The sequence below is a fragment of the Paractinoplanes tereljensis genome (assembly GCF_016862435.1).
In the GTDB taxonomy this organism is placed as follows: domain Bacteria; phylum Actinomycetota; class Actinomycetes; order Mycobacteriales; family Micromonosporaceae; genus Actinoplanes; species Actinoplanes tereljensis.
This window is the reverse complement of sequence record NZ_BOMY01000009.1, coordinates 112,693-169,302: the sequence shown is the minus strand read 5'-3', so window position 1 is coordinate 169,302 and position 56,610 is coordinate 112,693. Positions and strand designations below refer to the sequence as shown.

Here is a 56,610-nt window from a genome sequence, read left to right as displayed (position 1 = left end):
CCAGCCCCCGTGGCAGGAAGACGGCCCGCTGCCGGTAGACGCTGTGCCCGTCGCCGTCCGCGCTCGCGGTCATCTCCAGCCAGGCGCGTCCCGGCACCCGCATCTCGGCCCGCAGCCGCAGCAGCGAGCCCGGCACGATCTCCTCGACCCGCCACCAGTCCAGCGCCTCGCCGACCCGCAGCCGATGCCGGTCGCGCCGGCCGCGGCGCAGTCCGACCCCGCCGACCAGCTTGTCCAGCCAGCCCCGCACCGACCAGGCGAGCGGGAACGAGTACCAGCCGTTCTCCCCGCCGACCCCCTCGATGACCCGCCACAGCGACTCGACCGGGGCGTGCACCTCCTGGCAGCGTTCGTCGACGTAGACGCTGCCGCCGGACCAGTCCGGGTCGCTGGGCAGCGGCTCGGCCGCCGCGTCCCGGCCGGCCGCACTCGACCAGCGGGTCTCCACGTCCGCGTTGCGGACCTTGAGAAGCGCGAACCGGACCGCCTCGTCGAACCCGAGCGGTTCCTCCTCCGGCGCGTACTCGGCGATGTCGTTCTCGGCCGCCACCGCCTCGTGCACCAGGCTGGCGACAAGTGGGCGGGCGATCGCGTTCGGCACCGGCGTGACCAGGCCGACCCAGAACGCCGACAGCCACGGGCTGAGCACCCGGGTCGGCACGATGATCCGGGGGCGCAGGCCGGCCACCTTCGCGTACCGCATCATCATGTCGGCGTAGGTGAGCACGTCCGCGCCGCCGATGTCGAAGGCCCGGTTCAGCCCGGCCGGCATGGTCGCGGCCGCGACCAGGTAGCGCAGCACGTCGCGCACCGCGATCGGCTGGATCCGGTTGCTGACCCAGCGCGGGGTGACCATGGCCGGCAGCCGCTCGGTGAGGTAGCGCAGCATCTCGAACGACGCCGAGCCGGACCCGATGATCACCGGGGCACGCAGCACGATCGCCGGCACTCCGCTGTCCAGCAGGATGCGGGCCACCTCGGTGCGCGACCGCAGGTGCGCCGACGCCCGCTCGCCCGGCGGCGGTTCCGGGCCGCCCAGGTAGATGATCCGGCGCACGCCGGCCTCCCGGCAGGCGGCCGCGAAGTTCTCGGCGCCGCGCCGGTCGAGCTCCTCGAAGTCGCGCCGGCCCAGCGAGTGGACCAGGAAGTAGGCGACCTCGATTCCGTCCAGGGCGGCGGTCAACGAGGAGGGGTCGGCCAGATCGCCCTCGGCGATCTCCACCCGGCCGGCCCAGGGTGCGTCGCGAAGCCGGGCCGCGGAGCGCGACAGACACCGCACCTCGTGTCCCGCCGCGAGCAGCCGGGGCGTCAACCGGCCGCCGATATAGCCGGTCGCACCGGTTACCAAGCAGCGCATAACCGAAGTGTGCCCGCTAGCAGGGTGCTTTACGCCATATGCTCGATTCTGGCATCGCGGCCTATGGGGGAGGGCACGTGGACACGTTCTGGGGCCCGGACTTCGTGTCGCTTGAGCGCGACGATCCGGAGATCGCCCATGTCCTCCTCGACGAGTTGGACCGCCAGCGCGGCGGTCTCCAGCTGATCGCGAGCGAGAACTTCACCTCGCCGGCCGTGCTGGCCGCGCTCGGCTCGACCCTCAACGACAAGTACGCCGAGGGCTACCCCGGCCATCGCTACTACGGCGGGTGCGCTCAGGCCGACCGGGCCGAGGAACTCGCGGTCGACCGGGCCAAGCGGCTGTTCGGGGCCGAGCACGCCAACGTGCAGCCGCACTCGGGGACGGCGGCCAACCTGGCGGCGTTCGCGGCACTGGCCGAGCCGGGCGACACCGTGCTGTCCATGGAGCTGTCGCACGGCGGGCACCTCACCCACGGCAGCCGGGTCAACTTCTCCGGGAAGTGGTTCCATCCGATCGGCTACCGGGTCGACGCGGACACCGAGGAGATCGACTACGACGAGGTGCGGGACCTGGCGCTCGCGCACCGGCCCAAGCTGATCATCTGCGGTGCCACCGCCTATCCCCGGATGATCGACTTCGCCCTGTTCCGGGAGATCGCCGACGAGGTCGGTGCCTATCTGCTGGTCGACGCCGCGCACTTCATCGGCCTGGTGGCCGGGCACGCGGTGCCGTCCCCGGTGCCGTACGCCGACGTGGTCACCTGCACCACCCACAAGGTGCTGCGCGGACCGCGCGGCGGCATGATCCTCTGCCGGGCCGAGCTGGCTCAGCGGGTCGACAAGGCGGTCTTCCCGTTCAGCCAGGGCGGTCCGATGATGCATGCCATCGCGGCCAAGGCGGTCGCCTTACGCGAGGCGTCCGGTCCGGCCTTCCAGGCGTACGCCCGGCAGGTTGTCAGCAACGCGCGGGCGCTCGCCGCGGCGCTGTCCGACGACGGCATCCGGCCGGTCGCCGGAGGCACCGACACCCACCTGGTGCTGGCCGACCTGCGCGAGCTCGGTGTCACCGGGAAGGCCGCCGAGGAACGCTGCGAGCTGGGCCGGATCACCCTGAACAAGAACGCGATCCCGTTCGATCCGCAGCGGCCGGCGGTGGCGTCCGGCATCCGGGTCGGGACCCCGTGCGCGACCACGCAGGGCATGCGGGAGGCTGAGATGCGGCGGGTGGCCGGGCTGATCGGCATCGCGGTGCGCAGTGATCCGGGCACCGCGGCCGGTGCGAGCCGGCTCGCCGACGTGGCTGACGAGGTGCTGGAGCTGGTCCGGCGGTTCCCGGCCTACGCCCGACAGGAAGTGATGGCTTGACGAACTCCCAGCCCAACGGTGCCGAACCGGCGGTGACTCTCCCCGGCGTACCGAAGCAGGGTTTTGATTATTCGGACGACGACCGGCCGTTGCCGGACCTCCCGCCGCTGCCCGCGGATCCTCGTTGGCGGGTGGCGCACCTGCCGTTCCTGAGTGCGGTGTCGGCGGCGCTGGTGCTGTGTGCCGCGTCGGCCGGATTTTTCGCCGGCGGAGCCGCGTCCGCGCTCGGAGCCGCGCTCGGCGTCCTGATCGTGGTGGTCAGTTACACGATGTCGACGCTGGTGATCGCGTGGGCGGACACCGTGCGGCCGGCGCTGCTGATGCCGCTGGCGCTGTTGACCTACGTCGTTAAGTACACCGTGCTGGGTGTTGTCCTGGTCTACGGTATTTCTACCGATTGGACCGGAAAAGCGGCGCTCGGTTGGGGCGTCGTGGCCGGCGTGGTGGTGTGGACTGCGGTGCAAGCGTGGTGGTTCACCGCGATCCGTCGCCCGAAGTGATCTATCGCACCGCGTTTTACCTCGGCAAACGCCCCATTCGTGGTTTGTTGACCACGAAACGGTGATGTGAACGGTCGGGTCATGTCCGGTTATGGCAGAGGGGGAGTACCGTGTCGTTCCAGTTGCGTGACCCCTGACGCCTGGACAACCTCGGTTGTGCGGGGGGTCTCGCTTAGCCTCGTGTTACCTCCTGATATCGTTCGGGCCGTCATGGCCGGTCAGGAACCTTCCAAAAATCCCCGTGGTGACGACGCCGATAACCCCCCCGACACGGGAATGGGCATGACGGCCGTCGCGTACCTCATCTCGGGCATGTTGGTGTGGGGCGGGATCGGTTGGCTGGTCGACCGTTGGGTCGGAACCAGCGGCATCTTCGCCGGAATCGGTGCGGTTCTAGGGATCGGCGGCGGTGTCTACCTCATAGTGCGCCGCCTTGGCGTCTGACAGGAAAGGGCTACGGTGACCGGTCAGTCGATCGTCCTCGCAGCGGATGTTCCGTTCCCGCCGAGTGTCGAGGACTTCTACCTGCCCAGCATCCTGCCGTGGGCCGAGCACGACAACTACTGGTTTACCAAGATCACCGCGCTGGTCTGGCTGAGCGCTGCGCTGATCATCATTTTCTTCCTGGTGTCATACCGGAAGCCCCAGCTCGTGCCGACCAAGAAGCAGTGGTTCGCGGAGAGCATTTACGGCTTCGTGCGGAACAACATCGCGATCGAGATGATCGGCCCGCGCGGGGTTAACTTCGCGCCGTACCTCACCACGTTGTTCTGCTTTATTTTGCTGAACAACTTCTGGGGCATCGTGCCGTTCGTGCAGATCTCGCCGAACTCGCATATCGCCTTCCCGGCATTCCTCGCGGTAATCAGCTACGTGATGTTCATCGCGGTCGGCGTCCGTCAGCACGGTGTCGTGAAGTACCTCAAGACCGCGCTCATCCCGCCGGCGCCGTGGTTCATTCTGCCGCTGCTGATTCCGATCGAGTTCTTCTCGAACTTCCTGGTCCGGCCGTTCTCGCTCGCCGTCCGTCTCTTCGCCAACATGTTCGCCGGCCACATGCTGTTGCTGGTGTTCACGCTCGGCGGTTTCGCGATGCTGAACGCGAATGCGTGGTTCGCGCCGTTCTCGGTCGTCTCCTGGGTGATGACGATCGCGCTGACCTTCCTCGAGTTCCTGGTGATCTGCCTCCAGGCCTACGTCTTCACCGTGCTCACCGCGAGCTACGTCCAGGGCGCGCTCGCCGACGAGCACTGAGCTTGGGTTTTTCCGCAACACCCCGTTTGTCGTCCCGCGTGAAAATCACGCGAGATACCAGGAGGAACTAAGAAATGGCACTCGCCGAAGTTGTTGGTAGCACCGCTGCTATCGGTTACGGTCTCGCCGCTATCGGCCCGGGTATCGGTGTCGGTCTGGTCTTCTCGGCCTACATCCAGTCGACCGCCCGCCAGCCGGAGTCTTCCCGTCTGACCCTGCCGTACGTCTGGATCGGCTTCGCCGTCGTCGAGGCGCTCGCGCTGCTCGGCATCGCGTTCGGCTTCATCTGGGCCGGCTAGACCCACCCTTTAAGCCTCTCTGGGAGGTCTAAATGATCAACACAATTCTGGCTGAGGCCGCCGCCGAGACCGAGCACAACCCGATCATCCCGATCTGGCAGGAGATCGTCCTCGGGTCGATCGCCTTCATCGTTCTCGTCGTCGTGCTCACGAAGTTCGTCTTCCCGCAGATGGAGAAGACCTTCGCGGCGCGGGTCGACGCGATCGAGGGTGGCATCAAGCGCGCCGAGGCCGCTCAGGCCGAGGCGAACGAGCTGCTCGAGCAGTACCGTGCGCAGCTCGCCGAGGCCCGCACCGAGGCCGCTCGCATCCGCGACGAGGCTCGGGCCGACGCCGAGGGCATCCGGCAGGACGTCCTCAACAAGGCTCGCGAGGAGTCCGACCGGATCATCTCGGCCGGGCGCGAACAGCTCGCCGCGCAGCGCGAGAGCATCGTGCGTGAGCTGCGGTCCGAGGTGGGCACGCTCGCTGTCGACCTGGCCAGCAAGATCGTCGGAGAGTCTCTCGCCGACGAGGCTCGCAGCCGCGGCACCGTCGAGCGGTTCATCGCCGACCTCGACTCGGCCGGCACGACCGGCGGGCGGCGCTGATGGCGTCGAGCGTCAGTCAGCAGGCCTACAACGAGGCCGTGACGAAGCTCGAGTCCGAGACCGGCACGGCCACGGCCGCGCAGCTGGCCACGGTTGCCGACGAAATTCTGTCGGTGGCCGGCCTGCTGCGGGCCCAGCCCCGGCTGCGCCGGGCGCTGACCGACCCGTCGCGGCCGAGCGCCGACCGGGGCGAGCTGCTTCGCTCGCTGCTGACCAGCAAGCTGGCCGCGGCGACCGTGGCCACCCTGGTCTCGCTCGCGTCCGGTCGCTTCTCGCGGCCGGCCGACCTGCTGGACGCTACCGAGCGTCTCGGCGTGGAGGTCGTTCTCCGTTCCGCGGAGAAGGCCGGCAAGCTGGCCGACGTCGAGGACGAGCTGTTCCGTTTCGGGCAGATCGTCGGAGGCAGTGCCGAGCTGGCCGTCACGCTGAGTGACCCGGGTGCGCCGGCCGGGCGTCGGGCTAAGCTCGTGGAGGACTTGCTGAAGGGCAAGTCCCAGCCGGCGACGGTTCGGCTCGTCGAGGTTGCCCTCGAGGGGTTCGGCGGGCGGGGCTTCGAGGCCTCGCTGACCAGGCTGGTCGAGCTGACCGCCGCGAAGCGCGACCGCGAGGTTGCCTACGTGACGGTGGCCAAGCCGCTGGGCGATGCCGATGAGCAGGCTCTGTCCGGGAAGCTGGCCGAGATCTACGGGCGGCCGGTCTCGCTGCAGGTCGTGGTTGATCCCGCGATCATCGGCGGGGTTCGCGTCCGGGTCGGCTCCGACCTCTACGACGGCACGATCCTGCGCCGGCTCAACGCAGCCAAGCAGGCGTTCGCTAAATAGTTCTTTCCCCTCGGTCCGCGGCGACGTGTGAATCGAGAAGGCCCCTCGGCGGCGGCGACGTCCCGAGCTAGACAGAGAAGGCAGAGGATGGCCGAGCTGACCATCTCCTCGGACGAGATCCGGGGGGCGCTAGAGCGCTACGTCTCGTCCTACACGCCCGAGGTCTCCCGCGAGGAGGTCGGCATCGTCTCCGATGCGGGCGACGGTATCGCGCACGTCGAGGGCCTGCCCTCGACGATGGCGAACGAACTACTGGAGTTCGAGGACGGCACGCTGGGTGTTGCCCTGAACCTCGACGTCCGCGAGATCGGCGCCGTGGTTCTCGGTGACTTCGCCGGCATCCAGGAGGGTGGCCAGGTCAAGCGCACCGGCCGCGTCCTCTCGGTGCCGGTCGGCGACGCCTTCCTCGGTCGGGTGGTCGACCCGCTGGGCCGGCCCATCGATGACCGTGGCGACATCGCCAACGAGGGCTTCCGCGAGCTGGAGCTGCAGGCGCCGAACGTCATGGCGCGGCAGCCGGTGAAGCAGCCGCTGCAGACCGGCATCAAGGCGATCGACGCCATGACGCCGATCGGCCGTGGCCAGCGCCAGCTGATCATCGGCGACCGCAAGACCGGTAAGACCACGGTCGCGATCGACACGATCATCAACCAGAAGGCCAACTGGGCCTCCGGCGACCCGGAGAAGCAGGTCCGCTGCATCTACGTCGCGATCGGCCAGAAGGCGACCACCATCGCCTCGATCAAGGGCACCCTGGAGGAGCAGGGGGCGATGGAGTACACCACCATCGTCGCCGCCCCCGCCTCGGACCCGGCCGGCTACAAGTACATCGCGCCGTACACCGGCTCGGCCATCGGCCAGCACTGGATGTACGCGGGCAAGCACGTCCTGATCGTCTTCGACGACCTGACCAAGCAGGCCGAGGCCTACCGCGCGGTGTCGCTGCTGCTGCGCCGCCCGCCGGGCCGCGAGGCGTACCCGGGTGACGTGTTCTACCTGCACTCCCGGCTGCTCGAGCGTTGCGCCAAGCTCTCCAACGAGCTGGGTGGCGGCTCGATGACCGGTCTGCCGATCATCGAGACCAAGGCCAACGACATCTCGGCCTACATCCCGACCAACGTCATCTCGATCACCGACGGCCAGATCTTCCTGGAGACCGACCTGTTCGCCTCGGGTGTCCGCCCGGCGATCAACGTCGGCACCTCGGTGTCCCGGGTTGGCGGCTCGGCGCAGGTCAAGGCCATGCGCTCGGTCTCCGGCCGGCTCCGCCTCGACCTCGCTCAGTTCCGTGAGCTGGAGGCGTTCTCGGCGTTCGCGTCTGACCTGGACCGGGCTTCCCGGGCCCAGCTGGACAAGGGCGTTCGCCTGGTCGAGCTGCTCAAGCAGCCGCAGTACTCTCCTTACTCGGTGGTCGACGAGGTCATCGTGATCTGGGCGGGCACCACCGGCCAGCTCGACGACATCCCGGTCGGCGACGTGCGTCGCTTCGAGGCCGAGTTCCTGCCGTGGATCAAGCGGCACCGCTCGGACACCTACACGGCGATCGACTCGACCGGTCAGCTCAACGACGACAACCTGGAAAGCCTGAAGTCCGGCGTGGACGAGTTCAAGGAGCTCTTCAAGCAGGGCGACACCGGCATCCGGATCAACGAGCCCGAGGCGGCGGCCCTGGCCGACGGCCGTGAGACCCGCGAGACGGTGACCCGCGAGGTCAGCCGTAGCGGCGACGACGGCGACCAGTAGCCATGGCCGGTCAGGTACAGGCCCTCCGGCGGCGCATCCGCACCGTCCGGTCGACTAAGAAGATCGCCAAGGCGCAGGAGCTGGTTGCGACCAGTCGCATCGCCAAGGCCCAGGAGCGGGTGGCCGCCTCCAAGCCGTACGCGGAGGCGATCACCGAGGTCCTGACCGCGCTGGCGTCCAACGCGAGCATCGACAACCCGCTGCTGGTCCCGCGTGAGCGGGTCCGGCGGGCGGGCGTCCTGCTGATCACCAGCGACCGCGGTCTGGCCGGCGCCTACAACGCCAACGCCATCCGCACCGCCGAGCAGCTGATCCAGCGGCTCAAGGCGGACGGTAAGGACGCGGTGCTGTACGTCGTCGGGCGCAAGGGTGTCGGCTACTACCGGTTCCGCAACCGGCCGATCGAGACCAGCTGGACCGGTTTCTCCGAGCGTCCGTCCTTCGCGGACGCGAAGAAGATCGGTGACGCGCTGCTGGAAGCGTTCATCGCCGGTGCGGACGACACCGACACGCACTACGGTCCGGACGGCATTCTGGGCGTCGACGAGTTGCACATCGTCAGCACCCAGTTCAAGTCGCTCATGACCCAGAGCGCCGAGGCGCACTTCCTGGCCCCGATGCAGGTCGAGGAGCGCGAGGTCGAGGCCGGTCTGCGCCCGGCGTACGAGTTCGAGCCGGACGCCGACGAGCTGCTCGACGCGCTGCTGCCGAAGTACCTCAACACGCGGATCTACGCGGCGTTGCTGTCCTCGGCGGCCAGCGAGTCGGCATCCCGGCGGCGGGCGATGAAGAGCGCGTCGGACAACGCGGACGACCTGCTCAAGCGGTACACGCGCGAGATGAACTCCGCGCGGCAGGCTGCGATCACCCAGGAAATCAGTGAGATCGTCGGCGGCGCCAACGCGCTGGCCGCGGCGGGAAGTGATGTGTGATGACTGCTGTTGCTGAGCCCACCAAGACGGAGACCGGCGTCGGCCGCGTCGTCCGGGTCATCGGCCCGGTCGTCGACGCCGAGTTCCCCCGCGACGCCATGCCCGAGATCTACAACGCGCTGCACGTGGAGGTGACCCTTTCCGAGGGCACCAAGCGGCTGACCCTGGAGGTTGCCCAGCACCTGGGTGACAACCTGGTCCGCGCCATCTCGATGCAGCCGACCGACGGCCTGATCCGGGGCGCCGAGGTCACCGACACCGGCGGCCCGATCTCGGTGCCCGTCGGCGACGTGACCAAGGGCCACGTGTTCAACGCCCTCGGCGAGGTGCTCAACGTCGACCCGTCGACGCTGAACATCACCGAGCGCTGGGGCATTCACCGCAAGCCCCCGGCCTTCGCCGACCTCGAGCCGAAGACCGAGATGCTGGAGACCGGCATCAAGGTGCTCGACCTCCTGGCGCCGTACGTTCGCGGTGGCAAGATCGGCCTGTTCGGCGGTGCCGGCGTGGGCAAGACGGTGCTCATCCAGGAGATGATCATCCGGGTTGCCCGTAACTTCGGTGGTACCTCGGTGTTCGCCGGCGTGGGTGAGCGCACCCGCGAGGGCAACGACCTCATCCTGGAGATGGAGGAGGGTGGCGTTCTCGACAAGACCGCCCTCGTCTTCGGCCAGATGGACGAGCCGCCGGGCACCCGTCTCCGAGTGGCCCTCTCCGCGCTGACCATGGCGGAGTACTTCCGGGACGTCCAGAACCAGGAGGTGCTGCTCTTCATCGACAACATCTTCCGGTTCACCCAGGCCGGCTCCGAGGTCTCCACCCTGCTCGGTCGCATGCCGTCGGCCGTGGGTTACCAGCCCACGCTGGCCGACGAGATGGGCGAGCTGCAGGAGCGCATCACCTCGGTCCGGGGCAAGGCCATCACCTCGCTCCAGGCGATCTACGTGCCCGCCGACGACTACACCGACCCGGCGCCGGCCACCACGTTCGCCCACCTGGACGCGACCACCAACCTCGAGCGGTCGATCTCCGACAAGGGCATCTACCCCGCCGTGGACCCGCTGGCCTCCAGCTCGCGGATCCTCGCACCGGAATACGTCGGTGCCGAGCACTACGCGGTCGCCCGTGAGGTGCAGCGAATCCTGCAGAAGTACAAGGACCTGCAGGACATCATCGCCATCCTCGGTATGGACGAGCTGTCCGAGGAAGACAAGGTCACGGTGCAGCGGGCTCGCCGCATCGAGCGCTTCCTCTCGCAGAACACCTACGCCGCCGAGCAGTTCACCGGCGTTCCCGGCTCGACGGTCCCGCTGAAGGAGACCATCGAGGCGTTCAAGAAGATCAGCGAGGGCGAGTACGACCACTTCCCCGAGCAGGCCTTCTTCATGTGCGGTGGCCTCGAGGACCTCGAGAAGAACGCGCACGAGCTCATGAAGGGCTGACCCTTCCTGCGACAAATGAGCCGCGCCCACCGTCAGGTGGGCGCGGCTCATCGCGTTTCCCGCGCTTCGCACGGGCGTTAGGGCTTTCGCGGCCTAGGTAGGCTGGCGGTGCCGCTTGTGATCGTTGGGAGTTGATGTGGCCAAATCCAGCAAACGCCGAGCCCCGATGTGGGCCCGGTTGTGTGCGATCTTCGGCTGCATCCTCATGGTCCTCAGCGGTGGTGCTCTCGTCACCGGCCAGGTCGTGCTCGCCCGTTACGCCGGCGCGGTCGAGACCAAACCCCTCCTCGGTGGCGACGACGCGGCGGCGGCCGCGAAGGCCGCCGACATCAAGGGTGCGCAGAACATCCTGCTGGTCGGCATCGACCCGCGGACCGATACGCAGACCCCGCTGTCCGACTCGATCATCGTGGTGCACATCCCGCAGTCGATGGACCAGGCGTACATCTTCTCGGTGCCCCGCGACCTGGTGGTCGACATCCCGTCGTTCGACAAGACCGGGTTCCGCGGCGGCCGTTCCAAGATCAACGCCGCGATGGGGTACGGCAGTGCCCTCGGCAACGGCAAGCACGACCCGGCGCAGGGCTTCGAGCTGCTGGCCAAGACGGTCCAGCAGCTCACCGGCATCGACGGTTTCGACGCCGGCGTCATCATCAACTTCGGCGGCTTCAAGAAGATCGTGGACGCCATGGGCGGCGTCACCATGAAGATCGACCAGAACGTGAAGTCCGAGCACCTGCAGCCCAACGGCAAGCCACGGCCTCGGCTGTCCCGGTGCGCCGACAACACCTGCGAGCACCCCTATTACGGCCCACAGGCCGAATACAAGGTGGGCACCTACCACCTGCAGGGCTGGCAGGCCCTCGACTACGTCCGGCAGCGCTACGGCCTGCCCAAGAGCGACTACGACCGGCAGCGCCACCAGCAGCAGTTCATCAAGGCGATGGCGTCGCAGGCACTGGGCAAGGACGTCATCACCAACCCGGCCAAGCTCGACAAGGTGCTCAAGGCGGCCGGCGACGCGCTCGTCTTCGACGGCAACGGCCACGACGTGGTCGACTGGGGTTTCGCGCTGAAGAACGTCCGGGCCAACAACATGACGACGATCAAGCTGCCCGGTCGCGGGGTCATCGAGAACGGGAAGTACCAGGGCGAGGCGCTCGACGAGAGCGCCGGCGAGTTCTTCAAGGCGGTCAGCGAGGACCGGTTGCCCAACTTCCTTTTCAACCACCCCGAGTACATCAACAAGGAGAGCTGAGCCACCCCGTACCACGGGCCGCCAGCTCGCCGTTTAGACTTCACCCATTCGGTAGTACATCCTCAAAGGGAGACAGTGTGGCCAACCAGCTGCCCGTCAAGGTCGTAGCCGTCGAGGAGCGCATCTGGTCCGGCGAGGCCGAGATGCTCGTCGCGCGGACCACCGAGGGCGAGATCGGCGTGCTGCCCGGCCACTCGCCGCTCCTGGGGCTGCTCAAGGAGCCCTCCCAGGTGCGGGTCAAACTGGCCGGCGGCGAACAGCTGACATACGACGTGAGCGGTGGCTTCCTCTCGATCGACGCGGACGGCGTGACCGTCCTCGCGGAGAGCGCGACCCCCGCCACTCCCGAGTCGCACTGACCTCCGGCGATGCGGATTCTGGAGGTCTTCGGAATCTGCTTCGCCGTGTTCTTCGCGCTGCTCTTCGCGATCTTCTTCCGGCAGCGCCTGCTCAATCTGGGCGGCGGCACCATCCGGCTGCACGTGCGGGTCAGCACGATGCTGCCGGGCCGGGGCTGGTCCACCGGCATCGGCCAGTTCGTCGGCGACGAGCTGCGCTTCCACCGCATGTTCAGCCTCGCCTTCCGGCCTAAACGGGTGCTCGACCGCGAGGTTCTGGTGGTCGAGGAACAGCGCCGGCCCGAGGGGCCGGAACGGCTCACGATGCCCGCGCAGTGGGTGGTCCTGCGATGTTCCAACGGTGAAGCCGGCCAGATCGAGATCGCGATGGCCGAGTCCACCGTCACCGGCTTTCTTTCCTGGCTCGAGGCGGCTCCGCCCGGCCAGCCGGGCAGCGTCAGCCCGCGCCCGACGATCCGCCCCCGCCCCACCATCGAGCACTGACCGCCTCAGGTCACCTGCAACTCCACCTCGTAACCCCAGCTGTCCTCGAGGTAGGCCGCGTACGAGTCGGGGCCGCCGGCGTGTGGATGCCGGTCCGCGAACAGCAGGGACCAGCCGTTCTTCTGTGCCTCCAGGGTCAGCCGGTCGACGTCGGCCGGGCCGCCGACGCTGAACGCCACGTGGTTGAGGCCGGGTGCGAGCCGGTCGTGCACGTCGCCGGAGAGCGCCGGCGACTGCTCCAGCACCAGGTAGACGTCGCCGTACTTCCAGGACCGGCCGCCCGGCCAGTCCTGGAAGACGGTCCAGCCCAACTCGCCCAGCAGCCAGCCCCACGGCCCGGACGAGCCGGCCAGGTCGGGCACCCAGAGTTCGACGTGGTGCAGCACGCCTAGACCGCTCCGCCCGGGACCCACTTCACGTCGCCGCCCGGGTTGGCCGCGCGGGACAGGATGAAGAGCAGGTCGGAGAGCCGGTTCAGGTATTTGGCGGGCAGCTCACCCGTACGCTCCGGGTCGTCCTGAATCAAAGCCCAGGCCGCCCGCTCCGCGCGGCGCGCCACCGTGCGCGCCACATGCAGTAGGGCCGCGCCCGGGGTGCCACCCGGCAGGATGAAGCTGTCGAGCGCGGTCAGGCGCTCGTTGAATTCGTCGCACCAGTCCTCGAGCCGGGTCACGTAGTCCTCGGTGATCCGCAGCGGCGGGTAGGGCGGGTCCTCGGCCAGTGGATTGCACAGGTCGGCACCGACGTCGAACAGATCGTTCTGCACGGCGGTGAGCACCGCGCGTACGTCTTCGGGCAGGTCGCCAAGGGCGAGTGCGACGCCCAGCGCGGCGTTGCACTCGTCGGTGTCGGCGTATGCCGCGATGCGCGGATCGGTCTTCGCAACGACCTCGTTGTTGCCCAGTCTGGTCTCGCCGGCGTCGCCGGTGCGGGTGTAGATGCGGGTGAGGTGAACGGCCATGGGGACACCCTACGGAGGCGGCGGTAGTCGGCGGCCCATACCATGGCGCGCGTGGATGTGATCAGGGTTAAGGGCGGTGCGCACCTCACCGGTGACGTCACCGTGGGCGGAGCGAAGAACTCGGCGCTCAAGCTGATGGCCGTCGCGTTGCTGGCCGAGGGGCGCAGCGTCGTGGCGAACGCACCCCGGATCACCGACATCGCGATCATGGCCGAGGTGCTGCGCCGGCTTGGTTGCCAGGTGACCCTCGAGGGCGGCCGGGCCACCATCGACGTGCCCGCCGAGCCGGGCAGCGAGGCCGACTACGACCTGGTCCGGCGGCTGCGGGCGTCGATCTGCGTGCTGGGCCCGCTGCTGGCCCGCCGCGGTTACGTGCGGGTCGCCCTCCCGGGCGGCGACATGATCGGCTCGCGCGGCCTGGACATGCACTTCTCCGGCCTGACCCGGATGGGCGCCGAGATCTCCGGCGAGCACGGCTTCGTGATCGCCTCGGCGCCGGGCGGCCTGCGCGGCAGCAAGATCTGGCTGGACTTCCCGAGCGTCGGCGCGACGGAAAACCTGCTGATGGCGGCGGTCCTGGCCAAGGGCGTCACCGAGATCGACAACGCGGCCCGCGAGCCGGAGATCGTCGACATCTGCGACATGCTCACCTCGATGGGCGCCCACATCGACGGCGCCGGCACCTCGACGCTGACCATCGAGGGCGTGACCGAGCTGTCCCCGGTCACGCACACCACGGTTGGCGACCGCATCGTCGGCGGGACCTGGGCGTTCGCCGCCGCGATGACCCGTGGCGACGTGACCGTGCACGGCGTCCGGCCGGAGTTCCTGGACATCGCGCTGGACAAGTTGGTCACGGCGGGCGCGACGGTCACGCCGGGCGACAACCAGTTCCGAGTGCGAATGGAGCAGCGTCCCAAGGCGGTCGACATCGTCACGCTGCCCTACCCGGGTTTCGCCACCGACCTGCTGCCGATGGCGATCGGGCTGGCCGCGGTGGCCGAGGGCTCGTCGCTGATCACCGAGAACATCTTCGACGGCCGGTTCATGTTCGTGAACGAGATGGTCCGGCTCGGCGCCGACATCCGCACCGACGGGCACCACGCGGTGGTGAACGGGCGGGAGCGGCTGTCCGGGGCGCCGGTGCGGGCCACCGACATCCGGGCCGGGGCCGGCCTGGTGATCGCGGGCCTCTGCGCCGAGGGCGTCACCGAGGTGGGTGAGGTGCACCACATCGACCGCGGTTACCCCGACTTCGTCACCGACCTGGCCAAGCTGGGCGTCGAGGTGGAGCGGGCGGACGTGCCGGAGCCGACGTACGACTTCTGATCGGTTCTTAAAGGGCGGGGGAGCCGCCGACCAGGCGGCGGGCCTCTTCGACCTCTTCGACGAAGACCAGCACGGCCATGTGGCCGTCGCGGTCGGCGGCCTGGGTGGCGCGGATGCCGGCGTCGCCGAGCAGGCGCTGGATCTCGTCGGCCAGGTCGGCGTCGTCGGTGACCGCGGCCGGGCAGAGCAGGCCGTAATCGTCCGGGTCGCCGAAGATGGCGAGGCCGGCCGCGTACGCGTCGTAGCTGTCCTCGCGGGCGAAGGTCCAATGCAGGCCCATTCGCCAGAACACCGCACCGAGGAAGCCGACAAGTCCGACGGCGATCAGTGGCCCGATGAGGTACCAGCCGTTGCCCGACGCCATGGGCACAGTCTCGCACCGGAACGCGGTGATTTGCTGAGAATTGCCCCGATCGGGACGCCCCGCTCGCCTGAGTTTCCGTTCAGTAACAACGGTAGGGTGGGCCGAGAAATCGTCCGGCAGAAAGGGAACGCACATGGCGGGTCGACTCGCGGTCATCGGCTCCGGATTGATGGGCTCCGGCATCGCGCAGGTCTCGGCGCAGGCCGGCTGGCAGGTCACCATGCGGGACGTCGACGACGCCGCGACCAACCGGGGCATGGCGGCCATCCGGGCCTCTCTGGAGCGCTTCGTCAACAAGGAGAAGATCACCCAGGAGGACGCCGAGGCGACCCTCGCCCGGATCACCCCCACCACCGACCTGGACGCGGCCGCCGACGCCGACGTCGTGGTCGAGGCGATCTACGAAAAGGTCGAGGCCAAGCACGAGGTCTTCCGCGTCCTCGACAAGATCTGCAAGGCCGGCGCGGTGCTCGGCACCAACACCTCGGCCATCCCGATCACCCAGATCGCGACCGTCACCGAGCGGCCCGAGTCGGTCGTCGGCATCCACTTCTTCTCGCCGGTGCCGATGATGAAGCTGGTCGAGTTGGTCCGTGGCTACCAGACCTCCGACGACACGCTGGCCGCCGCCCGCAACTTCGCCGAGGAGGTCGGCAAGACCTGCGTCGAGGTGAAGCGGGACGTCGCCGGCTTCGTCTCCAACCGGCTCTTCTCGGCCCTGCTGGTCGAGGCGATCAAGCTGGTCGAGACGGGCGTGGTCTCGCCCGCCGACCTGGACACGGTGATGAAGCTCGGCTTCGGCCACGCCATGGGCCCGCTCGCCACCGTCGACCTGACCGGGCTCGACGTGATGCTGAACGCGGCCGGCAACATCTACCGGGACACCGCCGACGAGAAGTTCTTCCCGCCGGAGCTGCTGCAGCGCATGGTGACCGCCGGTGACCTGGGACGCAAGACCGGCAAGGGCTTCTACTCGTACTGAGCCCGGGGTCTCCGGAGCTGCCCTACGATGTTCCCCGTGGTGAGGGCAGCGCCGGATCCGGAAGAAATGCAGTGGGCACTCGCCGAGGCGGGTGCCGAAGCACTGTCCGTGGCGCCCGGCTGGTTCCGGGCCTGGCCGACGGCCGACGAGAAGTGGTCGGCCGTCAACGTCCGGGCCGCTACCCAGGTGATCGTCAACCACAGCCGGGAGGACGACCGGCACCCCGACAGCTGGACGGTCCGGGCCCTGTTCGGCGGGCACGCCGTCGAGCTGCACGTCGGCCCGTACGAGACGAAGCATCATGCCCTGCTGGTGGCGCACGCCGTGCTGAGCATGGCTTACCGGGATCAGTGAGTGGCGGCGAAGGCCAGCGAGAGCAGCGTCGCCGAGATCATCCCGCCCAGCAGGGTCAGCCCCACCCCGCCGATATCCAGGCGCGCCTGGAGTCGCCGGTGCGCGACCGCGGCGGCCACCGGCACGCCGGCCGAGGGGGCCACCAGGAACACGGCCCACCCCAGACCGCGCAGCACGGGACCGCCCCAGATGCCCGTACTCCCGATGGTCACCAGGCCGGAGGCCAGCAGACCCGCCAGTGCCGCGACCAGCGCGCCCACCAGCGGCAGCAGCGGCAGCGCCCAGCGCGGCAGCGCGCGCCGGCCGGCCGGCCGGATGGTCACGTCGATCCGTTCGGCCGCCCGGGCCAGCAGCAACCGCGGCGATTCCGGGGTGAGCGGGCCGCCCGGCCCGTCGAACTCGTCCGCCGGGTTGCGCGGCAGCGCGACCCGCGGCAGGACCTCCACCGGGGCCGGCTCGGGCATCTCGCCGAGCGCCCGCACCCGCACTCCCCGCGCCCGCCGCAACTGGTTCCAGAGCCGCTCCGCCTCCCGGTCCACGTCGAGCACCTGCGCGGCCGCCGCCCCCGCCCACCGGTCCGCCGACAGCGCGTCCCCCTCGGCCCGGGCGAGTTCCCCGGCGGCCTGCGCGGCATTGTCCTGATAGGCCTGTTCGGCGCCGCCCAGCTCGGCCTCGCGTCGCCGGGTCGCCTCGGCGAGCGCGCTGACCATCAGCTGGTAGTCGCGGCCGATCGGCTGCCGGTCACGTGTGGTCACTGTTCACCTCGTACGGGATGATCACTTCGGGGGTCCGGTGTACCGAGCGGTCGAAGAAGAGCGCCCGACGGGCGCGCGGGTACCAGGCCGGCCCGCCCGGCTGGGGATAGAGCGGCGCCAGGTCGGCGCCCTGCACGTCGAGGGCGACCCAGGCGCCGATCGGGTCGAGCCGGGCCCCGGGACCGCCGAGGCTGTCCCGCAGCCGGGCCACCGAGCGCCACCAGCCGAGCACGTGGGTGCGCTGCTCGGGACCGTCGGTGAGCAGCCGGCGCAGCCCGGCCGGGTCGGAGCCGGCGTCGAGCGCGTAACCGAGGACGTAGTGCGGGATGTCCAGCAGCGGCAGCTCGGCCAGGTCGTCGTGCCAGTCGGCGGACGGTAGTTCGGCGACCAGCCGGGCGGCCGACCGGCCGGCGTCGGGGTCGAGGCAGACGACGCTGAAGTGCGCCGGTCCCTGCGCGGCCAGCGAGAGCGCGGCGGCGGCCAGCACGTCGCAGGCCTCGTCGGTGCGGGTGCCGAGCACGGCCAGGTTGCGGCCGGGCATCCGGCCGAGGCGCAGGCGGGCCGGGCGGGCGGCGACGTCGATGCGCTCGCCGAGCACGGCGCCGGGGGAGGACCCGACCGGCGTGGTCGCGTCCGGGACCGGTCCGGCCGGGCGGCAGGAGGCCGGCAGCCGGGGTACGGCGTCGCCGTCGAAGAGCCGCGGTTCCTCGCAGCCGTCCGGTCGCATCCGCCACAGCCGGCGCTGCAGGGTGCGCCAGACCAGGCGATCCCCGGCGTCCGGCAGTCGCACGACCAGGTTGGCCCCGGCCGTACCCGACTCGGTGTTGACCACCGCGTGGTGCCGCGGGATCACCGCGGCGGCCAGGTTGTTCTCGGCCAGGATGCGCCGGGCCTTGGGCAGCGCGATCCGCAGGGTGAACTGGCCGACCAGCCCGGACCGCCCCCACAGCGCCTCGATCCCGGAGACGTCCTGCGAGGCGAGGATCAGGTGGATGCCCTGCGAGCGGCCGCGCCGGGCGAGGTCCTCGAGCAGGGTGACGGCCTCGTCGGCGACCGCGTCCCGGCCGCCGAGCAGCACCTGGAACTCGTCGATGACCGCCACGATCCGCGGCCAGTGCCCGGCCGGGTCCTCGGCCCGCAGTTCGGACAGCTTGGTGGCGTCGTGCCGCTTGGCCGCCTGGGCCCGGGTGCGCAGCTCCTCACCGAGGTGGCGCAGCATGGCCAGGCCGAACTCGCGGTCGCCGTTCACGTTGATCCCGGCCAGTCGCACCTGGGGCAGCCAGCTCGGGTCGCGCGGTCCCGGCACGAACCGGGCGAACGACACGCCCTCCTTGAAGTCGAGCAGGTAGAAGGCCAGCTCGGAGGGCCCGTACCGGGTGGCGAGGGAGGCCAACCAGGAGTAGATGAGGTTCGTCTTGCCGGAGCCGGATGGGCCGCCGATGAGCGCGTGCGGCGGGTCGTCGCCGAGTGGCACCTCGACCAGCGAACCGTCGGTGCTGTCGCCGATCGGGGCGGTCAGGCCCTCGGCCGACGACTCGGCCCACAGCGTCGCCGGCTGCAGGTCGGCGAGCTGGGCGGGCGGCGGTCCGGCCCGCATCCGTTCGGCGGTGGCCCGGCAGAACCCGACGACCTGGTCGTCCGGCGGCGGCGGGTCGAGCCGGATCTCCAGTTCGCCGGTGGCGTCGCAGATCGCCATCTGGTCCTTGACCAGCAGGCGCACCACGCTGGGGTGGTCGGTCAGCCGCAGGCCGCGGGCGATCAGGTGGACCCCGCAGGCCACCCCGGTCCGGGCGATCCGGTCGAGCTGAGCCCGCTGGCCGTCGGTCAGGTCGTTGTCGTCGGCGAGCAGCACCACCACCCGCCACGGGTCGGTGCGCGGCGCGTCGCTCAGGACGGTCTCGTTGACCCGGCAGATGTGCTCGACCACCTCGTCGAGCATCGGCCCGAGCCCGCCCGGCCCGACGAACGAGATGCCGAGCGGGGCGAACGACGCCAGGGTGCCGCCGAGCGCCTCGGGGTCGTAGACGGTGAGCTGGACGTCGCCGGCCCGAGTGCTGCCCAGCGAGCGCAGCAGAAGTCCGGTGATGATGCCGTCGACGATCGGGGCCGGGCCGATGAGTTCGAGGTGGGCGGCGTCGAGCAGCGGGATGAGGGCGGGCAGCGGGGGGCTGTCGTCCAGCGCGAGCGTGCCGACCCGCACCAGGCCGGGCGGGCTGCCGCGTTCCGGTTCGCTGGGCGCCCACAGCCGCCAGGGCGCGCCGGCCGCGCCGACGGCCGTCAGGGCCGCGAGCCGGCGCACGTTGCCGACCAGCTTCGCGGTCTCGAACTGGTAGCGGCGCTGGATGTCGCGGCGGCTGGTGTCCCGCGCCTCGGCGAGCTGATGCAGACAGGTGGAATAGGCGTCCCGGACTAGGCGACGGCGATCCTGTGCCTCGCCCCGCGCCGTTTCGGCCGCGGCCAGCACCGCACGGGCCGCCCCCCGCGCGTCGGCGAGCTCTTGCCGGACGACGGCAACGAGCGCGTTCCGGTAGCTACCCACGATGGGGCATTTTACCCATTTCGTCCCGTGGAAAGAGGTTTTGTGCTGCGTGTCGTGAGCCAGCGCGGATCGGTGTTGGTCAGGTCGTCCCACAATCGGCGGGCCACGATCGTGGCCGCCTCCCGCTGCCAGCGCCGCAGCGTGCGCCGCGGAACGTACCGGCGCATCCAATCGAGCGCGCGGCGCGCCTCCCGGTCCAGACCGTCGGTGCGCTGCCGCCGTTCATACGGGTCGAGCCCGAGCACCACACAGAAGTACATCGCGTTGTAGTGCCGCCACTCGTCCGAGGTCGCGAACGTCCCGGCCGGCCGCAGCCGGTCCACGCTGTCGGCCAGCACCGCCCGCAACTCCATGGCCCGGGCCAGCGGCTGCTCGGCGGCCGGCCCGCTGAGCCGCCGATCGACCGCCGGCAGATGGGTGAGCGGGCTGCGCATCAGCCGGCCCAGCCGCCCGTAGTTGTCCAGCACCTGCTGGGTGAACCGGAGAAAGTCCGGCTCCCGGGTGGTGATCAGCCGGTGCCGCTGCCGGTGCCGCGGCATCGCCTCGGCCAGCTGGAGCAACGCTCCGCGGTCCTGCCGGAGCTGCTCCTCATTACGGAACGCGAGCCGGTCCAGCATCCGGTGCAACGGCCCGGCCAGCCCGACCCCGGTCATCACGATCGCGACCAGCCCGAACTGCAGCAGCGTCACGACCACCGAGTTGCCCGCCGCGACCGCGAACGCGGCCGGCGTGCCGACCGCGACGGTGACGACAATGGCCGCGGTCAGCGACCGGATCAGGTCGGGCCGCAGCCGCTCGCCGACCTCGAGCGCGCCGGCCACCGCCACCAGAAACCCCAGCATCAGCAGGTCGACCCCGATCGCGGCGATCACCAGCACCGGCGAGCCCAGGTCGATCGGCAGCAGCAGCGCCACCAGCCCCGCCGCGTAGAGACCGGCGACCACGGTGAGCGCCGTCGGCAGCATCGGCGGCTGCACCTGATCGCGGAACCGCCACAACAGCACCAGCCCGCCGACCAGCGGCGCCAGCACCACCAGCCGCCCCGCCGACGGCAGCGCGACAAGCATGCCCAGGAACAGGACCGACAGCACCAACCAGCCGATATCGATCTGCCGCCGCTCCGGCAGGGTGCGGGGCAGAAGAGCCACGGCCGTGCCGGCCCAGAACAACGCCGGCACGCAGAGCAAAATCTGGGCGGGGCGCGAATCCGGCCAGGCGGCCCACACGACAACCCCGATGGCGTACGCCGTGAGCGCGGCCGCCGCCCGCCACAGTGCACCCCGCGCCGGATCCCGGCCGATCAGATAGCAGGCGGCCCACCAGGCGAGGGCGAAGACGGGTACGGCGAGCGCGTGCACCGAAGCAGTCAACCAAACGAGTGAGGTGCGCCGGAAGCGGCGATCAACCTCTTCCGCCGGCGGCGACGCAGCACGGCGTACCCCGCCCAGCCCAGCAAACCGAGTCCTACCAGGACCAACACCGGCATCAGCACGGCCAGAACCGACATCAGAATGCTGCCGATATCTTCCACCGTGCTGGCCACCGGAGCCCCGAACCCGGCCGTGCTCACGTTGACCACCGGCCGCGCCACCGCCTTGAACCCGTGCACGCACAGCGCGATCAGCACGCCCGCCGCCACCGGAACCCACTGGTGTGAGGAGAAGAACGACCCCGGGTCGCTGACCGTGACCGTCTGCGCCGACGAGCCGGCCCCGAACGCGAGCCCACCCGCGGTCGGTCGCACCACGGTCTGCACCACGTCATTGACGTGGTCGACAACCGGAACCTTGTCCGCCACCACCTCGACGGCCAGCAGAATTCCGAGAATGACCAGCACCCAGCCGTTGGACAGCCAGGACCAGCCACTGGGGAGATCGATGAGGGAGGAGAACCGGGCGAGCAGGCCCATCACGAGCAGGGGGATGTAGGCATTGAGACCGGCGGATGCCGCCAGTCCGGTGCCGGTAAGCGCTTCGAGCACAGACCCAGGATGGCACCCGCACGCTCGTTCCGACCCGGGCGCCGGAGTCCGCTACTGTCGTCCGGTGCGTCTGGTCATCGCGAAATGCTCCGTCGACTATGTCGGCCGGTTGTCCGCCCACCTCCCACCGGCCACCAGGTTGCTGATGGTCAAGGCCGACGGTTCGGTCTCCATCCATGCCGACGACCGCGCCTACAAGCCGCTGAACTGGATGAGCCCACCCTGCAAGCTGCAGGAGGCCCCCGGGGTGTGGAAGGTGGTGAACAAGGCCGGCGAGGAGCTGCGAATCACCCTGGAGGAGATTTTCCAGGACACCTCGTACGACCTGGGCGTAGACCCCGGCCTGCAAAAAGACGGCGTGGAAGCCCACCTGCAGGAGCTGCTGGCCGCCCACCCCGAGACGTTCGGCGAGGGCTACACCCTGGTCCGCCGAGAGTTCATGACAGCAATCGGCCCGGTAGACCTTTTGCTGAAGGACGCCAACAACGCGTCAGTAGCGGTAGAGATCAAACGCCGAGGCGACATAGACGGCGTAGAGCAGCTGACCCGCTACCTCGAACTGATGAACCGAGACCCGCTGTTGGCCCCGGTCGCGGGAGTCTTCGCCGCCCAGGAGATCAAGCCCCAGGCCCGAGTCCTAGCCACCGACCGAGGCATCCGCTGCGTGGTAGTCGACTACGGCAAGCTACGAGGCATGAAAAAAGACGAGCTCACTCTCTTCTAGCCGCGGCGTCGGCGGCGGCCATCTCCGCGCGCGCCGCCGCGAGCTCACCGGCCGCGAACGCGCCGTGTTCCGCCTGCCATTCAGCCACCAGCTGCCGCCCAGCTCGGTCGTCGATGCCGCCACGCCACCGCTCCAGCTCGGCGCGAACCTCATCCAGACTGAACGTGTCTCCCGCCGCGAATTCCTCCCGCGACTGGCGGAGGTCGGCCAGGGCTTCCTCGTCCGCCAGCAGGCTGGCGGTCCCTTGTCGCTCGATTGCGCTCCAGTGCATGCTTAATGACTATAGGCGTGCGACAACTTCTTAGGAAGCAGCGAGGACGTATGAGATACGTGCCAGCTACCGGTTAGCGTGTAGCTCTACTCGGTCGGTGGCGGTGGTGCCGGCCAAATAGGCGCGGGCGCCCAGCACGCCTACCGTGGCCTGGACCAGGACTGTTAGCCAGGAGAGCTGGTTGGCCTGGGCTATCGCTACCAGGGCTGGAATGCCCAGCAGCAGCGCGTCGGGGCCTACCAGGGCGTTTACCAGGGGGCCGGTCGAGAGCGTGCCCATCGGGGTGTCCAAGGGCAGCAGCTCGTTGCGGACGAAGCCGACTCTCGCCCGCCGCACCGCGGCCACCGCGCCCACCGGGCCCAGGGTCAGGCCCAGCGCCCACCACGGGCCCGGCGGCAGGTCGTCCAGGCCGGAGAGCAGGCCCAGCGCCAGCGCCGACCACAGCGCGGCCAGTACGCCGGGGACCCACATGCGCTGCAGGATCGCGTCGCGGGAGCTCAGGCCGAGCAGGCGCAGCAGCATCGGGTTGCCGGCGTCGGTTTTCACGTTGCCGCCGGCGGTGGAGGCGGCCATCAGCGCACCCAGCAGGATGGCCACACCGATCAGCCAGTGCGGCGCCGAAGTGAGCAGGACCGGCAGGGCGGCGGCCAGGAGCAGCCACAGCAGCCGGCGACGGCGCCGGGCCACCAGCAGAAGATCCTGGCCGACCAGTACGGGCACGCGGGCCGGCAAGCGCACCGAGCGCAGGTTCCGGTGTGCCCAGTAGCGGCGCTCGATCATGTCGGTGAGGAAGGACGGCTCCATGCCGAACGCCGAGTCGAACAGGGTGCCGGCGGTTTTCGCGGCCTCCAGGATGCGCTCGTTCGGGGTGCGCGCGAGTCCCCGTACGGCCAGGGCGAAGAGTAGGGCGACGACCAGCGCGACCGCACCCACCAGCGGAACCAGCGTCCCGGTCGTGGGCCACCCGGTGGCCGCGACCGGATGGTTTCCGGTCGCGTCGGCGACCAAGCCGGCCAGTCCGGCCGCCAGCAGCAGCGAGACCACCGCATCGAGCCGGTCCCCCCATCGGCCACCGGCCTGCGCGGCCAGCGCGACAAGAAGCAGCGCGATGCCCACCAGGCCGGCGGCGGAGGCGAGCAGCGCGACCTCGGAACCGTCCAGCGTGCGCGGCGCGCCGTGGCCGACGATCGCGATGCCGGCCAGCGCGCCGATGATCGCCGCGACGATCGCGGTGAGCCGCAGCGACGGCAGCAGGAGGGAGCGGCGGCTGACCGGCGCGGGTAGCAGCCAGGCGGCCGCGGGGCGGCTCAGCGCGAGCGGGCCGAACCGGCGTAGGGCCAGGTAGAGCAGGCCGAAGAGGATCGGGACGAGGGAGGCGGCGGCCAGCCGGGACGCGTTGGGGTGGGTCGGCCAGAAGACCACGGCCAGCTGTTTGTGCAGCATGCCGCCGACCACCGCGATGAAGAGCACGGTGAAGTAGATGTTGCCGGCGGTGGCGCCGCGTTCGCGGTGGGCGGACTGGGTGCGCAGGATCCAGCGGCGGACCGGAGTCAGCGGTACGGCGGTCACGGTGCTACCGCGCTCAGCGACTCCATCGTGGTGAGCACAGCGCCGGAGGCCTCCGCGAACGCGTCGTCGTGGCTGGCCATCAGCAGTGAGCCGCCGTCAGCCACGTACTCGACCAGGAGCGCCGCCACCTCGGCCCGGCCGTCCGGGTCGAGGCGCTGCTCGGGCTCGTCGAGGATCAGCAGCGAGCTGGGCCGCAGCAGGGCGACCGCGAGGGTGAGGCGCTGTTTCTGGCCGGAGGACAGCGACGGCGGGATCGCGTCGGCGTGCCCGGCCAGGCCGAACCGCTCCAACGCCTCCTCGATGCCGGCGTCGCCCGGGTCCTGGCCGTGGGCGCGGCAGACCAGCTCGGCGTGCTCGCGGACGGTCAGCCCGGGGTACCAGGTGGGGGGTTCGACCGTGGTGACCACGGCCCGCCAGAACTCGGGCGTGGCCCCGGGGGTGCCGCCGAAGACCAGGATCTGGCCGTCGTCCGGCTGCTGGAGACTGCTCACGCAGCGCAGCAGGGTGGACTTGCCGATGCCGTTCTCGCCGGTGACGCACACACCGGTGCCGGCCGGCACGGTCAACGACACGTCGACCAGCACCGGCGTCGAGCCGTAGCTGACGTGCAGGCCTTTTACCTCGACGGCGGGGTGATCCACCCGCTCAGCTTAGGACCGCCGTCCGTAGAGCAGGCGCACGGCCTTGACGATCTGGCTGACCTGGGCCGGAGTGCGCTCGAAGGTCATCGACGGCAGCAGCGATTTGGCCCGGCGTACGGTGATCGCCTTGGCCCGGGCGAACTCGCGCAGGCCGTCCTCGCCGTGGATCCGGCCGAAGCCGGAGTCGCCGACCCCGCCGAACGGCAGGTTGCCCATCCCGACGAAGGTGAGCGTCCCGTTGACCGCCACCATGCCGGAGCGCAGCCGGCGGGCGATCCGGATCGCGTTCTTCTTGCCGAAGACCGCCCCACCGAGGCCGTACGGCGTGTCGTTGGCCAGCCGGATCGCCTCGTCGGCGTCGGCGACCTTGGTGACGGTCAGGGTCGGGCCGAACGTCTCGTCGCGGATCTCCCGGGAGTCGGCCGGCACGTCCACCAGCACGGTCGGCGAGACGTAGGGCGGCTGCACGGCGTCGGCGCCACCCAGCACCGCCTTACCGCCCTTGGCCAGCGCGTCGTCGATGTGGTCACGGATGATGTCGATCTGCTTGGGCATGGTGATCGGGCCGATCTCCTCGCCGGTGCGCAGCTTGCCGGCCTTGGCGACGATCTCGGCGACCAGGGCGTCGTAGACCGGAGCCACCGCGTAGACCCGCTCGATGCCGATGCAGGTCTGGCCGGCGTTGGTCATGCTGCCCCAGACCGCTGCCTCGGCGGCCGCGGTGACGTCGGCGTCCGCGTCGACGATCAGCGCGTCCTTGCCGCCGGCCTCGATCACCACCGGGATCAGGTTCTCCGCACAGGCCGCCATCACCTTCTTGGCGGTGGCGGTCGAGCCGGTGAACGCCATCTTGTTGGTGCCCGCACGGCACAGCGCGGCGCCGACGTCGCCGAGCCCGTGCACCGCCTGCAGCACCGGGTGCTCGGGGACGATCTCGGCGAACGTGTCGACCAGCCACTGGCCGACGATCGGGGTGTACTCGCTGGGCTTGAAGACGACCGCGTTGCCGGCCGCCAGAGCGCCGCTGATCGGGCCGACCGGGGTGACGATCGGGTAGTTCCACGGGCCGATGACGCCGACCACGCCGTACGGCTGATATTCCAGGTGGCCGGCGTGCTCGGCCAGCAGCAGCCGGGTGCGCACCTTGCGGGGGCCGAGCACCCGCTTGGCGTTGCGGCCGGCCCAGTCCAGGTGCTCGACGGCGGCGACCGCCTCGACGATCGCGTCGGCGTTCGGCTTGCCGGTCTCCAGGCTGGTGAGCTGGGCGAGCTCCTCGAAACGCTGGACGATCAGCGACCGCCAGCGCAGGATGCGGTCCTTGCGGCCGTCGAAGCCGAGGGACTGCCACCAGAGGCCGGCCTCGTGCGCGCGTTCGACGGCGACGACGACGGCTTTCTCGTCGGCGACCGGCACCCGGCCGGCTTCGGCGCCGGTGGCGGGGTTTGTCGAGATCAGCACGCCGTCTTCGATCACCGGCACACCGGGAACATGAGTAGCCGTCATGTCCGGAGTCTATGACGCAGGTTACTTACCAGTCACTACGTACGATTGATGATGTGAGCCCCCGCCGAAACCACCCCCGCCGAGACTCCCCGAAGCCCCTCACGGACGAAGGCGTCCGTAAGGGCATCGAGGGCGTCCAGCAGTGGCAGGACGGCGAGTGGATGGTGCGGTCGATCTTCGGTGGGGCGGCCGCCAAGACCTACCGGTGCCCGGGTTGCATGCAGGAGATTCGGCCGGGCGTGGCGCACGTGGTGGCCTGGCCGATCGACGGCCGCGGCGACGAGACCGACCGGCGGCACTGGCACACGGGTTGCTGGAAGGCACGTGACCGACGCAGCCCGGGCGTGGAGCGGTCGCGCAACGCACCGCGCTATGGATAAGCCCGTCCAACCACCCCGCCGCCGCCCTAAAAACGACTGAAGGCCATCTATGACGAGCAATCAGATCCGGGCCAACTCGATCCTTCCGGCCCGGCGGGAGGACATCGAGCTGCAGACCGCCGACGGCGTGACCCTGGTCGGTGAGCTGGCCCGCCCGCTCGACCGGGAGCCGGTCGCGACCCTGGTGTGTCTGCATCCGCTGCCGACGCACGGCGGGATGATGGACAGCCACGTCTTCCGCAAGGCGGCGTGGCGGCTGCCGGCCCTGGCCGGCCTCGCGGTGCTGCGTTTCAACACCAGAGGCACCAGCAGCGTACGGGGTACCAGCGGCGGTTCCTTCGACGGCGGCAACGCCGAGCGGTACGACGTGGCGGCCGCGATCGAGTACGCGGAGTTCGCCGAACTGCCCAACATCTGGCTGCTGGGCTGGTCCTTCGGCACCGACCTGACCCTCATGCACGGGCTGGACCCGGCCGTCGTCGGCGCGATCCTGCTGTCGCCGCCGCTGCGCTTCTCGGAGCCCGCACACCTTTCCGAATGGGCAGCGAGCGGCAAGCCGTTGACCGCTCTGATTCCCGAGTTCGACGATTACCTTCGGCCCGACGAAGCCAAAAAGCGCTTCACATATGGAGAGGTCGTCCCGATGGCCGGGTCGAAGCACCTCTGGGTCGGCGACGCCGAGAAGGTGCTCGACGAGGTCGTCCAGCGGGTGGCCCCGGAAGTAGAAACCCCGCTACCGCGGACCTGGGACGGCCCGATGGAGAGCGGCGACATGAACGCGTACGCCGACCGCACGGTCGCCGCCTTCGCCGACGTGCCGGTCCCCGGTCAGCTCAGCGGGTCTCCTGACTAGGCACCACGACCTCGCGGATGATCAGCTGGATGCCGGCCACCATCGGGATCGCCACCAGCGCGCCGATCACGCCGAACAGCGCCACCCCGAGCAGGGCCGCGACCACCGCCGCCACGTCGCTGACCTTCACCGAGCGGCGCATCACGGCCGGGTAGATCAGGTAGTTCTCAACCTGCTGGTAGACGATGAAGAAGACCAGGCAGATGAGGCCGTCCGAGAGCGAGGAGGCGAACCCGACCAGGCTCACGATGACCGCGCCGAGGGTGGCGCCGATCTGCGGGATCAGGTCGCAGATCGCGACCACCACGGCCAGCGCGAACGGGTAGGCCAGGCCGAGGATCATGGCGAGCACCCAGGTGCTCGCGCCGGCCAGCACCGCGATCGCCAGCGCGCCCACCATGTAGGCGCCGACCTTGGTGAGGATCTCGTCGGTCAGCAGCCGCACCCGGCTCCGCCGGGACGCCGGCACCAGGGAGTACGCCGATTCGCGCAGCCGGTCGAACGCCGCCATGAAGTAGATGGTCAGCACCAGCACGGTAAGCGTGTTGAAGATCGTGCCGAAGAGCAGCTTGGCCCCGCCGACCACGCCGCCGACCGTGTTGCCGACGGTGCCGGCGTTCACCGCGCTGGTGATCTTCTCCATGATGTCGTAGCGCTCGACCAGGTCGTTGATGGTCTCGTTGCGCTGCAGGTTCTGGATGTAGTCGGGCACGTTCTGGATCAGCTGGTTGGTCTGGGTGACCAGCGGCGGGATCAGCGCGATGATGCCGCCGACCAGCAGGCCGAGCACGACCAGGGCGACGATCGCGACGGCCCCGCCGCGCGGGATGTGCCACTTACGGAGTCGCTCGACGGCCGGGTTGAGTCCGATCGCCAAGAACATGGCGATAAAGATCAACACCAAGATGGACGCCGCATTGCGTACGCCGAGGAAGATCGCGTACGCCAGGATGACACCGAGTCCGCCCAACAGCCCGAGCATGAACGGGTTTCGCCGGTCGAGTGGCGGTCCGGGCAGGCCGAACCGAGGGCCTTCCTCGACCACGTCCTCAGCGGGCGGGTCTTCGATCGCGCTGTCGTCGTCTGTGGTCACCGGGCAACGCCCTCCCCGCCGATGGATTCGGCGGGGACGTTATCGCACGCGCGCCACGATCGACTACTCGGCGTCGGCTCCGACCCGGGAGTTCGGCGGCACGGTGACCTTGGCGGAGGCGGTGACCTTGGCCGGTGTGGCCGGTTCGGCGGCGGCGTGCGCACCCACCGGACCACCGGCCACCGCGGTGTCGGCCAGCTCAACCAGGTCGTGGTCGTCCTGGTCGTCGGGGGAGGCCGCGGCCGCCATCACCGCGGCGGCGGCCAGTTCGGCCACCCGCTTCGCTTCCCGCTGCACCTGGCGGCGGACCTCGATGGCCCGCCGTTCGGCGGCCTCGCCGTCCCGCTTGGCCTGCTCGACCCGCTTCAGCTCGGACTCGAGCTCGGCGCGCACCTCGGTGAGGCGCTTGCCGGCCGCGTCGGCTTCCTGCTCGCTGCTGCGGGCCCGGTCTTTCGCCAGGGCGACCTGGCGCTCGGCCTCGGCCACCTTGGCCTGCGCGGCCTCGAGGTCGGTCCCGGCCTGGACGATCTTGTCCTGCTGCCCCTCGATCTCCTTGCGGACGGCCGTGGCCTGATCGTCGGAGCGGCGGAGCACCTCTTCGGCGTACTTGTCGGCCTCGCTGCGCAGGTCGGCGCACTGCTTCTCGACCCCGGTGCGCAGCTGGGCGAGCTCCTGCACCACGGCCTGGCGGCGCTGGGCCAGCTCGTTCTCCACAGTGGTCTTGAGTTCGTTGTGCTCGCGGTCGGCACTGGACCGCTGGGCCGCGATCTCGAGCTGCGCCTTCTCGCGCAGCGCCTTGATCTCCTGGTCGGCCTGCATGCGGGTGGACTGCACGTAGCCGTCGGCCTCGGCTCGGGCGCGCTGCGCCTCGCGAGCCGTCTTGTCGGTCAGCTGCTGCGCGTCGGCGCGGGCCCGGGTCAGCGTGCCCTCGGCCTCGGCGCGCATCTGCTCGGCCGTCTGGCGGGCGGCGACGAGGGCCTTCTCGGCGGCGGCGCGCTTGCCGGAGTCGGCTCGATGCTCCTCGGAACGGCGTGCGGCCAGCGCGATCTCGAAGTCGCGCATGGCGTCGTGGGCGTGGGCGTCGGCCTCGGCGCGGATCCGCTCGGCCTCACCCAGCCGGGCCGCGATGTCGTCGGTGGCGGACGCCTTGATCGCTTCGCCCTGCTCCTCGGCGAGGGCGAGGATCTGCTCGACCCGCGGGCCCAGGTGCCGGAACGACACCTCCGGCCCGATGCCGCCCTGACGGCGAACGTGGGTGATCTCCTGCTGGAGGCGATCGATCTGCGCGGACATGGCCTGCATCTGCGAGTAGGCCTGCTCCCGCTCGGTGGCCAGCGCCGCTATCTCGTTCTCGGCGCGGGCGACGTAGCGCTCGACCTGCTTTCGCTCGTAACCCCGCAGGGCGGTCTCGAAGTTGGGCTCGGTCGCCGCGTCTCCGCCGAGACCGAGGATTTCACCGCCGTGCGACATGCTGTCCATCCTCACATACGCATCGTCCCGTGACGGTCCGATACACACCGTCCTGGCCGGAGTATGCGTCTAGTTGTGATTTGTCTGAAGCCGGGCTTGGCCAAAGCTAGGCTACGGGCGCAAAACGAGTCAGGCCGCACCGGAGAAACTCCGGTACGGCCCGAACGTTGCGCAAGGCCGACCGCTTAACCGTTGCGTACCCGAAGGGAACACGCAACCGGAGCGGCCGACTGAGACTTGTTCGCGACGGTGGAGACCACGTGCCTGACCTGCGGCAATGCGGAAGTCAAGGTAGGTCGCGAACAAGCCTCAGTGTCAAGGAACTCAGGAGTTGGACTTGGCCGGCTGCGGCTTGTCGGCCACGCCGTTCTTCTCCGCCGCCGGCGCCTCGGCCTGCTTGGCGACCGCGGCGGCCACCTCGGCGACCGCGTTCGGCTTGGCGGCGCCGCCCACGCCCGGCACCAGGCCGGACAGGCCGGACAGCATCTGTCCGAGCTGGTTGGTGACCTGGTCCTTCTGGCGGGTCAGGTCTTCCACCTCGCGCTTGGCGGCCTGAGTGGTCAGCTCGGCCTCGGTGCGGGCCTCGCTCATCAGGCGCTGGGCCTCGGAGCGAGCCTCGGTAACCGTCTTCTCGGACAGGGCCCGAGCCTTCTCGGTTACCTCGATCGCGTTGCGCTCGGACTCGACGCGGCGCTGCTCGGCCCGCTGCTCGATCTCCTTGGCGCGGTCCTCGGCGGCGCGGGCGCGCTCCTCGGCCTCGGCGACCATCTTCTGGGTCGCGTTGACCTGGGCAGCGTGCCGGTGCGACTCCTCGCCCTCGGCCTTCTCGCGGCGCTCGGCGATTTCCAGTGCCAGCGACTGGAGGTCCTTGTCGCGCTTGTCGCGGGCGTCGGTCAGCAGCTTGGTCGCCTCGGCGCGCTTCTCCTCGGCCTCGCGGGAGGTCTTCGCCCGCAGCTGGGTGATCTCCCGCTCGGCGGTGGCGCGCATCGACGCGACCTCACGCTCCACGGTCGACTTCAGCTCGGCGACCTCGTGCGAGGTGACCGTGCGCAGCTGCTTGGTCTCGCGGTCGGCGTCGCCCCGCAGCGTGTCGGCCTCGCGCCGGGCCTGGACGCGGGCCTCGGCCGCCTCCCGCTCGGCGTGCGTGCGGACCTGGCCGGCCTCGCGCTCGGCGGTCGCCTTCATGGCGGCGGCCTCGGCGCGCGCCTTGTCGGTGATCTCGCGAGCCTCGAGCCGGGCGGCCGAGAGGATGCCCTCGGACTCGCGCTTCGCCTCGCTGCGGTGATCGTTTGCCTGTTCCTCAGCCAGCCGCAGGATCTGCTCGACCCGGGTGCCCAGACCGGAGAGCGTCGGTCGATTGTTCTCCTCGAGCAGCTTGTTGCTGTCGGCGAGCTTCTGCTCCACCGCGTTGAGTCGCTGCTCGGCCTGGCGCAGTCGGCGCTGCGCGTCGTTCATCCGCTGCTCGGCCTCACCGCGGGCCTGCTCGGACTGGTTGAGCGCGGCCACCAGCCGACCCAGGTGCGCGTCCACCTGGCCGCGGTCGTAGCCGCGAAGGACGACAGTGAAGTCGTGCTGCGAATTGGCGCCGTCGAAAAATGCCAAATTTTGATCCTGCTGCTGAGGCATTGGGCCATCCTGGCGAAGACGCACCAGCCACGCAAGAGCGGACCGGCATCAGAAAGGACACGTAGATCAGCTTTGAGCTGCCCGGAAGCTGGAGCGTCCACCGTTCGGGCAGTCGGTCCGGACCGTCTGGGCCGGGCTGTCACCTGCTGCATCCTCGATGGGGGTGAGCGGCACCACGGTCGCGCCGCTCGATGTCCCCGATCCTGCCAGGCCACGGGCCTGCCCGTAAGGATGATTCACCCGTAAGACGGATGAATTACACCGGCTGTACTAATTCCACCAGAACCCCGCCGGCGTCCTTGGGGTGCACGAAGTTGATCCGCGAGCCGGCCGTGCCCCGGCGCGCGGTGTCGTAGAGAAGCCGCAGGCCACGGCTCCGGAGAACGGCGGCGGCGGCCTCCACGTCGGCCACCGTGTAGGCCAGTTGCTGCAGGCCGGGGCCGCTGCGGTCGAGGAACTTCGCGATCGCCGAGTCGGGGCGCAGCGGGGCCAGCAACTGGAGCCGCGGGCCGGTGCCGTCGCCGACCGCGAGCATGGCTTCACGTACGCCTTGATCCTCGTTCGTCTCTTCGTGCACAGAGTGAATCTCGAAGATCTCGGCGTAGAACTTCAGGGCGGCGTCCAGGTCGGCGACCGCGATCCCGACGTGATCGATACGCAACAGGCCGAGTCCGGCGAATGTGACATCTTCGGGCCGGGGGTTGCTGGGAGAAGCCTCGCTCATCTCACTAGTCTTACTTGAACCACCGTTCAGGGCGCGAGCCCGCGAAGAAAGCGATTGACCGTGACCACTTCGGTGATCGTGAGTGGCGCCCGCACGCCCATGGGCCGCCTGCTCGGCAACCTCAAGTCCCTGTCCGGCACCGCGCTCGGCGGTCACGCGATCGAGGCCGCGCTGTCCCGCGCCGGTGTCCGCCCCGACCAGGTGCAATACGTGATCATGGGGCAGGTGCTGCAGGCCGGCGCCGGCCAGATCACCGCGCGCCAGGCGGCCGTGGCGGCCGGCATCCCGATGACTGTGCCCGCCGTGACGGTGAACAAGGTGTGCCTCTCCGGCCTCGACGCGATCGCCCTGGCCGACCAGCTGATCCGGGCCGGCGAGTTCGACATCGTGGTGGCCGGCGGCATGGAGTCGATGACCAACGCCCCGCACCTGGTCCAGCAGCGCAGCGGCACCAAGTTCGGCGACGTCACGATGCGCGACCACATGGCGCTCGACGGGCTGAGCGACCCGTGGGAGGGCATCTCCATGGGTGAGGCCACCGAGCGCAGCGGCACCAAGCTCGGCATTAGCCGCGCGGAGCAGGACGAGTTCGCCGCCCTGAGCCACCAGCGGGCCGCCGAGGCGCAGAAGAACGGCCACTTCGCCGAGGAGATCACCCCGATCACCATCGCCCAGCGCGGCGGTGACCTGGTCGTTGACACCGACGAGGGGGTCCGCCCCGACACCACCGCCGCCTCGCTGGCGAAACTGCGTCCGGCCTTCACCAAGGACGGCACCATCACGGCCGCCTCCGCCTCGCCGATCTCCGACGGCGCCGCCGCGGTCGTCGTGATGAGCCGGGCCAAGGCCGAGGAGCTGGGCCTGAGCTGGCTCGCCGAGATCGTCTCGCACGGCAACGTGGCCGGCCCCGACAGCTCGCTGCAGTCCCAGCCGGCCAACGCCATCAAGCACGCGCTGGGCAAGGCCGGCCTGGCCGTCGACGACCTCGACCTGGTCGAGATGAACGAGGCGTTCGCCCAGGTCGTCATCCAGTCGACCCGCGAGCTGGGTGTCTCCGGCGACATCGTGAACGTCAACGGCGGCGCGATCGCGCTCGGCCACCCGATCGGCATGTCCGGCGCCCGCCTGGTGCTGACCCTGGCCCTGGAACTCCAGCGCCGCGGCGGCGGCCTCGGCGCGGCCGGCCTGTGCGGCGGTGGCGGCCAGGGCGACGCTCTGATCGTGCGCGTGCCCGCCTTGTGAGCTGGCGTCCCGACGTGCCCACCCTCGTCGCCAAGGCGCGGGAGGGTGATGCCCGCTCGGTGGCCCGGCTGATCAGCCTGGTGGAGGACGGCGACCCGGCACTGCCCGAGGTCGCCGCCGCGCTGGCCCCCTACGCCGGGCACGCCCAGGTGCTCGGCCTCACCGGTTCGCCCGGCGTGGGCAAGTCGACCACCATGAACGAGCTGGTCAAGGCGCTGCGCACGACCGGCCGCCGGGTGGGTGTGCTGGCCGTCGACCCGTCCAGCCCGTTCACCGGCGGCGCGATCCTCGGCGACCGCATCCGCATGCAGGAACACACCACCGACCGCGGCGTCTACATCCGCTCGATGTCCAGCCGCGGCCAGCTCGGCGGCCTCGCCGCGGCCACCCCGCAGGCGGTCCGCGTCCTCGAGGGCGCCGGCTGCGAGGTCATCCTGGTCGAGACGGTCGGCGTCGGCCAGGCCGAGGTGGAGGTCGCCGCGCTGGCCGACACCACGCTGGTGCTGCTGGCCCCCGGCATGGGCGACGCGATCCAGGCGGTCAAGGCGGGCGTCCTGGAGATCGCCGACGTCTTCGTGATCAACAAGGCCGACCGCCCCGGCGCCGACGCCACCTACCACGACATTCAGGGCATGCTGGGCCTGGGCGAACGCGCCGCGGGCGACTGGCGGCCGCAGGTCGTGCGGGCCACCGCGGTGCGCGGCGAGGGCATCGACGACGTGCTGACGGCCATCGAGAAACACCGCTCCTGGCTGGAGTCGACCGGCAACCTGACAACCCGCCGCGAGCGGCGGGCATCCGTCGAGGTCGAGGCGATCGCGTTGGGCACGCTGCGGGCCCGGATAGGCGACCTCAAGGAGGGTACGGCGTTGAGCACTCTTGCCACCCGGGTCGCCACGGGTGACCTGGACCCCTATGCCGCCGCCGAGCAGCTGATCAAGGGCCTTTAGCCGAACAGCCGAGCGGTCTGCTCGATCATTTCCCGGTTCCAGGTGAAGGCGCCGCTGTCCAGGTCGGCCACCACCTGCCGGAGCCAGGCGATCTCGGCGGTCAGCATGGCCGCCCGGTATTCGTCCTCGATCAGGAAGAGCCGGGGCAGGCCCGGTGGCGCCTGCGCGTGGATCGCCGCGAGCCGTTCGTCCTGCTCGGCCAGACGCCGGCCGAGCAGTTCGCGCACTTGCGCAGGGGCCAGCACCGCGATGAAGGCGAGCGCCGCCGGGAACTCCGGAAACTCCCGGGCCGGCGTCGGCAGCATGTCGGTCAGCCAGCGCCGCATGGTCGTCTCGCCGTCCGGCGTGATCTCGTATTCGGTCCGCTCGGGCCGGCCCGCCTCGCGCGCGCTGCCGCCCGGCCGGGCCAGGCCGTCCCGCACCAGGCGGTCCAGCGCCTGGTAGACGCTGTTGCGCTGCGCCACGTTGACCAGCTGGTCCTGGCCGCGTTCTTTGATCATCTGCTGCATCCGGTACGGGTGCATCGGCGCCTCCATGAGCAGCGCCAGCAGGACCATGCCCAGCGTTGACCGGCGGGGTTTGTCCGATGTCACGCGGCCAGACTACGGGGTTGACGATTTCTAGTCATAGTATGCATAGTCATTCTATGACTAAGACAGCGTTGATCGCCGGTGGAGGCATTGCCGGCACCGTCGCCGCCCTCGCCCTGCATCGGGCCGGCTGGCAGACCCGCCTCTTCGAGTCCCGCCCGGCGGGCGTCGCCGACGAGCGTGGCGCCTTCCTGACCGTGGCCGTCAACGGCCTGGCCGCGCTGCGCGCCCTCGATCTCGATCCGGCCAAGGTCCTGGCGGCCGGCTTCCCCACCCCGTCGATGGCGATGACCGCGGCCGGTGGGCGGCGGCTGGCCGTGCTCCCGCTGGGCGGTCCGGCCGCCGACGGCACGGTCACCACGACCATTCGCCGCGCCGACCTCTACGGCGCACTGCGCGAGGTCGCGATCGAGCACGGCATCCCGATCGAGTACGACCGCCGCCTGACCGGCTACCGCGAGGAGGCGAGCCGGGTGACCGCCACGTTCACCGGCGGCGGCGAGGTGAGCGGCGACCTCCTCGTCGGAGCGGATGGCCTGCGTTCCCGTACCCGCGAGATCCTCAATCCGGACGGCCCGGCACCGACGTACCTCGGCCTGCTCAATGCCGGTGGGTTCACCTCCGGTGAGATCGACGCCGACCTGGACCGGACGCCCGGCCTGATGCATATGGCCTTCGGCCGGAAGGCCTTCTTCGGCTGGGTCCCGGCCCCGGACGGTTCGGTGTGGTGGTTCGCCAATCCGCCGAGCAAGACCCCGTCCGGCCCGGGCGACTTCACCCCTTCGTCCTGGCGCGCCCATCTCATCGACCTGTTCGCGGACGACGGCTTTCCGGCCGCCGCGATCATCCGGGCGACGGACGTCGCGATCGGCCCGTGGAACACCGATGACCTGCGCCGGGTGCCGGTCTGGCACTCCGGCCGGGTGGTCCTGGCCGGCGACGCCGCGCACGCCGTGGCCCCGTCGTCCGGTCAGGGTGCCTCGATGGCCATCGAGGACGCGGTGGTCCTGGCCCGCTGCCTGTCCGAAACCGACGACGTCGCCGCCGGGCTGGCCGGCTACGAGCGCATCCGCCGGCCGCGGGTGGAGAAGGTGGTGGCAGCGGGCCGGCGCAACGGCAGCGGCAAGACCGCGGGCCCGGTCGGTGCCGCCATCCGCGACGCGATGCTGCCGCTGATGATGAAGATGCTCTTCCGCAACGGCGCCAACCCGCAGGCGTGGATCCTCGACCACCGGGTGTGACCGCGACTCCTTAGTGATCGTTCAGGGATGGTTCTACGATGGCGGCATGGATGCTGCCGACATCGCCGCCGGCCGGGAGCGCTGGCAACGCCGTTACGACGCCTCGCGGAAGCGGGACGCCGACTTCACCACGCTCTCCGGGGCCCCCGTCGACCCGGTCTACGGGCCACCCGACGGCGCCACCTATCCGGGTTTCGAGCGGATCGGCTGGCCGGGCGAGTTTCCGTACACTCGTGGGCTCTATCCGACCGGCTACCGCGGGCGCACCTGGACCATCCGGCAGTTCGCCGGGTTCGGCAACGCGCAGCAGACAAACGCGCGCTACAAGATGATCCTGGCCGCCGGTGGCGGCGGGCTCAGCGTGGCCTTCGACATGCCGACGCTGATGGGCCGCGACTCCGACGACCCGCAGGCGCTGGGCGAGGTGGGCCACTGCGGGGTGGCCATCGACTCGGCCGCCGACATGGACGTCCTCTTCGACGGCATCAACCTGCAGGACGTCACGACCAGCATGACGATCTCCGGCCCGGCCGTCCCGGTCTTCGTGATGTACCTGGTGGCGGCCGAGCGGCAGGGCGCCGACCTCAGCAAGCTCGACGGCACCCTGCAGACCGACATCTTCAAGGAGTACATCGCGCAGAAGGAGTGGCTCTTCGCGCCGGAACCGCACCTGCGCCTGATCGGCGACCTGATGGAGTACTGCGCGCGCGAGATCCCGAAGTACAAACCGCTCTCGGTCAGCGGTTACCACATCCGGGAGGCCGGTTCGACGGCCGCGCAGGAGCTGGCCTACACGCTGGCCGACGGCTTCGGCTACGTCGAGCTGGGGCTGTCGCGAGGGCTGGACGTCAACCAGTTCGCGCCCGGGCTGAGCTTCTTCTTCGACGCGCACATCGACTTCTTCGAGGAGATCGCCAAGTTCCGGGCGGCCCGCCGGATCTGGGCCCGGCACCTGCGCGACGACTACGGCGCCACCAGCGAGAAGGCGCTCTGGCTGAAGTTCCACACGCAGACCGCCGGGGTCAGCCTCACCGCGCAGCAGCCGGTCAACAACGTGGTGCGCACCGCGGTGGAGGCCCTCGCCGCGATCATGGGCGGCACGAACTCGCTGCACACCAACGCCCTCGACGAGACGCTCGCGCTGCCCACCGACGAGTCGGCCGAGATCGCCCTGCGCACCCAGCAGGTGCTGATGGAGGAGACCGGGGTGGTCAACGTGGCCGACCCGCTCGGTGGTTCGTGGTTCGTGGAGCAGCTCACCGACCGGATCGAGGCCGAGGCCGAAGAGATCTTCACCCGCATCCGCGAGCTCGGGCACGACGGCAGCGTCACCGCCGGCATCCTGCGCGGCATCGAGGACGGCTGGTTCACCGGCAACATCGCCGAGGCGGCGTTCGTCTACCAGCAGGCGCTGGAGAAGAACGACAAGCGGATCGTCGGGGTCAACGCGCACACCGGCACGGTGGCCAAAGAACTGGAAATTCTCCGGGTCTCGCACGAGGTCGAGGTGGTGCAGAAGCGCGAGCTGGGCGCGCGGCGCGCTTCCCGGGATTCGGTACGGGTGGAAGCCGCCCTCAACCGCATGATCGCCGCCGCCCGGAGCGGGGAGAACATGATCCCCTCGATGCTCGAGGCGGCGCGCGCCGAGGCGAGTCTCGGGGAGATCTGTGACGCGCTGAAGGGCGAGTGGGGCATCTACCGGGAGCCGGCTCGATTCTGACCGGATAAACCGGATAAAGGGCGCAGCTGGCCAATGGATATTGCGCACGGGGGCGGCGGGGTCGAGGATCGGCAGCACGTGCGGTTGTGACGTCCGATATCGGCCGCCCCGCGGCACGGCGAACCGCCTTGTCAGCGTGCGAGACTAGGTAACCATGAGCGACCCACGGACCACTCCGTCGATCTTCACCCGCGGCGCGGTCGATCTCAGCGCGCTGCGCGCCCCGGCCCCTGCCCCGTCGGCGGCCCCGAGCCGCCCGGCCGCCCCGAGCGAGCCCGACGACGGCGCCCCGGCTGTGGGCTTCCCGGGCGGCGCGCCCGAAACGATCATCGACGTCACCGAGGCCAATTTTCAGACGGCCGTCCTCGAGCGGTCCCTGTCGACCCCGGTCATCATCGACTTCTGGGCCGACTGGTGCGAGCCGTGCAAGCAGCTGTCCCCGGTGCTCGAACGGCTCGCGCACGCCGGTGGCGGCTCCTGGGTGCTGGGCAAGGTCGATGTGGACGCCAATCCCCGGCTCGCCCAGGCGCTCCGGGTGCAGGGCATCCCGATGGTGGTCGCGGTCGTGGGCGGCCAGCTGGTCGAGGGCTTCACCGGCGTGCTCCCCGAGCACCAGGTGAAGCAATACGTCGACGCGGTCCTCAAGGCCGGCGGCATCTCGGTCGAGGCGCCCGCCGACCCGCGGATCGACGCGGCCGACGACGCGCTGATGGTCGGTGACCTCGACGTCGCCGAGGCGGCCTACAAGAAGATCCTGGCCGAGACCCCGACCGACGCGGCCGCCGAGTCCGGTCTGGCCCAGGTCGCCCTCTACCGCCGGGTGGGCGGGGCCGACCCGGCCGTCGTGGTGGCCAACGCCGCCGCCAACCCCGACGACCTCGACGCCCAGAGCCTCGCGGCCGATTTCGAGGTGCTCAGCGGCGAGGCCGACAAGGCCTACGACCGGCTGGTCGCGCTGGTGAAACGCACGTCCGGCGAAGACCGCGACGCCGTACGCAAGCATTTGTTGTCGTTGTTCAGCGTGGCCGGCCCGGACGATCCGGCGGTGGCCGGGGCCCGACGGGCGCTGGCCAGCGCACTCTTCTAGGCGGGAGGCTCCGTGCGCCGTATCGCAGTCCTCGACGCACCGTCCAATCTCGGTCTGCGCCCGCCGACCGAGACCTCGGTGCCGGGCTGCGCCAAGGCGCCCGGAGCCCTCCGCGACCACGGCCTGCTGAGCCGGCTCAACGCCCGCGACGCCGGCTGCCTGACCCCGCCGAGGTACGACCCGGGCGACTGGCGGCCGGGCGCCGGCGTGGCGCACGCCGAGCAGATCGCGGCCTATTCGCGGGCCCTGGCCGACCGGATCGGCGGCATCCTCGACGCCGGCGAGTTCCCGGTGATCCTCGGCGGCGACTGCTCGATCCTGCTCGGCTCCGGCCTGGCCATGCATCGGCTCGGCGAAGCCGTCGGCGGTCGCATCGGGCTGGTCTTCGTGGACGGCCACTCCGATTTCCGGCACCCCGGCAACGCCTCCTACGTGGGTGCGGCCGCGGGTGAAGATCTTGCCCTGGTCACCGGCCGCGGCCAGCCCGACCTCGCGTCGATCGAGGGTCGCCGGCCCTACTTCCGCGACATCGACGTGGTGGTCCTGGGCATCCGCGCCCAGGACGAGTACCGCCTCGACCTGCAGGCGGCCGGCATCGTGACCCGGCCGGTGCCGGCACTGCGGGCCGAGGGCGCGGCGCGCAGCGCGCAGTGGGCCCGCGACCAGCTGGTCGACTGCGCGGGCTACTGGCTGCATGTCGACGTCGACGTGCTCGACCCGGCGGTGATGCCGGCCGTCGACGCGCCGTCCCCGGGTGGCATCGCCTTCCCCGAGCTGGAGATCCTGCTGGCCGGGCTGGTCGAGTCCCCGCACTGCCTGGGCGTCGAGATCACCGTGTTCGACCCGGACTACGACCCCGACGGCTCCTACGCCGCCGAGATCACCAAATCACTCGTGGCCGGCCTGGCCGCGGCCCACACGGTGAACCCGCGTCCCGACCTGATCGCGGCCCGCGCCGACCTGGCCAACCCCGGCCGCCGCCTGGCCCGCCCCGAGCCCGCCCCGGCCCGCCCCGAGCCGGTCGAGGAGCCCGAGGTCCCGGCGTTCAGTCCGCTCGCCGCGGCGCTGGCCGCGTCCGCGCCGGCCGCCGAGCCGGTCGCCGAGCCGCAGCCCGAGGCTCCGGAAGAGCCGGCGCCCTCCTTCAACCCGCTGGCCTTGGCCCTGGCCGCCTCAGGCCCGGCCGCCGAGGAGCCGGAGGCCGAGGAACCGGAGCCGGCGCCCTCCTTCGACCCGCTCGCCCTGGCCCGGGCCGCCTCGGCCCCGGTCGCGGTACCTCCGGCCGCCGACGAGCCGGAGCCGGAAGCCGAAGCGGAGTTTGCCGACGAGCCGCCGGTGGAGTCCGACGTCGAAGAGGACAGCGACGAGGAAGAGAGGCTGGCCGAGCAGATCCGGCTGGCCTCGCGGCCGCTGGGTCAGGCGCCGCTGCTCGACTCCAAGCCGTTGCCGGCCACCCGGCCCGGGATGCTCCGCCCTCGCCAGTCCGACGACAACCCGGCCGGCGAGGGCTTCTCCCTGCCGGCCCAGCGGCCGGCCTTCGATCTGGGTTCCGGCTCGCCGGCCGACATCGCCTAGCTGTTCAGGGTGTTCAGGAAGGTCGACACGAGCGGAACGGCGGCCTCGGCCCCGGCCCCGCCCTTCTGGACCATCACCGCGAAGGCCACGTCGCCCTGGTAACCGATGAACCAGGAGTGCGTGTCCTTGCTCTTGTCGTCGAACTCGGCGGTGCCGGTCTTGCCGTACACCGGCTTGCCCTTGACGTCGGACAGCGCCGAACCGGTCCCGTCGGTGACCACCTCGCGCATCATCGACCGCAGCGCCGCGACCGCGGCCGGGTCGAGCTGCGGGCCGTCCGCGGCGGCCTTGGCCGGCGCCGGGTCGAGCACCAGCTGCGGCTGCTTGAACTGGCCTCGGGCGACCGCGGCGGCCACCGAGGCCATCGCGATTGGGCTGACCGCGGTGGCACCCTGGCCGAACGTGGCCGCGGCCAGCTCGGTCGGCGTCTCGGCCGCCGAGATCTTGCCGCTGAACGCGTCGATGCCCAGGTCCCACTGGGTGCCGAGGCCGAGCGCGGTGGCCGCCTCGTTGAGCCCGGCCGCGCCGAGCTTCGGGGCCAGCCCGACGAACGCCGTGTTGCACGACTTCGAGTAGTCCTCGTGGAACGGCACGCTGCCGAGCACCTCGCCGCCGGAGTTCTTGAACTCGCGACCGTCGACGTTGGCGGTCTTCGGGCAGTTGACCGCGGTGTCGGCGGTGACCACCTTCTTGGCGAGCAGGCCGTACGCCGAAACGGTTTTGAATGTCGAACCGGGCGGGACCTGCCCGCTCAGCGCGGTATCGACGGTGCCGCCGTCCGGCCCGTTGGCGACCGCCAGCACCGTGCCGTCGCTGACCTTGATGGCCACCAGCGAGCTGGGCTGCTTCTGGGTGGCCAGCGCCGCGTCGGCCGCGTTCTGGACGGCGGTGTCCAGGCTGACCTTGATCGGCTTGCCGTCGACCGCCTTGGTGCTGAACAGCTGGGCGTCGGTGACCGTACCGTCGGCGGCCTCCCGGGCGATCACCACGGAGAGCCCGGCGGTGCCGCGCAGGGCCGTGTCGTACCGCTGCTGGAGGCCGCCGTGCCCGACGACGTCGCCCTGCGCGACCGAGTCGGGGTTGGCGTCGATGTCCTCCCGGGTGGCGTCGTCGGCCGTGCCGAGCAGCGCCCGGGCGAAGGCCCGGGTCGGCGCGAGGTTGCGGGTGCCCTCGATGAAGGAGGTGCCGAGCAGCGGCCGCACCTTGTCCCGGATCTTGTTGTAATCGGGGCGACGCAGCGTGACCAGGTCGACGAAGTCGGTGGGGTCGGCGTTCTTGACCCGGTCGGCGAGGTTCGACATGTCGACCGTCACCTTGATCGACTTGAAGGCGGCGTCGAGATCCTTCTGCAACTGTGCCAAGTTTTTGATCTTCTGCGGTTCGACGCCGACCGTGACCACATCGCGCGGCGTCACCAGCGCGGTGCCCTTGGCGTCGAGGATCCCGGCCCGCTTCGAGGAGACCCGGCGGACCTTCAGCTTGTCGCCGGTGGCCAGCTCGCTCTGCACGATGACCGGCTCCCAGACCACCCGCCAGCCCTTGGTGTTCTGCTTGGTCAGGCGAACCGTGCTGTTGTACGACCACGGGGTGCCGCCGGGCAGCGTCCAGTCGAGCTTGACCTCGGCCGAGGCGATGTCCCCGGTCGTCTTCACGGCCGTGGTGGTCAGCACCAGGGACTGTTTGGCCAGGTCGCCGGAGAGTTCCTGGAGCTGGGTGGTCACATCGTTGGCCGAGACCTTGCCGCCGTCAGCGCCCACGAAGCCCACGGCGCTGAGATCTCCACTGCGCCAGCCGGCCAGGAAATCCTTGAGCGTCCCGTCCGGGCCGTCCTTCGAGCAGGCCGCTAAACCGGCGGCGACCAGTGCCAACGCGGCCGCGAACGCAACCGGGCGGTAACCGGTCAGTTGCCGTCGGTAGAGCATGAAGCACCTCTTTCTGGGTACGCCGTCAGGCGATGCTACGGAACGGTAATAAAGATGCGCTCGTCCCGTGGACCCGGATCGAGTGACGTGGAGCAAATTCGGCAACGATCGGCCCGAACCCACCACGCGTGTGATCCGGCGCGGTTAGTCAGCCGTAGGCTGTGGGCGACACGTTCGAACCCACAGTGTCGTGGGTGAGGGGAGCGCCTGGCCATGTCTGTCGCCGACGAGGCTGCGACGGAAACCGACTCGAATTCCGATGAGTTGGATCTGTCGCAAGGTCCCGGGTTGGCCCTCACGGGCCGCCTCGGTGCGTCCGAGGACGGGGAGATCGACGAACCGCTGCCGAACGGGGAGCGCCTGGTGGCGCAGGCCGTTGAGGTCGCGGGCAACGACCATGCGACGGCGTCGCTGGTCGGCCGATTCTGGCGGTTCGCGCCGGATGAGGAACTCGTTGGTCTTTCTCCGCAGGAGATGCATGAGGCAGCGGTTGCCCATCGCGAGCTCGCCGCGGTGCGATTGCCCGGCGAGCTGAAGCTGGCGATAACCCCGCCGTCCGGCGCGCAGTGCCACACCGTTCTGCAGATCGTCACCGACGACATGCCGTTCCTGGTCGACTCGGTGATCGCCCTGCTGACCGCCCACCAGTTGCAGGTGCACCTGATGGTGCACCCGTTGATCGTGGTGCGCCGGGCACCGCTCGGCGCGATGGCCGAGCTGGCCGCCGACGTCGAGCCGGACGACGCGATCGACGGCGACCTGGTGGAGAGCTGGATAAGGATCGAGATCGATCCGGTCCGCCGCGACGAGGCACGCGAGCAGCTGCACAACGAGATTCGCCGGGTGCTGACCGACGTGCGGGACGCGGTCGAGGACTGGCCGCGGATGCGCCAGCGGGCTCTGGTGATCGCCGACGAGCTGGCCGCGGCCCGCGGTTCCGAGGTCAAGCTGCCGGTGCCGGACAAGGACGTCACCGACTCGATCGAGCTGCTCAAGTGGCTCGCCCACGATCACTTCACGTTCCTCGGTTACCGCGAATACCGGCTCGACTCCGACGTGCTCAACGCGGTGCACGGCACCGGCCTCGGCATCCTGCGCGGCGACTCGACCCCGCGGCAGCTCTCCACGATGACCCCCGAGGCGTACACCCGGGCCCTGGAGAAACGCCTGCTGGTGATCACCAAGGCCAACTCGCGGGCCACCGTGCACCGCTCGGCCTACCTCGACTACATCGGCGTGAAGGTCTTCGACGGCCACGGCAACGTGATCGGCGAGCGCCGCTTCCTGGGCCTGTTCAGCTCCTCCGCCTACCGCACCAGCGTGCGGGAGCTGCCGGTGGTCAAGCGCAAGGTCACCGAGGTGCTGGACCGCTCGGGCCTGTCCCCGCGCGGCCACTCCGGCAAGGACCTGTTGCAGATCCTGGAGACCTACCCGCGGGACGAGCTCTTCCAGATCAAGACCGACGACCTCTACGAGGCCGTCGTCGGCGTGCTGCGCATGGCCGGCCGTCGTCAGCTGCGGCTCTTCCTGCGCCGCGACGGGTACGGCCGATTCATCAGCTGCCTCATCTACCTCCCGCGCGACCGGTTCACCACCGGTAACCGGCTGCGTATGCAGGAGATCCTGCTGCGTGAGCTGAACGGCATCGGGGTCGACTACACCACCCGGGTCACCGAGCGGATGCTGGCCCGGGTGCACTTCATCGTGCGCACCGACCCGGCCGACCCGCCCGGTCAGGTCGACCCCAACGATCTGGCCGAGATGCTGGCCGACGCCACCCGGATGTGGGACGACGACTTCTCCCTGGTGCTCGAGCGCAAGCTGGGCGAGGAATCGGCCCGCGACCTGTTCACCCGCTATTCGCACGCCTATCCCGACAGCTACAAGGACGGCCACACGCCGTACGAGGGCATGCAGGATCTGGCCAAGCTGGAGCTGCTCGAGGAACCCGGCCAGCTGGAGATGCACCTCTACCGCAAGCGGCACCTCGGCAAGAGCGGCGAGCCCGAGCCCGACGACCACGACGTCCGGTTCAAGGTCTACCGGTACGGCGAACCGATGATGCTGTCCGCCGTCCTGCCGGTGCTGCACTCGCTCGGCGCCAAGGTCGTCGACGAGCGGCCGTACGAGATCCGCCGCACCGACGGCACCGTCTACCTCTACGACTTCGGGCTGCTCCCGCCGGCCGCGCACCGCGAGCTGGCCGAGGTGCGCCCGCAGGTGGAAAATGCGTTCGCCGCGGCCTGGCGCGGTGAGGCCGAGGTCGACGGGTTCAACGAGCTGGTGCTGCGGGCCGGGCTGACCTGGCGGCAGGTGGTGGTGCTCCGGGCGTACGCGAAATATCAGCGCCAGACCGGCGGCGTCTTCTCCCAGCGCTACATCGAGTCGACCTTCATCGCCTACCCGGAGATCGCCCGCTCGATGGTGCAGCTCTTCGAGACCCGTTTCTCGCCCCGGCTGGAAGCGGGCGAGGAGGAGCGGGGCCGGCTGGCCGGCGAGATGGTCGACAAGATCACCGAGCTGCTGGACGGGGTCGACAGCCTCGACCAGGACAAGATCCTGCGTTCCTACCTGACCCTGATCCAGGCCACCCTGCGCACCAGCTTCTTCCAGCGTGGCGCGGACGGCCGGCCGAAGTCCTACGTGGCGTTCAAGCTCGACCCGCAGGCCATTCCCGACCTGCCGCAGCCCCGCCCGAAATACGAGATCTTCGTGTACTCGCCTCGGTTCGAGGGCGTGCACCTGCGCTTCGGCGCGGTCGCCCGGGGTGGCCTGCGCTGGTCGGACCGGCGTGAAGACTTCCGCACCGAGGTGCTCGGCCTGGTGAAGGCCCAGATGGTGAAAAACGCGGTGATCGTGCCGGTCGGTGCCAAGGGCGGCTTCGTCCTCAAGCAGAAACCGGGCGACCGCGACGAGGCCGTCGAGTGCTACAAGCGGTTCATCACCGCGCTGCTCGACGTCACCGACAACATCCACAACGGCAAGATCGTCCCGCCGCGCGATGTGGTCCGGCACGACCACGACGACCCCTACCTGGTGGTCGCGGCCGACAAGGGCACCGCGACGTTCAGCGACATCGCCAACGAGATCTCGGTGGCCAAGGAGTTCTGGCTGGGTGACGCGTTCGCCAGCGGCGGCTCGGCCGGCTACGACCACAAGAAGATGGGCATCACCGCGAAGGGCGCCTGGGAGTCGGTCAAGAAGCACTTCCGCGATCTGGGCACCGACACCCAGACCGAAGACTTCACGGTGGTCGGCGTCGGCGACATGAGCGGCGACGTCTTCGGCAACGGGATGCTGCTCTCCCAGCACATCCGGCTGGTGGCCGCGTTCGACCACCGGCACATCTTCCTGGACCCCAATCCGGACGCTGCGATCTCCTTCGCCGAGCGGCAGCGGCTGTTCGACCTGCCCCGATCCTCCTGGGCCGACTACTCGGCCGAGCTCATCTCGGCGGGTGGCGGCATCTATCCGCGCACGGCCAAGTCCATCCCCGTCTCGCCCGAGGTGCGGGCCGCCCTCGACCTGGGCGACGGCGTCGCGGTCAGCCCCACCGACCTGATGCGGGCCATCCTGCGGGCGCCGGTCGACCTGCTCTTCAACGGCGGCATCGGCACGTATGTGAAGGCGGTCAGCGAGACCCACGCCGACGTCGGCGACAAGACCAACGACGCGATCCGGATCAACGGGTCGCAGCTGCGGGTCCGGGTGGTCGGCGAGGGCGGAAACCTGGGCCTCACTCAGCGCGGGCGGATCGAGTTCGCCCGCACCGGCGGCCGCATCTACACCGACTTCATCGACAACACGGCCGGCGTCGACTGCTCCGACCACGAGGTCAACATCAAGATCCTGCTGGGCGCCGCGGTCACCGCCGGCGAAATGACCCTGCCCCAGCGGGACGAACTGCTGGCCACGATGACCGACGAGGTCGCCGCGCTGGTTCTGCGGGACAACTACGAGCAGGCATTCGCGCTCGGCAACGCGCGGGCGCAGGCCCACTCGCTGCTGCCGGTGCACCGGCGGATGCTCAACGACCTGGAGGAGAGCGGCCAGCTCAACCGCGAGCTGGAGGCCCTGCCGACGGACGCCGAGCTGGCCATCCGCTACGAGGCCGGCGAGGGGCTTACCGCTCCCGAGTTCGCGGTGCTCCTGGCGTACGTGAAGATCTCGCTGGAGCGTGAGGTGCTCGCCGACGAACTGGTCGACGAGGCCTGGACCAACGGCGTACTGGCCCGCTATTTCCCGACGCCGCTGCGCGAGCGCTTCGCCGGCCGGATGGCCGGCCACCGGCTACGCCGGGAGATCATCTCCACCGCGCTGGTCAACGAGGTGGTCAACCGCGGGGGTACGTCGTTCGTCTACCGGGCGATGGAGGAGAGCGGCGCGTCGGCGGCCGACGTCCTGCGGGCATATGTGGTGGTCCGCGAGGCCTACGGGCTGCCGGAGATCTGGGCCGCGGCCGAGGCACTCGACAACCAGGTGCCCACGTCCGCCCAGACGCTGGTTTTCCTGGAGTCGCGGCGCCTGCTCGACCGGGCGGTCCGCTGGCTGGTCAGCACCCGCCGCTCGCCGATCGACGTGGCCGGCGAGATCCCCAAGCTCGAGCCCGGGGTTCGGGCGCTGCTGCCCGAGTTGCAGAACGTGCTGATCGGCATCGAGCGCCGCTCGATGGACGAGCACGTGGCCACCCTGATCGACAAGGGTGTGCCGATCGACCTGGCCGAGCGGGTCACCTGGTGCAACTACGGTTTCGGCCTGCTCGACGTGCTCACCGCGAGCGCGACGTCCGGCCGGGACGCGACCGAGGTGGCCCAGGTCTACTTCGTCCTGTCCGAGCGGTTCCAGATCGACCAGCTGCTGTCGCACATCTCGAAGCTCCCGCGCGGCGACCGCTGGCAGACGCTGGCCCGGATGGCGTTGCGCTACGACCTGTACGCCGCGCTGGCCGCCCTCACGGTCGAGGTCATGGAGTCGACCCCGTCCGAGTCGCCGGCCCCCGACCGGGTGTCGCAGTGGGAGCACGTCAACGCGGCCTCGATCGCCCGGGCCTCGAACGCGATGGGCAACGTCGACGACACCCCGGCCGAGCTGGCCGCCCTGTCGGTGCTGCTCCGCCAGATCCGCACCCTGGTCAAGACCGCGGCCAGCTGAGGTGATGCCGGCCCGGTGCCCTGTGCACCGGGCCGGTTCTTTCTCAGGCGACCGGCGTCCAGTCGCGGCCGAACCAGCGGCGGATCCGCTCGGCGCCGAACGTGCTCTTGTCGGCCATCAGCTCGGGTGACGGGCCCTGCAGGCCGCCGACCGGACGCTGCCCGGCCAGGAAGGTGACCTCGACCTTCGCCATCTGGCCGGCCCCCATCTCGAGGTAGCAGACCCCTGTACCGCCGTACTCGCTGGTTGCGGTCTTGCCTTTGATCGTGTCGACGATGCGGGCGGCGGCCACCGCGGCCTGCCCCTCGGCGAAGACCCCGGCCTTCGGCGTGCCGACGCTTGTCACGTCGCCCACCGCGTACACCCCGGGGAAGGACGTCTCCAGGGTGAGCGTGTCGACCGGGATCCAGCCGTCGACGGCCAGGCCGGACTCGGCCACCACCTGCGGTGCGCGGTGCACCGGCACGCCGAGGAACAGGTCGTACGGGATCTCCTCGCCGTCACTCAGGATGGCGACCTTGCGCTCCGGGTCGAGCGACCGCACCAGCTTCTCCGGGCGCCAGGCGATGTCCCGCTCGGCGAACGCGGCCAGCACCGCCTTCGACGCGTCCGGCGACGGCGGGATCGGTGCGCCCAGCGGCATGACCAGCGAGATCTCCGAGGAGGCGCGCACCCCACGCTCGGTGAGGAACTCGTGCAGCAGCAGCGCGGTCTCGCTCGGCGCCGGCGGGCACTTGAACGGCGTCGAGGTGACCGCCACGACCACCCGGCCGCCGGTGAAGTCGTTCAGCGCGTCCCGGGTCCGGAACGCGCCCGGGACGGTGTAGAACTCGTTGCCGCCCTCCAGCAGGCCGGGCGTCGCCTCCGGGTGCAGGTCGGCACCGAGCGCCACCACCAGGATGTCCGCCTCGAAGGTGCCCGCGCTGGTCTCCACCCGCTTGGCCGCAGGGTCGATCGCGGTGATCTTCGCCTGGACGAAGCGCACCCCCGGATTGACCATGTCCGCGTACCGGTGCAGTACGTGGTCGGCGCTCACCCGGCCGAACATGACGTCCAGCTTCGAGAAGCCGAACACGAACCCCTCGCCCTTGTCGATCAGAGTCAGCTCGACCGCGTCACCGCACTCCGCGGCCACCACGGTCGCCAACTCAAGCCCGCCGAACCCAGCTCCCAGAACCACCACACGTGTTGTCACCAGCGGAGGCTAACCCGGCCGGCGCGCCCGGGGCGTCGTTCTTCCGTACCCCAGGGGGGTATAGACTCGGGTTGTGCCTCAGATGATCGAGCTGGAGATCGGCGGAATGACTTGCGCGTCGTGCGCCAGCCGTATCGAGAAGAAGCTGAACCGGCTCGACGGCGTGACCGCGACGGTGAATTACGCGACCGAGAAGGCGCGGGCCACGGTGTCGTCGTCGCTGACCGCGGCCGACCTGATCGCCGTGGTCGAGAAAACCGGATATACCGCGACTTTTGACAAACCGTCCGAACCTCGCGACGGTCTCCGGGACCGGCTCCTGATCTCCGCCGTCCTCAGCGTCCCGGTGATCGTGCTGGCGATGGTCCCGGCCTGGCAGTTCGACTACTGGCAGTGGCTGTCGCTGGTGCTGGCCGCTCCCGTCGTGGTCTACGGCGGCTGGCCGTTCCACCGGGCGGCGTTCGTCAACCTGCGGCACGGCGCCGCCACCATGGACACGCTGGTCTCGCTCGGCACCCTCGCCGCATTCGGCTGGTCGCTGTGGGCGCTGTTCCTCGGCGACGCCGGGATGCCCGGCATGACGCATCCGTTCTCCCTCACCGCGAGCGACGGCGACGCCATCTACCTCGAGGCCGCCGCCGGCGTGACCACGTTCCTGCTGGCCGGGCGCTATCTGGAGGCGCGGGCGAAACGCCGCGCCGGCGACGCCCTGCGGGCGTTGCTCGAACTCGGCGCGAAGACGGTCACGGTGCTGCGGAACGGCACCGAGCGGGAGATCCCGGCGGCCGACCTGCGGGTCGGAGACCATTTCCTGGTACGGCCGGGCGAGAAGGTCGCCACCGACGGCGTGGTGCTCGACGGTGCCTCGGCGCTCGACCTGAGCCTGCTGACCGGCGAGTCGGTACCGGTCGAGGTGCGCCCCGGCGACCCGGTGACCGGCGCGACCATCAACGCCGGCGGCCGCCTGGTGGTGCGCGCGACCAAGGTCGGCGCCGACACCCAGCTCGCCCAGATGGCCCGCCTGGTCGAGGACGCTCAGAACGGCAAGGCGGCCGTGCAGCGCCTGGCCGACCGGATCTCGGCCGTGTTCGTCCCCGTGGTGATCGTGCTGGCCATCGGCACCCTCGGCTTCTGGCTGGGCACCGGCCGCGGGCCGACCGCCGCGTTCACGGCTGCGGTAGCCGTACTGATCATCGCCTGCCCTTGCGCCCTTGGCCTGGCCACCCCGACCGCGCTGCTGGTCGGCACCGGCCGCGGCGCCCAGCTGGGCATCCTGATCCGCGGCGTCGAAGCCCTGGAATCCACCCGCCGGGTCGACACGATCATCCTCGACAAGACCGGCACGGTGACCACCGGCCGGATGTCGGTGGCCGCGGTCGTTCCCGCCCCCGGCGTTCCCGAGGGCGACGTGCTCCGGCTGGCCGGCGCGGTCGAGGCGGCGAGCGAGCACCCGCTGGGCCGCGCGATCACGGCGGCGGCTCGCGAACGCGGCCCGCTGCCGCCGGCGACGGACTTCCACGCCACCGCCGGGGTGGGCATCCAGGGTCGGGTCGACGGCACCTTGGTCGAGATCAGCGCCGGCACGCCGCCGTCCGCCGTTTTATCCACCGCCGACTCGCCGACCGTTCGCCTGTCGGATGCCGATCTGCCGACGGTCCGCTTGCCGCGGCCTGTCGGCCTGACGGCCGCGACGTGGGTCGAGGTCCGGGTGGACGGCGCGGCCCAGGGTTGGATCGCACTGACCGATGCCGTACGCCCCACCAGCGCCGCCGCCATCTCGGCCCTGCGACGCCTGGGCCTGGAACCGATGCTGGTAACCGGCGATGCCGAGCCGGTCGCCCAGGCGGTCGCCGCCGAGGTGGGCATCGACCAGGTCTTCGCGGGCGTACTCCCGTCCGGCAAGGTCGACGTGGTCAAGAGTCTGCAGGCCAAGGGCCGCTCGGTGGCCATGGTCGGCGACGGCGTGAACGACGCGGCCGCCCTGGCCCAGTCCGACCTGGGCCTGGCGATGGGCGCCGGCACCGACGTGGCCATCCAGGCCTCCGACCTGACCCTGGTCCGAGACGACCTGACCGCCGCGGTGGACGCCGTCCGACTCTCGCGGCGCACCCTGGCCATCATCCGCGGCAACCTGTTCTGGGCCTTCGCCTACAACGTGGCGGCCCTGCCGCTGGCCGCCGCCGGCCTGCTGAACCCGATGATCGCCGGCGCCACCATGGCCTTCAGCTCCATCTTCGTAGTCCTCAACAGCCTCCGGCTACGCCGCTTCGCCCCGCACTGATCCGCCCGCCATCGAACCCGTCCGGCCCCACTGTCGTGTGTAGGTAGCAGGGGTAGGACGCGATTGCCTCAATCGATACGATGGGGAGTCGCGGTTCGTGATCGGGGAGGAATCGTGCCGGACGGAGTCCAGATAGACACCGACGGAGTCAACGACTTCGGCCGGGGCATGCAGCAACAGACCACCGACGGCTTCGCCGACATCGCAGGCCGAGGCGCCGACCTCCACCGTCAGGGCGTCGGTTTCGGCTCCCGTATGACCCCAAGCGACGTGGTGACCGAGGCAAAGGTCCGCTACGCCGAAGCGCTGGCACACGCCGAGGCCAACCTGCGCGCCTACCAGCAGGCCGCCGGCATCCTGGCCGACGTCGCGGAACAGATCGCCCGCCAGTTCGCCTCCGCCGACCTGAACTCCGCCCAGGCCCAGCAGCAGGTGCAGCACCTGATCCACTCTGCGATGGTGGCCGCGAATCGCGCTCTCGGTAGCGGCAAGGACGGAGTTGTCTGATGGCCGGGACGACGAACTGGGATTCCTACAACTTGCCGGCGATCTGGGCGATGTTGGCGCCGGACAATGTGTGCACAGGGTCGGATCGGGTGAATGCCTGGGACTCGCTTGCCACTGCAGTCAGCGAGCAGCGAAAGCGGTTGCTCAGCGCCGGTCAGGAATTGGCCGGCGCGTGGCCGCCGGAGCAGAATGCCTCGGCCAAGATCTTCCTGACCCAGATAGATACGCTGCTCGACTCGATGCAAGAAACGATGACGTCCGCGGAGAACACACACGCAGGTCTGCGTGGGGTTATGGCGGCGATTAGCACTGCGCAGGCCGACGTCCGGGGGTGGGCGGCGGACCGGGAGGCGGTCAGCGGCGACCTCATGCCGCGGTTCATCGATCACGCTGAGGACGAATACGACGTCAAGGCACAGCAGGCAATGCGTGAGATGGAAGCCGCGATCGCTGATCACAGTAAGCAGATCCAGGCACCGGCGCTGTACCAAATGAAAGGGGCCGAGGACGACCCCGGCGCCGTGGTACTAGATCCCAGCGGGGGCTCGTCGGTTGGTGGTTCTGGTTCCGGGGCGATCGTGCGGGCTGCGCCGGTGCCGGTCACGGTGCCGCACGATCCGGTGCTTCCGGATCCGGTTGTTGCCGGTCCAGGCGCGGGCGGGCCCGAGGCAGGATCGGGAAGCGACCCGTCGCTGGGTGTCGGCCCAGGTCTGAGTGGCGTCTTCGCCCCGCAGGCCACCCCGGCTCTCACCGGCCCGACTGCCGCGCTGGGATTGCCGACCGGATCGGGACTGGGCGGCGGCGGTTTTCCCGGTGTTCCCACGGGACTGGGACTAGCTCCTGGTAGCGGCCTCGGCGCTGGTGGTGGGCTCGGTCTCGGTGTGCCGGGAATCGGTGGTGGACGGACTGCGCCGAGTGCCCGGCGGGCGGTGTCGATGCGTCGCGGCCTGCCGTCGGGCGCTGTGCTCGGCGAAGGCGGGCTGGGAGGTGGCCGCGGCGCCGGTACCGGCGGGCAGATGCCGCTCAACGGCCAGCCCGGCCGACGTGGTCAGCGCGGCGAAAATGACGAATCGCTGATCGGCGGAGAGGCCGACGAGCAGTGGGGGACCGCAGAGGGTGTGGCACCGGTGATCACCCCGGACACCACCAAGGTGCGGCACGACCCGGGCCCGGGAGTTCTGGGTTTCAACCGATGATCGGGCGTGTGCTGGCCGGTGCTGCGGCAACTCTCACGATGGTGGTGGTGCCCGCAGCGCCTGCCTTGGCCGACACGACTCGTGATCAGCAGTGGTATTTGACGGATCTGAAGATCGCCGACGCTCACAAAATCAGCCGTGGCGAAGGTGTAATCGTCGCAGTGATCGATTCCGGCGCCGATCCAGATCATCCCGACCTCGCTGGTGCTTTACTCCCCGGCCTCGACACCGCAGACAGCAATTTGGCTGGCCGTGAAGGCACCGAAGACCTGGACGGGCACGGCACAGCCATGTCCGGGCTCATCGCCGGGCGGGGTCACGGGTCGGGAGACGGTGTGCTGGGCATCGCTCCGGCGGCCAAGATCCTTCCGATTGCGGCGGGGGCCGACGGATACTCCTCGACCGGCTTCATGACCAAGGCGATCGACTTCGCGATCGACAAGCATGCCGGCGTGATCAACATGTCCTTCGCCACAGGTGATGACGGTGTAATGCAAGCGGCGATTCGTAAGGCTCAGGCGGCCGACATCGTGCTGGTCGCATCAGCCGGTAACGACAACGACATCAGCAATCTGGTCGACAAATACCCGGCCAAGTACCCAGAGGTGCTGGCGGTCGGCGCATATGGCAAGGACCGGAAGATCGCGTCGATCTCTGTTACCGGCCCATACATCGGTCTCTCCGCGCCCGGCGATCAAATCATCAGCACCGACATCGGTGCCACTGGCTACAAGATCGCCAGAGGTACCAGTGACGCGTCCGCGATTGTCAGTGGTGCTGCGGCCCTGCTGCGGGCCAAATATCCGGATTTGAGTGCGGCTGAGGTTGTTCATCGACTTACCGCTACTGCGGATGACGCCGGGCCCGCTGGCCGGGACGACACCTACGGCTACGGGCTGCTGAACGTCGTCAAAGCGCTGACCGCCGACGTAGCTCCGCTGCCGTCGGCGGCGCCATCCGGTAGTGCGGTGCAGGACGCCCCGGGGGACACGGCGGCGTCCGACGATTTGCCGAAGGCGGTCAACGTGCTGGTGCCGGCGCTGATCGTCGCCGGGCTGGTGGTGCTCGCGGGTGTCTTCGTCGCCGTTCTGATGATGCGGCGGCGACGGTCGGGCTGAGGCTGTGACAGCGTGAGCCGGCCACGGCGCGGCTGCTCCCGAAGTCGCGCTGCGGCCGGCTCACAGTTGCTGTCGCGAGCGCTCGGTCTGGTCCCGTTAGTCCGAGTTCTTGCGACGTCCCCAGATCCACCTGCGAACATCACGCTACGTTCCGACTTGGTCGGGTTGGAAGCGCTCTGTGCGCAAAATGGCCGTTCGGCCAAGCCAACATAGGCGACAGATCCGGAAATCATCGGACACTAAACCACATATTGCCGTACGGGATGACTCAGCGTGAGCAAACGTCCTGGCTACCCACGGTGATCAATCGTCTCGGCGGACGGTTTCGATCAGGCCCAGCACCTGGCGCAGGGCGGGGCGCAGCACCCGCAGCCGGGACAGGCCGACCAGGCGGTCGATCAGCGGGACCGTGCCGTCGATGAGCTTGCGGGTGCGGCGCTGGCCGGGCGACTTGTCGTACACCCAGAACAGGATCACGCCCATCCAACCGAGCCACAGCAGCTCCGGCAGCTCCTTGCGCAGCTCGGGGTCGAGCTTGGCCGACGAGCCCTCGATCACGTCCCGGAAGATCGCGATCGACGCGTCCCGGGCCGGCGACGACTCCCGGGAAAAGGGGCTCAGCGGCGACGAGGGCTCGGCCGCGCTCTTGAAAAACGTCCCGGCGAACGAGTGGTACGGCTCGTTGACGTCGATGCCGGCATGCATCACCCCGCGCAGCCGGGCCGCGAACTCGGTCGAGGTGGCCAGCACCTCGGTCGACGCGGTCCGGTGCTCGGTCTGGTTGCGGTCGTAGAACCCCTGGATCAGGTGTTCCTTGGAGTCGAAGTAGTAATAGGCGTTCCCGACCGCGACCCCGGCCTCCTTGGCGATGGCCCGCATGGTGGTTTCGCCATAACCCCGCTCGCGGAACAGCCGCAGCGCCGTCTCCAAGATCAGCTGCCGGGTCTGCTCACCCCGGGCCCGCCGCGCGGGGCCAGGGGAGCCGTGGTCAGCGGCAGCGGTCGTCACATTGGTCACCGTAGTCCGTGCTGGGGGAGCGGGTCTGCTCGCGTACGGCCGAAGCGGCCGCGATGAAACGCCGGGCCGCCGGCAGCAGTCGCGGCGAGGAGAATCGCTCGGCCGTGGCTCGATATCCGTCGAGCGCCCACAGGCAGGCGAGCCAGGCGGCGTCGCCGACGTAGTAGGCGCCGTCGTCGGCGATCACCGTGAGATCACGCAACGTAGCCGAATGATCGAGTCCGGGAAAGCGCTCTCGCGCTTCCGGTGACCCGGCCGGGACGAAGCTGAGCGGTACGAGCTGGGCCCGGCTCGCGAGCCAGCGCCGCGCGGTCCGGCAGATCGGGCACCCCTCGTCGAACAGCACGGTGAAGGACCCGACCCGGCCGGCCCCGTGTCCGGCCGGGTCGGTGTCCATCGCCCGCGAGATCATGCGCGGGCCGGCGGGGCCTGCGGCGGCATCGGCATCTGCGGGTGGATGGGCAGCCGGCCGGTGGGCGGCAGCGGCGGCCGCACCTGCTGCTGGCGGAGGCGTCCGCGGCGGTAGCGGTTCAGGAAGAAGACGTTGCAGAAGTGCAGGACGCCGAGCACCAGCAGCACCAGGCCGATCTTCATGGAGAGCGTTTCCAGCGCCTCGCTGGTGTCGTCGATCTGCGCGCCGGAGCGCATCGCGAACGTCACGTAGCCGAGGTTGAGCAGGTAGAAGCCCATCACCAGCAGCTGGTTGACGGCCTTGGCCAGCTTCTCGTCGGCGAAGACGTCGGCGAGAAAGACCAGCCCGTTGCGAGACAGCGTGGTCGCCACCCACACGGTCAGCCCCACGCTGACCAGGAGATAGACCAGGTACATCCAGACCTTCGGATCCATCGGATCGCCTTTCTCGAACGTGTTCAACTTTCAGGCACAGACTACGGCCTCTACTTGAACGCGTTCAAGAGATGTGACGTGAGAGTCAGGCGAGCCCGAGGACCTCGGCGGCGGCCCGGCCGTTGGCCCAGCTCGCACCGTGGGTGGTGACGAACGCCCGGCCGTTCGCCGGCCGCCACGACGAGGGCCAGCCCATCTCGAGGACCACCGGCGCCGGGAGGGCTTCGATCAACCCGCGGTCGGCGGAAGACTGGTGTACGCGCTGCCCGACCACGATGATCGGCCGCCGGCCGGCCCGCGCGACCAGGTCGTCGGCGGAGGCCGCGGCGGCGACGACCGCGACGTGCTCGATGCCGTCGAGGTGAGGCGCCAACCCCCAGGGCACTCGCCCGGTCACCATCGATTGCGCTCCGACCAACTGCACCACCAGCGGCGATCCAAGATCTTCCAG

General features: G+C 70.0%; 52 protein-coding genes and 1 pseudogene (2 of these 53 cut by a window edge). 30 read left to right on the top strand and 23 right to left on the bottom strand.

Annotation, left to right across the window (positions count from 1 at the left end; translation table 11 throughout):
- Window positions 1–1,357 carry the 5' portion of an SDR family oxidoreductase gene (locus Ate02nite_RS07490; protein ID WP_203801025.1) on the bottom strand. It extends 98 nt beyond the left edge of the window, so 1,357 of the gene's 1,455 nt are visible here — the first part of the coding sequence; its start codon is at window positions 1,355–1,357; its stop codon lies beyond the left edge, outside the window.
- A gap of 77 nt (window positions 1,358–1,434) precedes the next feature.
- Between Ate02nite_RS07490 and glyA the strand changes: the two genes are divergently transcribed.
- The 13 genes from glyA to Ate02nite_RS07425 all read left to right on the top strand — a co-directional run bounded on the left by glyA (window position 1,435) and on the right by Ate02nite_RS07425 (window position 12,405).
- Complete coding sequence (glyA, locus tag Ate02nite_RS07485; protein WP_239147196.1) at window positions 1,435–2,724, top strand: serine hydroxymethyltransferase; 1,290 nt, start codon at window positions 1,435–1,437, stop codon at window positions 2,722–2,724.
- A gap of 89 nt (window positions 2,725–2,813) precedes the next feature.
- Window positions 2,814–3,224: a hypothetical protein gene (locus Ate02nite_RS07480; protein WP_203801201.1), complete on the top strand. Its 411-nt coding sequence runs from the start codon at window positions 2,814–2,816 to the stop codon at window positions 3,222–3,224.
- A gap of 210 nt (window positions 3,225–3,434) precedes the next feature.
- The gene (locus tag Ate02nite_RS07475) at window positions 3,435–3,668 is read left to right on the top strand and encodes an AtpZ/AtpI family protein (protein WP_203801020.1); all 234 of its coding nucleotides are present in this window, start codon (window positions 3,435–3,437) and stop codon (window positions 3,666–3,668) included.
- Between the two features lie 15 nt (window positions 3,669–3,683).
- Complete coding sequence (gene atpB, locus Ate02nite_RS07470) at window positions 3,684–4,478, top strand: F0F1 ATP synthase subunit A (RefSeq protein ID WP_203801017.1); 795 nt, start codon at window positions 3,684–3,686, stop codon at window positions 4,476–4,478.
- A 74-nt stretch (window positions 4,479–4,552) separates the two neighbouring features.
- On the top strand, window positions 4,553–4,777 hold the full coding sequence (locus Ate02nite_RS07465) for an ATP synthase subunit C-like protein (RefSeq protein WP_203801014.1): 225 nt from the start codon (window positions 4,553–4,555) through the stop codon (window positions 4,775–4,777).
- 32 nt (window positions 4,778–4,809) lie between these two features.
- Window positions 4,810–5,367, top strand: coding sequence for a F0F1 ATP synthase subunit B (locus tag Ate02nite_RS07460; protein WP_203801011.1), 558 nt, complete (start codon window positions 4,810–4,812; stop codon window positions 5,365–5,367).
- Window positions 5,367–6,188 carry a F0F1 ATP synthase subunit delta gene (locus Ate02nite_RS07455; protein WP_203801008.1) on the top strand — a complete coding sequence of 274 codons (822 nt, stop codon included), beginning with the start codon at window positions 5,367–5,369 and terminating at the stop codon, window positions 6,186–6,188. Before Ate02nite_RS07460 ends, Ate02nite_RS07455 begins: the two co-directional genes overlap by 1 nt.
- Window positions 6,189–6,275: 87 nt before the next feature.
- Window positions 6,276–7,931, top strand: coding sequence for a F0F1 ATP synthase subunit alpha (gene atpA / locus Ate02nite_RS07450; RefSeq protein ID WP_203801005.1), 1,656 nt, complete (start codon window positions 6,276–6,278; stop codon window positions 7,929–7,931).
- A gap of 2 nt (window positions 7,932–7,933) precedes the next feature.
- Complete coding sequence (locus Ate02nite_RS07445; RefSeq protein WP_203801001.1) at window positions 7,934–8,863, top strand: F0F1 ATP synthase subunit gamma; 930 nt, start codon at window positions 7,934–7,936, stop codon at window positions 8,861–8,863.
- A complete protein-coding gene (gene atpD / locus Ate02nite_RS07440; protein WP_239147195.1) occupies window positions 8,863–10,305 on the top strand; it encodes a F0F1 ATP synthase subunit beta in 1,443 nt (480 codons plus the stop codon). Before Ate02nite_RS07445 ends, atpD begins: the two co-directional genes overlap by 1 nt.
- 166 nt (window positions 10,306–10,471) lie before the next feature.
- Window positions 10,472–11,563, top strand: coding sequence for an LCP family protein (locus Ate02nite_RS07435; RefSeq protein ID WP_203801198.1), 1,092 nt, complete (start codon window positions 10,472–10,474; stop codon window positions 11,561–11,563).
- A 77-nt stretch (window positions 11,564–11,640) separates the two neighbouring features.
- Window positions 11,641–11,922, top strand: a complete 282-nt coding sequence (locus Ate02nite_RS07430; protein ID WP_184955250.1) for a F0F1 ATP synthase subunit epsilon — start codon at window positions 11,641–11,643, stop codon at window positions 11,920–11,922.
- Window positions 11,923–11,931: 9 nt separating this feature from the next.
- Window positions 11,932–12,405 carry a DUF2550 domain-containing protein gene (locus Ate02nite_RS07425; protein ID WP_203800995.1) on the top strand — a complete coding sequence of 158 codons (474 nt, stop codon included), beginning with the start codon at window positions 11,932–11,934 and terminating at the stop codon, window positions 12,403–12,405.
- 5 nt (window positions 12,406–12,410) lie between these two features.
- Here the strand turns inward: Ate02nite_RS07425 and Ate02nite_RS07420 are convergent, their stop codons facing one another.
- Together Ate02nite_RS07420 and Ate02nite_RS07415 are read right to left on the bottom strand one after the other, a co-directional pair.
- Window positions 12,411–12,791, bottom strand: coding sequence for a VOC family protein (locus Ate02nite_RS07420; RefSeq protein ID WP_239147194.1), 381 nt, complete (start codon window positions 12,789–12,791; stop codon window positions 12,411–12,413).
- Between the two features lie 2 nt (window positions 12,792–12,793).
- Window positions 12,794–13,366 (bottom strand): cob(I)yrinic acid a,c-diamide adenosyltransferase, encoded by a 573-nt coding sequence (locus Ate02nite_RS07415; protein WP_203800982.1) that lies wholly within the window; start codon window positions 13,364–13,366, stop codon window positions 12,794–12,796.
- Window positions 13,367–13,408: 42 nt separating this feature from the next.
- Here Ate02nite_RS07415 and murA point away from each other — a divergent pair, with 42 nt between their 5' ends.
- Window positions 13,409–14,695 carry a UDP-N-acetylglucosamine 1-carboxyvinyltransferase gene (murA, locus tag Ate02nite_RS07410; RefSeq protein WP_203800966.1) on the top strand — a complete coding sequence of 429 codons (1,287 nt, stop codon included), beginning with the start codon at window positions 13,409–13,411 and terminating at the stop codon, window positions 14,693–14,695.
- 7 nt (window positions 14,696–14,702) lie between these two features.
- Here murA and Ate02nite_RS07405 read toward each other — a convergent pair whose 3' ends face one another.
- A complete protein-coding gene (locus tag Ate02nite_RS07405; RefSeq protein WP_203800958.1) occupies window positions 14,703–15,059 on the bottom strand; it encodes a hypothetical protein in 357 nt (118 codons plus the stop codon).
- A 133-nt stretch (window positions 15,060–15,192) separates the two neighbouring features.
- Between Ate02nite_RS07405 and Ate02nite_RS07400 the strand changes: the two genes are divergently transcribed.
- Both Ate02nite_RS07400 and Ate02nite_RS07395 read left to right on the top strand, forming a co-directional pair.
- Window positions 15,193–16,041, top strand: a complete 849-nt coding sequence (locus Ate02nite_RS07400; protein WP_203800956.1) for a 3-hydroxyacyl-CoA dehydrogenase family protein — start codon at window positions 15,193–15,195, stop codon at window positions 16,039–16,041.
- Between the two features lie 36 nt (window positions 16,042–16,077).
- Complete coding sequence (locus tag Ate02nite_RS07395; protein ID WP_203800954.1) at window positions 16,078–16,395, top strand: hypothetical protein; 318 nt, start codon at window positions 16,078–16,080, stop codon at window positions 16,393–16,395.
- Here Ate02nite_RS07395 and Ate02nite_RS07390 read toward each other — a convergent pair.
- From Ate02nite_RS07390 to Ate02nite_RS07375, 4 genes are read right to left on the bottom strand one after another with little or no spacing between them, the layout of a single operon-like run.
- Complete coding sequence (locus tag Ate02nite_RS07390; RefSeq protein ID WP_203800953.1) at window positions 16,389–17,150, bottom strand: hypothetical protein; 762 nt, start codon at window positions 17,148–17,150, stop codon at window positions 16,389–16,391. The two genes, Ate02nite_RS07395 and Ate02nite_RS07390, sit on opposite strands and share 7 nt — an antisense overlap.
- On the bottom strand, window positions 17,137–19,689 hold the full coding sequence (locus Ate02nite_RS07385) for an FtsK/SpoIIIE domain-containing protein (RefSeq protein ID WP_203800951.1): 2,553 nt from the start codon (window positions 19,687–19,689) through the stop codon (window positions 17,137–17,139). The genes Ate02nite_RS07390 and Ate02nite_RS07385 overlap by 14 nt, the downstream gene beginning before the upstream one ends.
- 11 nt (window positions 19,690–19,700) lie before the next feature.
- The gene (locus Ate02nite_RS07380; protein WP_239147193.1) at window positions 19,701–21,059 is read right to left on the bottom strand and encodes a hypothetical protein; all 1,359 of its coding nucleotides are present in this window, start codon (window positions 21,057–21,059) and stop codon (window positions 19,701–19,703) included.
- Window positions 21,056–21,670 (bottom strand): DUF4126 domain-containing protein, encoded by a 615-nt coding sequence (locus Ate02nite_RS07375; RefSeq protein WP_203800949.1) that lies wholly within the window; start codon window positions 21,668–21,670, stop codon window positions 21,056–21,058. Before Ate02nite_RS07375 ends, Ate02nite_RS07380 begins: the two co-directional genes overlap by 4 nt.
- Before the next feature lie 64 nt (window positions 21,671–21,734).
- Between Ate02nite_RS07375 and nucS the strand changes: the two genes are divergently transcribed.
- Entirely contained in the window at window positions 21,735–22,394 is a 660-nt protein-coding gene (gene nucS / locus Ate02nite_RS07370; protein WP_203800947.1) for an endonuclease NucS, read from the top strand.
- Here nucS and Ate02nite_RS48635 read toward each other — a convergent pair.
- The 4 genes from Ate02nite_RS48635 to Ate02nite_RS07350 form a co-directional block, all read right to left on the bottom strand.
- Window positions 22,381–22,665 carry a hypothetical protein gene (locus tag Ate02nite_RS48635; RefSeq protein WP_239147192.1) on the bottom strand — a complete coding sequence of 95 codons (285 nt, stop codon included), beginning with the start codon at window positions 22,663–22,665 and terminating at the stop codon, window positions 22,381–22,383. The genes nucS and Ate02nite_RS48635 overlap by 14 nt on opposite strands.
- A 66-nt stretch (window positions 22,666–22,731) precedes the next feature.
- Window positions 22,732–24,234, bottom strand: a complete 1,503-nt coding sequence (locus tag Ate02nite_RS07360) for a DUF6297 family protein (RefSeq protein ID WP_203800946.1) — start codon at window positions 24,232–24,234, stop codon at window positions 22,732–22,734.
- Window positions 24,231–24,875, bottom strand: a complete 645-nt coding sequence (locus tag Ate02nite_RS07355; RefSeq protein WP_203800944.1) for an ABC transporter ATP-binding protein — start codon at window positions 24,873–24,875, stop codon at window positions 24,231–24,233. Before Ate02nite_RS07355 ends, Ate02nite_RS07360 begins: the two co-directional genes overlap by 4 nt.
- Window positions 24,876–24,884: 9 nt before the next feature.
- Window positions 24,885–26,378, bottom strand: a complete 1,494-nt coding sequence (locus Ate02nite_RS07350; protein ID WP_203800942.1) for an aldehyde dehydrogenase family protein — start codon at window positions 26,376–26,378, stop codon at window positions 24,885–24,887.
- 53 nt (window positions 26,379–26,431) lie between these two features.
- Between Ate02nite_RS07350 and Ate02nite_RS07345 the strand changes: the two genes are divergently transcribed.
- Both Ate02nite_RS07345 and Ate02nite_RS07340 read left to right on the top strand, forming a co-directional pair.
- Window positions 26,432–26,758, top strand: coding sequence for an Rv1322 family protein (locus Ate02nite_RS07345; RefSeq protein ID WP_203800939.1), 327 nt, complete (start codon window positions 26,432–26,434; stop codon window positions 26,756–26,758).
- 49 nt (window positions 26,759–26,807) lie between these two features.
- Window positions 26,808–27,611, top strand: a complete 804-nt coding sequence (locus Ate02nite_RS07340) for an alpha/beta hydrolase (RefSeq protein ID WP_203800936.1) — start codon at window positions 26,808–26,810, stop codon at window positions 27,609–27,611.
- On the opposite strand, the gene Ate02nite_RS07335 is transcribed toward Ate02nite_RS07340, so the two are convergent.
- From Ate02nite_RS07335 to mce, 4 genes are all read right to left on the bottom strand, one after another.
- On the bottom strand, window positions 27,592–28,680 hold the full coding sequence (locus Ate02nite_RS07335; RefSeq protein ID WP_239147201.1) for an AI-2E family transporter: 1,089 nt from the start codon (window positions 28,678–28,680) through the stop codon (window positions 27,592–27,594). The two genes, Ate02nite_RS07340 and Ate02nite_RS07335, sit on opposite strands and share 20 nt — an antisense overlap.
- A gap of 87 nt (window positions 28,681–28,767) precedes the next feature.
- Window positions 28,768–30,174, bottom strand: a complete 1,407-nt coding sequence (locus tag Ate02nite_RS07330) for a coiled-coil domain-containing protein (protein ID WP_203800930.1) — start codon at window positions 30,172–30,174, stop codon at window positions 28,768–28,770.
- Window positions 30,175–30,498: 324 nt separating this feature from the next.
- The gene (locus Ate02nite_RS07325; protein ID WP_203800927.1) at window positions 30,499–31,800 is read right to left on the bottom strand and encodes a DivIVA domain-containing protein; all 1,302 of its coding nucleotides are present in this window, start codon (window positions 31,798–31,800) and stop codon (window positions 30,499–30,501) included.
- A gap of 256 nt (window positions 31,801–32,056) precedes the next feature.
- On the bottom strand, window positions 32,057–32,524 hold the full coding sequence (mce, locus tag Ate02nite_RS07320; RefSeq protein ID WP_203800923.1) for a methylmalonyl-CoA epimerase: 468 nt from the start codon (window positions 32,522–32,524) through the stop codon (window positions 32,057–32,059).
- Between the two features lie 60 nt (window positions 32,525–32,584).
- Between mce and Ate02nite_RS07315 the strand changes: the two genes are divergently transcribed.
- The gene (locus Ate02nite_RS07315) at window positions 32,585–33,766 is read left to right on the top strand and encodes an acetyl-CoA C-acetyltransferase (protein WP_203800921.1); all 1,182 of its coding nucleotides are present in this window, start codon (window positions 32,585–32,587) and stop codon (window positions 33,764–33,766) included.
- Window positions 33,763–34,716, top strand: coding sequence for a methylmalonyl Co-A mutase-associated GTPase MeaB (gene meaB, locus Ate02nite_RS07310; protein ID WP_203800919.1), 954 nt, complete (start codon window positions 33,763–33,765; stop codon window positions 34,714–34,716). The genes Ate02nite_RS07315 and meaB overlap by 4 nt, the downstream gene beginning before the upstream one ends.
- On the opposite strand, the gene Ate02nite_RS07305 is transcribed toward meaB, so the two are convergent.
- On the bottom strand, window positions 34,713–35,309 hold the full coding sequence (locus Ate02nite_RS07305; protein ID WP_239147191.1) for a PadR family transcriptional regulator: 597 nt from the start codon (window positions 35,307–35,309) through the stop codon (window positions 34,713–34,715). The two genes, meaB and Ate02nite_RS07305, sit on opposite strands and share 4 nt — an antisense overlap.
- Window positions 35,310–35,362: 53 nt before the next feature.
- On the opposite strand from Ate02nite_RS07305, the gene Ate02nite_RS07300 reads away from it, so the two are divergent.
- The 4 genes and pseudogenes from Ate02nite_RS07300 to Ate02nite_RS07285 all read left to right on the top strand — a co-directional run.
- A complete protein-coding gene (locus Ate02nite_RS07300; RefSeq protein WP_203800908.1) occupies window positions 35,363–36,547 on the top strand; it encodes an FAD-dependent oxidoreductase in 1,185 nt (394 codons plus the stop codon).
- Window positions 36,548–36,593: 46 nt separating this feature from the next.
- On the top strand, window positions 36,594–38,267 hold the full coding sequence (gene icmA / locus Ate02nite_RS07295) for a coenzyme B12-dependent isobutyryl-CoA mutase large subunit (RefSeq protein WP_203800905.1): 1,674 nt from the start codon (window positions 36,594–36,596) through the stop codon (window positions 38,265–38,267).
- Window positions 38,268–38,421: 154 nt separating this feature from the next.
- A complete protein-coding gene (locus Ate02nite_RS07290; protein ID WP_203800902.1) occupies window positions 38,422–39,354 on the top strand; it encodes a tetratricopeptide repeat protein in 933 nt (310 codons plus the stop codon).
- Between the two features lie 12 nt (window positions 39,355–39,366).
- A pseudogene (locus Ate02nite_RS07285) lies at window positions 39,367–40,260 on the top strand (arginase family protein); the annotation flags it as partial.
- Between the two features lie 662 nt (window positions 40,261–40,922).
- Here the strand turns inward: Ate02nite_RS07285 and Ate02nite_RS07280 are convergent.
- Window positions 40,923–42,848, bottom strand: a complete 1,926-nt coding sequence (locus Ate02nite_RS07280; protein ID WP_203800897.1) for a penicillin-binding transpeptidase domain-containing protein — start codon at window positions 42,846–42,848, stop codon at window positions 40,923–40,925.
- A gap of 213 nt (window positions 42,849–43,061) precedes the next feature.
- Here Ate02nite_RS07280 and Ate02nite_RS07275 point away from each other — a divergent pair, with 213 nt between their 5' ends.
- Window positions 43,062–47,999 (top strand): NAD-glutamate dehydrogenase, encoded by a 4,938-nt coding sequence (locus Ate02nite_RS07275; protein ID WP_203800895.1) that lies wholly within the window; start codon window positions 43,062–43,064, stop codon window positions 47,997–47,999.
- Between the two features lie 43 nt (window positions 48,000–48,042).
- Here Ate02nite_RS07275 and Ate02nite_RS07270 read toward each other — a convergent pair whose 3' ends face one another.
- A complete protein-coding gene (locus tag Ate02nite_RS07270) occupies window positions 48,043–49,194 on the bottom strand; it encodes an NAD(P)/FAD-dependent oxidoreductase (RefSeq protein ID WP_239147190.1) in 1,152 nt (383 codons plus the stop codon).
- Between the two features lie 82 nt (window positions 49,195–49,276).
- On the opposite strand from Ate02nite_RS07270, the gene Ate02nite_RS07265 reads away from it, so the two are divergent.
- The 4 genes from Ate02nite_RS07265 (at window position 49,277) to mycP (ending at window position 54,296) form a co-directional block, all read left to right on the top strand.
- Window positions 49,277–51,475 carry a heavy metal translocating P-type ATPase gene (locus Ate02nite_RS07265; RefSeq protein ID WP_203801192.1) on the top strand — a complete coding sequence of 733 codons (2,199 nt, stop codon included), beginning with the start codon at window positions 49,277–49,279 and terminating at the stop codon, window positions 51,473–51,475.
- 114 nt (window positions 51,476–51,589) lie between these two features.
- The gene (locus tag Ate02nite_RS07260) at window positions 51,590–51,982 is read left to right on the top strand and encodes a hypothetical protein (protein ID WP_203800893.1); all 393 of its coding nucleotides are present in this window, start codon (window positions 51,590–51,592) and stop codon (window positions 51,980–51,982) included.
- A complete protein-coding gene (locus tag Ate02nite_RS07255) occupies window positions 51,982–53,178 on the top strand; it encodes a hypothetical protein (protein WP_203800891.1) in 1,197 nt (398 codons plus the stop codon). The genes Ate02nite_RS07260 and Ate02nite_RS07255 overlap by 1 nt, the downstream gene beginning before the upstream one ends.
- A complete protein-coding gene (mycP, locus tag Ate02nite_RS07250) occupies window positions 53,175–54,296 on the top strand; it encodes a type VII secretion-associated serine protease mycosin (RefSeq protein ID WP_203800889.1) in 1,122 nt (373 codons plus the stop codon). The genes Ate02nite_RS07255 and mycP overlap by 4 nt, the downstream gene beginning before the upstream one ends.
- Window positions 54,297–54,599: 303 nt before the next feature.
- On the opposite strand, the gene Ate02nite_RS07245 is transcribed toward mycP, so the two are convergent.
- The 4 genes from Ate02nite_RS07245 to Ate02nite_RS07230 form a co-directional block, all read right to left on the bottom strand.
- On the bottom strand, window positions 54,600–55,304 hold the full coding sequence (locus tag Ate02nite_RS07245) for a TetR/AcrR family transcriptional regulator (protein ID WP_203800888.1): 705 nt from the start codon (window positions 55,302–55,304) through the stop codon (window positions 54,600–54,602).
- Window positions 55,285–55,710 (bottom strand): thiol-disulfide oxidoreductase DCC family protein, encoded by a 426-nt coding sequence (locus Ate02nite_RS07240; RefSeq protein WP_239147189.1) that lies wholly within the window; start codon window positions 55,708–55,710, stop codon window positions 55,285–55,287. Before Ate02nite_RS07240 ends, Ate02nite_RS07245 begins: the two co-directional genes overlap by 20 nt.
- Before the next feature lie 11 nt (window positions 55,711–55,721).
- On the bottom strand, window positions 55,722–56,159 hold the full coding sequence (locus Ate02nite_RS07235) for a hypothetical protein (RefSeq protein ID WP_203800884.1): 438 nt from the start codon (window positions 56,157–56,159) through the stop codon (window positions 55,722–55,724).
- 85 nt (window positions 56,160–56,244) lie between these two features.
- Window positions 56,245–56,610: the 3' portion of a glycoside hydrolase family 3 N-terminal domain-containing protein gene (locus Ate02nite_RS07230; protein ID WP_203800882.1), read on the bottom strand. Its footprint extends 1,065 nt past the window's final position; 366 of the gene's 1,431 nt are visible here — the last part of the coding sequence; its start codon lies beyond the right edge, outside the window — the gene reads right to left on this strand; the stop codon is at window positions 56,245–56,247.

What these genes read in the sequence shown, in the direction of transcription:
- Ate02nite_RS07350 (WP_203800942.1), bottom strand. Translation starts at nt 26,378, where the DNA reads ATGACGGCTACTCATGTTCCCGGTGTGCCGGTGATCGAAGACGGCGTG.
- Ate02nite_RS07460 (WP_203801011.1), top strand. Translation starts at nt 4,810, where the DNA reads ATGATCAACACAATTCTGGCTGAGGCCGCCGCCGAGACCGAGCACAAC.
- Ate02nite_RS07280 (WP_203800897.1), bottom strand. Translation starts at nt 42,848, where the DNA reads ATGCTCTACCGACGGCAACTGACCGGTTACCGCCCGGTTGCGTTCGCG.
- Ate02nite_RS07465 (WP_203801014.1), top strand. Translation starts at nt 4,553, where the DNA reads ATGGCACTCGCCGAAGTTGTTGGTAGCACCGCTGCTATCGGTTACGGT.
- Ate02nite_RS07445 (WP_203801001.1), top strand. Translation starts at nt 7,934, where the DNA reads ATGGCCGGTCAGGTACAGGCCCTCCGGCGGCGCATCCGCACCGTCCGG.
- icmA (WP_203800905.1), top strand. Translation starts at nt 36,594, where the DNA reads ATGGATGCTGCCGACATCGCCGCCGGCCGGGAGCGCTGGCAACGCCGT.
- Ate02nite_RS07300 (WP_203800908.1), top strand. Translation starts at nt 35,363, where the DNA reads ATGACTAAGACAGCGTTGATCGCCGGTGGAGGCATTGCCGGCACCGTC.
- atpD (WP_239147195.1), top strand. Translation starts at nt 8,863, where the DNA reads ATGACTGCTGTTGCTGAGCCCACCAAGACGGAGACCGGCGTCGGCCGC.
- Ate02nite_RS07290 (WP_203800902.1), top strand. Translation starts at nt 38,422, where the DNA reads ATGAGCGACCCACGGACCACTCCGTCGATCTTCACCCGCGGCGCGGTC.
- mce (WP_203800923.1), bottom strand. Translation starts at nt 32,524, where the DNA reads ATGAGCGAGGCTTCTCCCAGCAACCCCCGGCCCGAAGATGTCACATTC.
- Ate02nite_RS07330 (WP_203800930.1), bottom strand. Translation starts at nt 30,174, where the DNA reads ATGTCGCACGGCGGTGAAATCCTCGGTCTCGGCGGAGACGCGGCGACC.
- Ate02nite_RS07400 (WP_203800956.1), top strand. Translation starts at nt 15,193, where the DNA reads ATGGCGGGTCGACTCGCGGTCATCGGCTCCGGATTGATGGGCTCCGGC.
- Ate02nite_RS07455 (WP_203801008.1), top strand. Translation starts at nt 5,367, where the DNA reads ATGGCGTCGAGCGTCAGTCAGCAGGCCTACAACGAGGCCGTGACGAAG.
- murA (WP_203800966.1), top strand. Translation starts at nt 13,409, where the DNA reads ATGGCGCGCGTGGATGTGATCAGGGTTAAGGGCGGTGCGCACCTCACC.
- Ate02nite_RS07340 (WP_203800936.1), top strand. Translation starts at nt 26,808, where the DNA reads ATGACGAGCAATCAGATCCGGGCCAACTCGATCCTTCCGGCCCGGCGG.
- atpA (WP_203801005.1), top strand. Translation starts at nt 6,276, where the DNA reads ATGGCCGAGCTGACCATCTCCTCGGACGAGATCCGGGGGGCGCTAGAG.
- Ate02nite_RS07415 (WP_203800982.1), bottom strand. Translation starts at nt 13,366, where the DNA reads ATGGCCGTTCACCTCACCCGCATCTACACCCGCACCGGCGACGCCGGC.
- Ate02nite_RS07240 (WP_239147189.1), bottom strand. Translation starts at nt 55,710, where the DNA reads ATGGACACCGACCCGGCCGGACACGGGGCCGGCCGGGTCGGGTCCTTC.
- Ate02nite_RS07265 (WP_203801192.1), top strand. Translation starts at nt 49,277, where the DNA reads ATGATCGAGCTGGAGATCGGCGGAATGACTTGCGCGTCGTGCGCCAGC.
- Ate02nite_RS07275 (WP_203800895.1), top strand. Translation starts at nt 43,062, where the DNA reads ATGTCTGTCGCCGACGAGGCTGCGACGGAAACCGACTCGAATTCCGAT.
- Ate02nite_RS07405 (WP_203800958.1), bottom strand. Translation starts at nt 15,059, where the DNA reads ATGGCGTCGGGCAACGGCTGGTACCTCATCGGGCCACTGATCGCCGTC.
- Ate02nite_RS07325 (WP_203800927.1), bottom strand. Translation starts at nt 31,800, where the DNA reads ATGCCTCAGCAGCAGGATCAAAATTTGGCATTTTTCGACGGCGCCAAT.
- mycP (WP_203800889.1), top strand. Translation starts at nt 53,175, where the DNA reads ATGATCGGGCGTGTGCTGGCCGGTGCTGCGGCAACTCTCACGATGGTG.
- Ate02nite_RS07475 (WP_203801020.1), top strand. Translation starts at nt 3,435, where the DNA reads ATGGCCGGTCAGGAACCTTCCAAAAATCCCCGTGGTGACGACGCCGAT.
- Ate02nite_RS07425 (WP_203800995.1), top strand. Translation starts at nt 11,932, where the DNA reads ATGCGGATTCTGGAGGTCTTCGGAATCTGCTTCGCCGTGTTCTTCGCG.
- Ate02nite_RS07255 (WP_203800891.1), top strand. Translation starts at nt 51,982, where the DNA reads ATGGCCGGGACGACGAACTGGGATTCCTACAACTTGCCGGCGATCTGG.
- Ate02nite_RS07235 (WP_203800884.1), bottom strand. Translation starts at nt 56,159, where the DNA reads ATGGATCCGAAGGTCTGGATGTACCTGGTCTATCTCCTGGTCAGCGTG.
- Ate02nite_RS48635 (WP_239147192.1), bottom strand. Translation starts at nt 22,665, where the DNA reads ATGCACTGGAGCGCAATCGAGCGACAAGGGACCGCCAGCCTGCTGGCG.
- Ate02nite_RS07435 (WP_203801198.1), top strand. Translation starts at nt 10,472, where the DNA reads ATGTGGGCCCGGTTGTGTGCGATCTTCGGCTGCATCCTCATGGTCCTC.